Below are 57,671 nucleotides of genomic sequence, written 5' to 3' on the forward strand. Positions count from 1 at the left end.
CGTTTGCTTCCTGGCGCACGAACAGGTCATAATGGGATGTAAAATCCATGAACGCCGTGATGCCGGCTTCATCTCCTGGCTGAGCCTGCCGGAGTGCTACTTTTGTGGAGGCATCCATATCAAACTGGTCTTGCCGGAGCGCGACGAATGTAGGGCTTTTCCCGTCGCTCAGGGTCGTGTTTGTTGCGCTCAGGCGTAGCTTTCCGTCTTCGAAGGCATAGTTTTCCGGTATCGGGTTTTGCAGGTATACCCATTCGGGCGATAGCTTTTCTTCTTCGAACTCGAAGGTATCGGGTTGTGGTTTGGAAGGAGTGAGAGGAAGTGTGGGCACGTCCATGTTTATCGCTATGGTACCGTTTCCGTTTACTACCGGCCATGCACCTTTGTCCCAGCGCACGGGTGCCAGATAGGTTTCACGCCCTAACGTATGGTGTGTGCCCGGCATGATGCGGTAAGCGAGGCAGACCATCCACCACGAGCCGTCGGTTCCCTCTACCAGGTCGGCATGTCCCGTCCCTTGTATCGGGCTGGCTTGTCCTGCCACGCAGGCATGTGTCAGGATGGGGTTGGCAGGATTCGGTGTGTAGGGACCTTCAATGAAAGCGCTGCGTGCGATGGTGACGCTATGTCCCGTTTCGGTTCCGCCTTCCGAGATAAGCAGGTAGTACCATCCGTCTTTCTTATAAATATGAGGACCTTCGGGATATCTGCCTCCTGTGCCGCCCCATATCTTGCGCGAGGGAGAGAGTTGCTCTCCGCTCATCGGGTCTATTTCGCACAGGGTGATGTAATTGTCGGGGTTGCTCACCATGTAGCATTTCCCGTTCTCGAAGTAGAGCGAAGGGTCGATGCCTCCTTGTTTCAACCATACAGGATCCGACCATCCGCCGCGCGGGTCGGTGGTATGCACCAGAAAGTTTCCTTTTCCCGAAACGTTGGTGGTTATCATGTAAAATGTTCCTTCATGATAACGGATGGTAGGGGCATAGATACCTCCCCAAGCATTGGCTCCTGTCAGGTCGACTTGTGAGGGTCTGTCCAGGCAATTGCCTATCTGTTCCCAATGGACAAGGTCCTTGCTATGGAACAGGGGGACACCGGGAAAGTATTGAAACGAACTGTTCACCAGATAATAATCATCTCCAGCCTTGCAGACACTGGGGTCGGGATGAAAACCCGGGATGACCGGATTCTTGTATCCTTGTCCGAATGCCTGTGAAAATAAGGCAAGCAAAGCAAAGGTCAGTATGTTCTTGTTTCGCATGGTATGTGTGTTTAGATTTGAAGTTGGATTTTCTTTTTTGCAAAGATAATCTTTTTTCAGTCTCTTGAAGGGTATTCTCTGTATTTCCTATGGGCAGGATGTTTTTAAATGGGGTATGAAATGTTGTAGGATGCGATGGAAGTCTTGCGTGAAACAGGAGAATCATTACTTTTGCGTGACTTTAATCTGATAAGATATGAAACGAATATGGATTTGCCTGCTTTGGCTGGCTTGCCTTTGCCCCATGTATGGGCAAGGGCTTCGGATATTGTTTATCGGCGATTCTATTACCGACGGGAATTGGGGAAATAGCGACGGAAGTGCGATGCCTTCCGCCGGACGGAACTTGTGGGACATGAACCACATCTACGGAAGCGGGTACATGTATCTGTGTGCCTCGTATTATCAGAGCAAATATCCCGGCAAGGGATACGAGTTCTTCAACCGGAGCATCAGCGGCAATGCGCTTTCCGACCTTGAGAAGCGGTGGGAAGAAGATGCCATAGCCTTGAAGCCCGATATACTTTCTGTATTGGTAGGTACGAACGATATACATTATTATGTAGGAGGACCGCACGCCGAGCCTTTCGATACCTTGGGGTGGGAGAAGCGTTACCGTGCCTTGCTCGACCGTTCTTTACGTGCCAATCCCAACCTGAAGCTGGTGCTGGGTGCTCCCTTTACGGCTTTCACGGGTTCGATGAAGGAATCGGAAGGATTTGCCTTGCGTGATAGTCTGGTGCATACCCTTGCCCGCATCGTGAAACGGATAGCCGTTGAGTACAAGGCGGTGTATTTGCCTTATGATGAAATGTTCGAAACCCTCTTGCGTGAAGAACCTTCCTCGCAGGACACATATTGGATATGGGACGGTATTCATCCCACACCTGCGGGACACCGGCGCATGTCAGAGCTTTGGATAAAAGAAGTAGAGCGTGCGGGAATCTTGTGACAAGATGCCGTTCCCGTGCCGGTAAGCTTGCCTATATAATCGCCGGCATGTGCAAGTATCTTCATCGGCACTTGCAAATACGTGCGCAGGCGGATGCTTATATATGCGTTGGAGGGATTGAAAAGTTATTAAATGGTGCGGAAAACAAATCATGTCCTATCGGGAAACAAATGCATCCCTCCGTTTTTCATAATATGCAATACATTTGTGGTGCTCTCGATGCAGAAAGCGTATGTGTGCGATTCTATCGGGGCATATAGAATAATGTAATTTTAACTATTAAACAAAGTACCATGAGTAAACACTTATTCAGAAAGTGCACATTCGTGCACATGTGTTTTCTTGCTATGGCGATGCTTCTATGCTTCCCTGCAAGTGGTGTGAACGCCGCTCCGGCTTCACAAGAAAATCTAACTGTTTCGGGTGTTGTTACTTCGGCCGCTGACCAGTTGCCGCTTATCGGCGTCAGCGTTCAGGTGAAGGGAACATCCAATGGTTCTATTACCGACCTCGATGGAAATTATTCGGTCAGTGTAGCTTCCGGCCAGACGTTGGTATTCTCTTACATCGGGTTCAAGACCCAAGAAATTCAAATTACCAATCAGAAAACCTTGAATGTGGTGATGGAAGAAGATTCGGAAACTTTGGATGAAGTAGTCGTAGTAGGTTACGGCGTGCAGAAAAAGAAATTGGTCACCGGTGCCACGGTGCAGGTGAAAGGCGAGACGCTGGCGAAGATGAATACCAACAGCCCCTTGCAGGCGATGCAAGGACAGACGCCGGGTGTGAACATTTCGTCTACCTCTGGTCAGCCGGGCGAATCGATGAAAGTAAGTATCCGTGGTTTGGGTACGGTGGGAAATGCTTCTCCTCTGTATCTGATTGATGGAGTAGGCGGTGATATCTCTACGTTGAATCCGGCCGATATCGAAAGCATCGATGTGTTGAAAGATGCCGCTTCTGCCGCTATCTATGGTGCGCAGGCTGCTAACGGTGTGGTATTGATTACCACCAAGAGCGGTAAGGCAGGCAAGGCGCAGATTTCGTTTGATGCTTACTATGGCTGGCAGACCCAGGCACGTAAGGCGGACATGCTGAACGCGCAGGAGTACATGATGATTATGGACGAACAGGCGGTCAATTCGGGTAATGCGCCCTATGACTGGAGCTCGTACGAGAGCATTTACGATGCCAACGGCAATGTGTATGACACCGACTGGGTAAACTCGATGTTCCAGAACAATGCCCAGACACAGAGCTATACGCTGGGCATTACCGGAGGTTCGGAAACTTCTACTTACGCGATGTCGTTAGGGTATATGAGTCAGGAAGGTATCGTAGGTGGTAAGGACGTATCGAATTACGAACGTTACAACTTCCGTATCAATTCGGAACACAAGCTTTTCAAGGATTCCGACTTGTTGAAGGTAGGAGAGCAGGTCAGCTTCGTTTATAAGATGAACAACGGTATTTCAGTAGGTAATCAATATAATAATACATTGCGTGGTGCGTTCGGTACTTCCCCGTTGGCGCCTATTTATAGCGACAACAACATTTATGATTCACCTTATAACGATACGACCAACTCGGATTGGTATAATGCAGATGGCAACCCTTACGGAAGCATGATGACCAACAGCAATAACGAGAATAAGGACGTGACTTTCTCGGGTAATGTGTATGCCGAATTGCAACCCATTAAGAACTTGAAGTTCCGTACCGTATTCGGTGCTGTATATACAACGAACGAATACCGCAGCTTCTCTCCGTTGTACCAGTTCTCTATTTATAGTTTCAACAATACACGTACCAGTGCTGCCCAAAACATGTCGCACGGCTTGACGATGACATGGACCAATACGGCAACCTACGACTGGACGGTGGGCGAACATGCGTTCAACGCTTTGTTGGGTATGGAAATGAGCCGTTATTCAGGTACTTACCTGAGAGGAACTACCGGTATGTTGCGAGATGGGTTTGATGATTGGGATCATGCGTACCTCGACAACGGTACAGCTACCAGTGCGGATAACGGTTTGGGTGCGGCAGGTCATCCGAATGATGAGACACGTACGGTTTCTTATTTCGCCCGTTTCGGATGGAACTGGAAAGAAACTTATATGATTAACGCTACGGTACGTACCGACGGTTCTTCCCGTTTCGCTCGTGGAAACCGTTATGGCGTGTTCCCTTCAGTATCGGCAGGTTGGACGATTTCAAACGAAGCTTTTATGGAAGACACACACGATTGGCTGGACTTCTTGAAACTCCGTGTCAGCTGGGGTCAGGTAGGTAATCAGAACATCGACAATTACCAGTACACTGCTCCGATTACTTCCAGCAACACGCATTACATTTTCGGTAATCAGGTAGGTGCAGATGCGCAATCCGGTTTCTGGGGAGCTTATCCCAGCCGTCTTGCCAATGAAGACGTTACGTGGGAAACATCAGAGCAGACCAACATCGGTATCGATGCACGTTTCTTGCGGAGCCGGTTGAGCCTGACCGCTGATTTCTATATCAAGACCACGAAAGACTGGCTGGTAGAAGCTCCGATTCTTGCTACGGCAGGTACGGGCGCTCCGTATATCAATGGCGGTGATGTAAAGAATACCGGTATCGAGTTAGCTTTGACTTGGAACGACCAGATTGGGAAAGACTTCAGTTATAACGTAGGCGTCAATGGTGCGTATAATAAGAATAAGGTGGGTGATATTCCGACCGAAGACGGCATTATCCACGGTGATATCAATATGTTGTATGACAATACGCCGGAATTCTACCGTGCGTCGAACGGTCATCCGATAGGTTACTTCTGGGGATATCAGACGGCAGGAATCTTCCAGAACAAACAACAAATTGAAGATTGGCGTGCAGCAGGGAACGGCATCTTGCAAGCTGATGTCCAGCCGGGTGATGTCATCTACGTAGACCAAGACCATAACGGGGTGATTGATGATAACGATAAGGTGGACTTGGGTAACGGTACGCCCGACTTTACGTATGGTTTCAATCTCGGTTTCAGTTATAAGAATTTCGACTTTGCATTGAATGCGTACGGTGCGGCAGGTAATCAGATTGTACAGTCATATCGTAATCATGCCAACAGCAAGGCGAACTATACGTCGGCAATCTTGGGGCGTTGGACCGGTGAGGGTACCAGCAACCGCATTCCGCGTGTGACGGATACCAATATCAACTGGCAGTTCTCTGACCTGTATATTCAAGATGGCGATTACTTGCGTATCAGTAATATCACGGTAGGATACGACTTTGCGAAACTCATCAACCTGAAGGCTATTAGCCAGGCCCGTTTGTACTTCCAAGTACAGAATGCCTTTACTTTTACCAAGTATGACGGCATGGATCCGGAAATCGGTTACGGTACTTCTGACTGGGTATCGGGCATTGACTTGGGCTATTATCCGCGTCCGCGTACGTTCTTGGTGGGCGTAAATTTGAAATTCTAACGAATCATCTTAAAATTGAAGAATATGAACAACTATAAAATCTATATAATGGCATTGGGGTTGGCTGGAATGGGCTTGGCTTCGTGTACGGCTGATTTCCTGGATGTGGAGTCGAAAGTAGAATCTACTACTGGCAATTTCTATCGGACGGAAAGCGATGCATACCGGGCTTTGATAGGATGCTATGACGGGTGGCAAAGTACGGTTTCGAACGGCACTTCGTTTTATATGGCTTCAGAGCTGATGGCTGACGAGTGTTTTGGAGGGGCTGGCGTTTCGGATGCACGTAATTATCAAATTATTGACCGTTTCGATCAGACGCAATCTCCTTCTGATTTAAATCTTTTCGAAGGGGATTGGACGGGATATTATGCGGCGGTGTACCGTTGCAATGAACTGATTGCGCATGAAGAACAGATTTCTTGGACAAGTGAGGAGACAAGAGGTACTTACATGGGTGAATGTCGTGCTCTGCGTGCTTTGTGCTATTTCGATATGGTGCGTTTATGGGGGAATATTCCTTTGTTTACCGAACCGGTGAACGAGAACCGACCGCAGGCTGAACCGGATGAAGTATATAATGTCATCTTCAGCGACTTGCTTTATGCGGCTGAAAACATTCCGGCTTCGGCTTACCCGAAGAGCGATGCGGCGAACAACGACGGGCATATCACCCAGTATGCTGCCAAAGCTCTGCTGGCCCGTGTCTATTTGTTCTATACCGGTTATTATGGCAAGGAACCCAGTGTAGAAGGCGTGACTCGTGCTTCTGTATTGCAAGGTTTGGAAGATCTCATTTCTTCAGGCGAATATGCGTTGGTTCCGCAATTTAAGAACTTGTGGGTGCCCGCTTCCACTTGGTGGGAAGGCGATGCCGCGAGCGGTTATACCCAACATTCTACTTACGCCGGTCGGGGCAATGAAGAAACCGTATTGGCACAGAAGTTTAACTATACTTCTGATTATAACGGAAACAATGATGGAAACCGCTGGCTGGTGAATGTAGGCATTCGTAGTATCAATGTGTATTGGACACCTTACGGAAGAGGTTGGGGCATCTGTACGGTCAATCCGAAAATGTGGACGGCTTACAATACCGGAGATACACGTCGTGAAGCGTCTATGGTGAACCTTTTAAGCGAGGGTATTGCCGAAGACCCGAATTATGAAAACGGTTATAATGACCAGCGTGAATATACAGGCTATACCATTAAGAAATATACTCCGATGTCGAAATGGGAACAGAACGAATCGACCGGTGCATGGGCGTTGACCGATGAAACCACTGGATTGGGAAGCGGGGGCGACTATATGGTTTCCCAATACCAGGACTTTGTGGTAATGCGTTATGCCGATGTGTTGCTCATGGCGGCTGAGTTGGGAAGCTCCAATGCGCAGGAATACTTGAACCAAGTACGCCAGCGTGCCTTTACAGAAGAAGACGAGAACGGCGATTTGGTTTTGTCTACTTACTATCGTCAGGTATCCGTTACGCAGGAAAATATCATGAACGAGCGTATGCTGGAGTTTGCTTTCGAAGGGCAGCGTTACTGGGACTTGCTCCGTCAAGGTGTGGACTATGCCGCTTCTCAAATTGCGGGAAATACATCAGTAGTTAGTGGTGGCAATCCGGATAATGTAAGCGTTACGGCTTCAAATATCACTAGCAAACAAGGTTTGATGCAGATTCCGAATAATCAGATTACCTTGTCGAACGGTGTATTGAAGCAAAATGCAGGTTGGTGAATAATAAGTTTTTGAGTTCTTAAGTTTTTAAGTTTTTGAGTTGACGAGGCTTACAAAACTGATAAATTCAAAAACTTAAGAACTAACAAACCATTTTTTAAATCGAAACATTATGAATAAACTGATACATACATTGCAAATGGCGCTGCTGGCGATGCTGATGGGTATGACAGCTGCCTGTACGCCCGATTCATACGACTTGGAAGCTCCGGATGTAGCTTCTGAAGATTTGGTAGAAGGCATTGCCTATACCATTACTCACGATTCGGAAAATCCGAATATCGTTTATTTGAGAAGCCTGATGCCTTCCAGTTATCAAGTATGCTGGGAACATCCGCAAGGACGTGCACAAGGAGCCGAAGTGACTTTGCAGATGCCTTTCGAGGGAGAATACGAAGTGCGTTTCGGTGTGCAGACCCGCGGTGGTGTGGTTTATGGTCCTACTGCGACTTTTACCATTGACAGCTTCTATGCAGGTTTTGTGAATGATGACCTGTGGACGTATCTGACTGGAGGGGTAGATCAGGAGAAAACCTGGATTTTCGATAACGGAGAATACGGATTTGCAGCCGGTGAACTGACATACGCCGATCCTTCGGGTACGGTGACTTGGAATAACTGGACTGCCAATTGGGATCCGGGAGTGGGACATACGGGCGATGATGCCATTTGGGAAAGCACCATGACGTTCAACTTGCAAGGCGGTGCAAATGTGACGGTGTATAATTCTTCATCGGATGAGACTCAGACCGGTACATTTATGTTGAATACCGACTCGCATACCATTACCTTTACCGATTGCGACTTGTTGCACACGCCAAGCTGGAGCGACCGTACGACCAACTGGCGCAGAGACCTGCAACTATTGGAACTGGACGAAAACCACCTGCGTATCGGTGTGATGCGTGACAACAGTGAAGGACCCTGGTGGCTGATATGGAATTTCGTATCGAAAGAATATGCTGACAATTATGTGCCCGAAGACCAGCCCGACCCCGAACCTACTTTGCCCGACGGCTGGCAGGATATGGTTTCAGAAGTGGTTACAAGCGAAATCAAGTGGACCATGTCGCCTGATGTGCCGTTTGACTGGGCTAATCTGGACGGAAGTCTGATGAACAACTTTACCGCAGGCAATTATCCCGACTGGGCTACGGTAGTAGACGGATTGGAAAACCTGAGTATGACACTGAATTCGGCGGATATGACTTATACGTTCGAAATGCCGGACGGAACGACTACCAGCGGTACTTATACCTTGGATGAAGACGGTATCTATACGTTCAGTGCCGGTGTGCCGACTTATCATATCGGTGGCGGTGACATCATGTTCAGTGCTACGGCAGAAAACCAATTGCGTATCTTGAGCATTGAAACGGCAGGAAACAGCGTGATGGGTATGTGGTTAGGAAACCGCAGTACGGAGAAAGACGAATACTTGGCTTACCACTTCTTGCCGAATGCCGGTAGCGGAAGCGGTACGCCGACGGCTACGGAGATTGCCGTAGACAATAGCAAAATTGTTTGTGGGCATCTGGAAGAAGCTACGAATAATTTCCGTATCGAATTGTATAACATGTATGGTTCCACGGCTTCCAACCAACCGTTTGACCCAGCTTCCATTGTGTTCGATTATTCAATGGAGCTGACGTTTACAATCAGTGGACTGACCGGTGCGGCTGCAACCAATGCCTATACCGCCCAACTGATGTGTACGGCTGACGGCTGGTGGCCGTCGGTAGGCGAAGGTCAAGGTACGACAACCGTACAGGGTGACGGTACTTATACGATTCGCTACAGCCCTTCGGCAGCTTACAATGGTGTCATTGTGTTCTGCATTGATTTTCAGAAGATGTTCAGCGACATCGAAAATCCGGATGCCGTAACGGTTACGATTGATAATCTTTCTATTCTGTAATATTTGTGGGCGCAGGTGTATGCGGATAGAACTGCATGAGCCTGCGCCTTTCTACTAATCAATGATTAACCTATGAAAACTATGCGAAATTATCTGACATTATTCTTTCTGTTGCTGACGGGGATAGCCTTGTTTGCTTCTTGTTCGGATGACGAAGGCGGAGGCTATACGGGAGAAACGCAAATTTCTGCATCGGAAATGACTTTCCCTAAATCCGGTGACACACTCACGCTTTCTGTCTTGTCTTCGGTTGAACCACAAGTGACCAGTAATCAGACTTGGTGCAACGTGTCATTCGTGAGTGTAACCGAAAGAGGGACTTATACCTACAATGTAACGGTAGATGCTAATTCGGAAACCGATGACCGCGTGGCTACGCTTTCGGTGGTGGCTGGAAGCTTTACGGCTTCGGTGCAGGTGACACAGACTGCCGGAGACGGTTTGATTGTGGCACAGACTGCATACGATATGCCGGCGGCAGGAGGTGCGCTGAGCATTACGCTGACCACCAATGGCGATTATGCCTATACAATCAATGACTCGTGGATAGCTGAGGCAGAAGTGACCGATGCGCGGGCAATGACGGAATATACCTTGCATTTTACCGTATCTGCCAATCACGGCGCGGAACGCACCGGAACCATTACGTTTACGTTAGGCGACTTGACGGAAACCGTTACTGTAACACAGGCTGCCGGACAGGCTGCAGCCGTGTCGGGAGAAACACCGTTGGAAATAGCAGCCAGTCTGGGACTGGGATGGAACTTAGGCAATCAGTTGGATGCACATAATAATGGAGTGGCAGATGAAACAGCTTGGGAAAACCAACCTGCTACACAGGCCTTGTTTGATGCTTTGGCAAATGCCGGTTTCACTTCTGTCCGTATTCCGGTTACGTGGCTGGGACATGTGGGCGAAGCTCCCGATTATACCATCGACGAGACTTACTTGAACCGGGTGGCAGAAGTGGTAGGCTATGCCGAGAGTGCCGGACTGAATGCCATTATCAACATTCACCACGATGGTGCGAACAGCCAGTATTGGCTGGATATCAAGGATGCGGCAACGGATGAGACGGTCAATAGTGCGGTAAAGGCACAGCTGGCTGCCATGTGGACCCAAATAGCCAACCGGTTTGCAGACAAAGGAAACTTCCTGGTGTTCGAGGCAATGAACGAAATCCATGACGGAAGTTGGGGCTGGGGAGACAACCGTACGGATGGCGGCAGACAATATGCCGTACTGAATGAATGGAATCAGGTGTTTGTAGATGCCGTGCGTGCTACGGGTGGAAACAACCAGACCCGTTACCTGGGCGTGCCGGGGTATGTGACAAACATCGACCTGACGGTAGAAAACTTTGTCTTGCCGCAGGATGTGGTGGATAACCGGCTGATGGTAGCCGTTCACTTCTACGACCCGATAGACTATACCGAGAATGCCGACAATATTTATTCGCAATGGGGGCATACCGCAGACCCGTCGCTGAAAGCGGATTGGGGTGATGAAGACAATGTGACCGGACAGTTTGCCAAGATGAAAGAAACGTTCATCGACCAAGGTATTCCTGCCTATATCGGCGAGATGGGATGCGTACACCGTGCGGATGACTTGTCGGAATCGTTCCGTTTGTATTACTTGGAATATGTATGTAAGGCAGCGAAAGATTATGGGATGCCTCCATTTTATTGGGATGCAGGAGGAGACGGAACCGGAACACAATCATGGGCACTTTTCAATCACGCTACAGGCGAGATGCTGAATAATGCTCAGGAAGTGATTGACGTGATGAAACGGGGCATCTTTACCGAGGATGCATCATACACCTTGCAGTCGGTATACGACAGTGCGCCGCAATGAGAAGTTTGCTGATTTTATACTTGCGTGTTTCAGCATAGATATGCTGAGATTTATAGGCAGAGGCAGATTGTGAAGTCTGCCTCTGTTTTTTATGTCCGTATTCAATGGGCACGCATAGAATAAAAAATTTGAATATCCGCATTTCACCCAATTGCCTTGTAGGGGCGTATCGCATACGCCCTGAAGACATCCACGTGGATTAGTTGGCGTATTCGGGCGTATGCGATACGCCCCTACATGGGATGTTTGCGGATATTCAACATGAATATATGCTTTGTCGGGTAAGTGTATTCCTCATCCGTTTTTTATTTCTCCTCGGAACAGTCGTTTCCGTATTTGGATTACATTATCGTTTCATCCAGCTTCTATTTATGGTTTTCATATGAAAACCGTACGGTTTCCATATCGAGAACGTACGGTTTCCAATTCAAAACCGTACGGTTTTGATATCGAGAACATAAAAGTATGCCTTCTGAAAAAACGATATGACTTACATGCAAAACCAAATGTTTCTTAATACCGTATTATTCCAGAATAGGGACATTGATTTCTTCGTTTGACTCGTTCCATTCGTCAACGGTGAAGCTGCCCGAATCTTCTTCTTCCAAGATATTGCCGATGCTGATAGCAAGTGTCAACTTGTTATTGGCTTCCAGTGGGGCATTCAGTGTTTGTTTGAATGTCTTGACCTTTCCGTTGGTCAATGTGATGAAGACTTGGAGTTCGGGTGTGCCGAAAGAAGGGAATAGCATCACGGTGCCGTTGCTCATTTCTGTATTGTCATCGGAGCGGACCAGCGGGAAAGCTACTGTGCAGGATTTGCCTTCGGGTTGGGCTGAATAGAAGTTTAACTTTTCAGCAATACGTGTTACGCGTACTTCTACGTTTGTGATACTATTGCTTAGTGCATTTCCGTTGTTCCCTTTTAAGGTTACTTTCAATCCGCTCACTACCCGGTGCAGGTCTGCGTCCAGGTCTTCTGTTCCGACATTTACCGGGCGGCGGGCATGTACGAGGTCGAAAGTAGGATAATAGGTCGTGTCATTGGAAATGGCAAGCAAGCTGAAGTCTTGTTGGGTAAAGTCTTCACCGATGCTGTAGTTGGGTTCCCGTACATTCGGATAAGCGTAAATGGGTTCGGTATACTGGGGTGTGCCCCAATAAATCATGTCGTATGTACCGGCAGGCAGGCTCACTTCCTGGTTGTTTGCATTGGGATAAACAGAACCGTCTTTGATGAAATAATATCCATGGAAAGGTGTCAGTTTCTGGTTTACATAATTTCCATAATAAATGGATGTGCTTTCGTTGCAGGGGGCTACGCTCAGTACTCCTGTAAAAGGTTTGTTCCCGTCACGGGTGAATATGCCCATGTACATGGCAGGACTGATCAGGTCGGATGTCGGGTTTTCGGGAGCTACCGGAGTGTCATCGTTGTGGCAGCTTGTCACGAATAGGGCAAGTACTGTCAAGAATGCTAATTTTTTCATTACTTATTGGTTTTTAATTGGTTCTATAGATATAACACGCCGGTTGTCCCTTTTGTTCTTACAGCAGGAAGAAAATGTCCGAAAGCCTGTGTCTTTTGCTGTTGCCTTCATGTCTGTGGACTATGATACGCTCCTGCAAAAAACGCTTTGACGATATTCACAGTCCATTTCTGGTTGGCTATAATCTATTGCATTTTATAAAATATATCATTACCTTTGTGGCAAACCCTAATTAACTACGTACATGAGATATTTGGATCCTAAAGCCGACCTGACTTTCAAGAAAGTTTTCGGCGAACACCCCGACTTGGTCATCAGCCTGCTCAATGCCTTGCTGCCTTTTGATGAGCCCGAAGAGGAGATTGCGGAAATCGAATACCTGACACCGGAACTGGTGCCGGAAACGCCGCTGAAAAAGAACAGCATCGTAGACGTGCGCTGCAAAGACAAAATGGGCAGGCAGTTTCTGGTAGAGATGCAGATGCTTTGGTCTCCTGCATTCATGCAGCGCGTGTTGTTCAACGCTTCGAAGGCATACGTGCGCCAGCTTGGAGGCAGAGAGAGCAAATACGAACTGCTCCAGCCCGTGTATTCGCTTAACTTGGTGAATGACATCTTCCTGCCGGATGTGCCGGAGGCTTACCACGACTATAAAATCGTGCAGGTGGAACATACTGACAAGGTGATTGAAGGGCTGCGCTTCATCTTCGTAGAGCTTCCCAAATTCAAACCACAAGATTTCAAAGGCAAGAAAATGGCGGTACTTTGGTTGCGGTATCTGACGGAAATAGACGAGCATACGCGGCAAGCCCCCAAAGAGTTATTAGAGAATCCGGAAATCAATAAGGCAGTGACGCAAATCGAAGAGTCCGCTTTCAACGATGCCCAATTGTGGTGGTACGATGACTTTTGGGATGCCGTGCGTGTGGAAAATACCTTGATAAGTGATGCTTTGCGGGAAGGCAGGCAAAAGGGCATGGAAGAAGGCAGGCAAGAAGGCATACAGGAAGGCATCCGACAAAACAACATCCAAAATGCCCGTGGCATGAAAGCAGAAGGTATCCCGACGGGAACCATCGCTAAAATCACCGGACTTTCGCCGGATGAAATTGAGAAATTGTAATCAATCTAAACTTACGCGGCAATACCTGCCACACATAAATAAAGCAGCTAATCCGCAAGGGCTGGCTGCTTTATTTTGCCCACCGTCAAGTTAGAAGTGCAACTCCGCCACCGCCTTCCTCCGTCCTTGGAGCGTAGCGGAAAGGGCGGAGGAAGGCGGTGGAAGCCCGGAATCAGGGTCATCCGGCAATACAAAATAAAAAAGGGAGACCTCTGTCTCCCACGGATTAATTACTTTTGTATTGTCTATGAAGTATAAGCACTTAACCCGTGAGCAAAGGTACGCAATTTACCTGGGACGACAAAAGGGTGAGACTCTGGAAATGATTGCTCGTTCCATAGGAGTCCACAAATCGACGGTAAGCCGTGAGATAAAGCGTAACTCCACGCCGAGCGGCAAGTATGTATGGAACAAGGCGCATGACATGGCAGAATCCCGCCGGTGTCATACGCCCGGCAACAGGGGGCTGGATGATGTGCTGCAATGGCGCATCATTGAGTTCATAAAAAACGAGCAGTGGTCTCCCCGGCAGATATCCGGACGTTTGAAGCTGGAGGGTATAAACGTCTCCCATGAAGCCATTTACGCCCTCATCCGCAAGGACGAAAGCGGGGAACTGGCTTCCCATTGCCGGCATAAGATGAAATACAAGCGCAAGGCCTCACACCGTCATGAGACTAAGGCCACGAACATCCGTAACCGTGTGAGCATACACGAGCGTCCGGCGGAAGCCGACGGCAAACGTTTCGGGGACTGGGAGATGGACCTCATCGTGGACAAGGACAGCAACGCCATCCTCACGCTGACGGAAAGGAGCACGAACTTCCTGTTGATGGAAAGGCTCAAGCACGGGAAGAAAGCGAAGCCTGTGGCAAGAACCGTGTGGAGGTTGCTGCTGCCATACAAGGGAGAGGCCTTGAAGTCCATCACCACGGACAACGGCAGTGAGTTCGCCGAGCATGAATGGATAACCAAGAAGCTCAACGTGCCCGTGTATTTTGCCGATTCCTATTGCGCATGGCAGAAAGGAGCCATAGAAAACGGCAACAAGCTGATACGGCAATATATCCCGAAAGGAACCGACATCAGTACGGTTACAGAAGGAAAAATAACCAAGATCAGGAAGAAAATTAATGCCAGACCGAGAGAAAAACTCAATTTCTTGACTCCGGCTGAGGTCTTTTTCAAAAATATTTCGTAATGTTGCACTCGCTGGTTGACTCTGCCGCTGCTTTATTTTGATGTAAGAAGACTATTTCTTTTGATAGATATTAGAGTTTATGTAATTTAGATTTGTTATATATCGCGCATACGCGTACCTTTGCAACATGAATTACCACGACCATAAAGACAACAGCAAAAGTTTCCGTGCCTTGACGGGAGTTAGCCATGAACAGTTTTGTGCGCTTCTCCCTTATTTCGAGGCTGCGCATGAGGACTATTTGTCCGAGTATGAAATGACCGGGGAACGCCGTAGCGGAAAACGCCGCAGTCCTTCCATCTACAAGAACAGCCCCCTTCCCAGCATATCCGACCGCCTGTTCTTCATTTTGGTTTATTTGAAAAACAACCCGTTGCAGGAATATCATGCGGCCTGTTTCGGAATGAACCAGAAGCACTGCAACATATTCATCCATTGCCTGACTAAAATCCTTCGTCTGTCCCTTAAAGCGAAAGGTCTTGTCCCCGCAGAAACCGACAAGGAGCTTGCCGAACGGCTGGCGGAACTTTCCAAAGAGGGAGACAAGCCGGTACTTCTTCATGACGGGACGGAACGGGAGATTCCCCGTCCGGCAGACCGGGACATGCAAAAGGAGCGTTACAGCGGCAAGAAAAAACGGCACACGGTCAAGAACGCCGTCATTGTAACGATGGCTTGTCTGGTCATATTTGTCAGTCAGACCGTTTCGGGCAAGACCCACGACAAGAAGATGGCTGACACAATGTATTCTTTTCCTGTGCCTTGCACCTTGTATCAAGATACGGGATACCAAGGCTATGAGCCTGAGGGGGTGGAAATCATACAACCGGTCAAGAAGCCCAAAGGGAAAGAGCTTTCCAGGCAGGACAAGGAATACAACAAGAAAGTTTCCGCCATCAGGGTGCGTATAGAACATGTCATAGGAAGCGCGAAAGTCATGCGCATCGTCAAAGACGAGTGCAGGCTCAGGGCAAACAACTTTGTAGAAAACATCTTTTCCACATGTATGGCACTGCATAATCTCAGAATTAAAATCAACCCTTGGAACTATCATAACTAATTTACATAAACTCTATTCATCACACATGCCGCATAAAATTCTCGCCCCAGAAATGATATGCTAACTTCTCTAGTATATTGTTTACCGACGCCAAAATTTCCGGTAGCAGGTAAATCTTCTATTTCCATATTAAACTTATGTTCTGGCCAATATTCTGAAAAATCAATACGCCGTCCATCTATAACCAAAAATTGATCATAACATCTGATGAACACTCTTACTCTATACAACGGTTGGTACTGATTATTGTAACACTAAAATATTATTTAGATTTTCTACTTCTACTGTTGAAGTCAAGATTTTAAAACCTTCAAAATTTCCACCTTCTGTTGCTCCTTCTATGGAAATAAGCACTACTACCATCAGCAATATGTATCTTCTACTTCTTCAACAGGAGAATTTTTCTGCGAGGTCTGTGCTCCATAATTGGTAAATAGCAGATGTGCGTGTAGCCCAATAATAATCCGTAAATTGGCTGGTTGTAAGTGCATGTCAGCTGTATATGTTTTAAATGAAAGAGCCGTGGCTTCTTATTTAGAAAAAAACGGGTGCGCTTGCTTTTTTCTCGTTTTTTTGTTTCTTTTGTAATCGAAAACAAACAAAGCCTTTCATCTTATTATGCTGAAAAAACAGATTCTTATTGCATTGTTTATTATACTGGCATGTGCCGGAAGTCGTGCACACCGCTATATGTTCAAGCATTTGGAAGTAGCCGACGGGCTTTCCAGCAATACGGTTTATTCTATTTATCAGGATCGGGACGGATTTATGTGGTTCGGTACGCGGAACGGGTTGAACCGTTATGATGGGTATACTTTCCGCGTGTTCCGGCATTTGAATAATGACCCGTATTCGTTGCCCGATAATGTGGTAGCGAATATTTGTGAGAGTCCCGAAGGCATGTTTTGGGTAAAGACTGAGCGTGGATATGCTTTGTTTGAGAAAGATAAGGGGGTTTTTGTCAATGATTTGAGTGGTTTCATGAAACAATTGGGCAGCAACGCTAAAAATCCAATGTCTGTCTATGTGGACAAGAAAGGATATACGTGGTTGTATGTTGCCGGAGAGGGGTGTTACCGGTATAAGCAGGGAGAAAAGCCGAAAGTCTTTGTATTGCGGGAAAACGGCTTGCCTGTATCGGGAATCACTGCGGTGGGAGAGTGCCGTGACGGCATTTTGTTGTTGTATGATACAGGGCTGCTGGTCTGCATCGGGCGTGACGAACTGGACCTGAAATGGAAAAGAGATGATATACCGGCTCAACTTCCGAAGGGGAAATACGTTCAGTTTTCGCTTTTTACGGATGCTGATGACTGTGTGTGGATATACAGCGTGTTGGGGCTGTGGGTATATGATGTGCCAACCGGACGCTGGCGTGATGATTTGGCCGCTCCCTGGAAACATCAGACAGACTTTGTACATGCGATGGCGCAGGATAAGACCGGACGCATTTGGCTGGCAAAGGAATATAAAGGCATTGACGTGTTCGACAAAAAGACAGGTGAGGTCGTAAATCTGACAAATCATGAAGACGACGAACGTAGCTTGTGCCACAATACGGTGTATCAGCTTTATGTCGACCGTAACGGTTTGGTATGGGCAGGTACTTACAAGAAAGGCATTTCGTATTACGGGGAAAGTATCTTCAAGTTTAACTTCCAGTCTTTGGGGGATATTACGTGTATCGAGCAGGAAGATGCGCAACGGCTGTGGCTGGGTACTAACGATGACGGGTTGCTTTTGTGGAATATCCAGACAAGGAAGTTTGAGGAATATGGTTCCCGTCGGATGGGTTCGAATCCGATAGTTACATTGCTGAAGACCCGTGACGGGAAATTATGGGCTGGCACTTTCAACGGTGGGTTGTATTGTCTGGATAAAGGAAATATTATCCGGTACACGATGGTAGATGGCTTGTCGAGCAACAATGTTTGGGATTTGGTGGAAGACCGGGAAGGTAATCTGTGGATTGGTTACTTGGATGCAGGATTGCAATGTTTTCATCCGCAGACAGGAGAAATGGAGACTTATACAACTGCCAATTCGGATTTGCCCGATAACCTGATTAATTCGCTTTGCCTTTTACCCGATAATACCTTGGTGATTGGTACGGTAGGAGTCGCATTTATGAACTTGCAGGACCGGAAAATTCGCAAGATGCCATCGGCAGCTGGAGACAGAAACGATTTTGGGGTCAATCAGGTATTTGGAGACAGCAGGGGACTGGTATGGATTGCTACTCTCGAAGGATTGAAGATGTATGACCCGAAATCGCAGGTATTGAAAGAGTTTTCCGATATTACAAGGGAAGAAGGGGAGATGATTTCGGGGATTGCTGAAGACCACAGACATAATCTGTGGATTTCGTCAACCCGGAGGATGGTTCATATCAACGTGTTGCAGCAGGGCGAGGAAGGCTATTCGTTTGAACCGCATGTGTATGGTAATGCAGACGGGCTTCAGAATTGCGATTTCAACTTGCGTTCCATCAAGACTCTGAAAAACGGAACGATTGTGGCGGGAGGACTGTATGGCTTGAATATTTTTAATCCAAGTGAAATCAGTTACAATAAGCAGTTGCTCAATGTCTTGTTCTCCGGCCTGTCCTTGTTTGACAAGGAGGTGGAGGTAGGCAAAACGTATGACGGCAATCTGATATTGCCCGAAGACTTGAACAAGGTCCGTAAGGTGGAATTGGATTACAGGCAGAATATTTTTTCCATTGAACTGGCTACGGATAATTTCATCTTGCCGGAAAAGACCTTTTTCCGGTATAAGCTGGAAGGAATCAGTAAGGACTGGTTATCGCTTCCACCAGGTATCCACAGGCTTGTATTCACCAATCTGAATCATGGCGTTTATACACTAAAGGTGAAGGCGGTCAATAGCGATGGCTATGAAAGCAAGGAGATGGCACAACTGAAATTGATTGTGCGTCCTCCCTTTTGGTTGTCGTGGTGGGCTTACCTGCTTTATATAATTATAGGTGTAAGTGCCTTGTTGTTTGCCCGGCGTTTGACTTTGAAGCGTGAACGTGAAAAGTTCCGCATGCAGCAGATAGAGCAAGAAGCAGCCCGGAAGGAGGAAATCAATCAGATGAAGTTCCGTTTCTTTACCAACATCAGCCACGAATTGCGTACGCCATTGACTTTGATTATTGCCCCGCTGGAAGAGTTGTTGAAGAAAACGGCAGAGGATGAATCGCAGCGTAATGTGTTGCAGCTGATGTATCGCAATGCGCAGCGTCTGCTGATGTTGGTCAACCAGTTGCTGGACTTCCGGAAGGGAGAGATGAGCGGGCATCACTTGTCGTTGTCGGAAGGGGATATTGTGGGATATATCCGTGAGGTCTGCAATTCGTTTTTGTCAATGGCAGACAAGAAGCATATCCGGTTTTCTTTCTTTTCGGGGGTGGATGCGTTTTCGATGGCTTTCGATGCCGACAAGATAGGGAAGGTGGTGATGAACCTGCTTTCCAATGCCTTTAAGTTTACTCCTGAGGGCGGACGTGTCACCGTGATGCTGGAGTATGTGGAAGGCGATTCGAATGTATTCGAGATAAAGGTTTCAGATACAGGCATCGGCATCCCCGACGGTGAAAAGGAACATATCTTCGAGCGTTTTTACCAGACAGAGCATAAGGGACAGGATGAAATGACGGGAAGCGGCATCGGCTTGAGTCTGGTGCGGGATTTTGTCAGGCTGCATGACGGTACGGTGGAAGTCTTTGACAACATCGGTACGGGAGCAGTATTTGTGGTGTGCTTGCCGGTAAGGCATGTCGACGTAAAGGCAGAATTGCCTAAACCGGTATGTGTGCCTATGGATGAAGGGCAGGAGACGGTAATGGCGTCAACCGACCGGAAGGATTTCCCGCTTTTGCTTGTCGTGGATGACAACGAGGATTTCCGTTTGTTTATGCGGCATAGTCTGGAATTGCAATACCGGGTAGAGGTTGCCTCGAACGGGCAAGAGGCTTTGTCTAAGATACAGGAGTTACAGCCTGATTTGGTCATCAGCGATGTGATGATGCCCGGTATGGATGGAAACGAACTGTGCAGGCTGATAAAAGGAGACAAGCGTACGGCACACATCCCGGTTATCCTGCTGACGGCGCGTCAGGCGGTGGAATCGAAAGTGAAAGGACTGGAGACGGGAGCGGACGACTATGTGACCAAACCTTTCAACATGACTGTATTGGTGTTGCGCATCCGGAAACTGATAGAATTGAGCCGTTATCATCGGTCTGCACAAACATCGACCATAGACCCGGCTCCGAGCGAAATACTCATTACGTCCTTGGATGAAAAGCTGATAGAGAAGGCTGTGAAATATGTGGAAGAAAACATTTCGAGAAGCGATTTGTCGGTAGAGGAATTGAGCCGTGAACTGGGGATGAGCCGTGTGCACCTTTATAAGAAGTTGTTGCAGATTACCGGTAAGACTCCCATTGAGTTTATCCGGGTTATCCGGTTGAAAAGAGCAGCCCAGTTGTTGCGTGAAAGCCAGCTGCACGTGTCGGAAATTGCCTATGAAGTAGGTTTTAACAACCCTAAATATTTCAGCCGTTACTTTAAAGAAGAATTTGGCGTTTTGCCTTCTGCTTATCAGGAAAAAGAGGGTAAATAACAAATGATACCCCATACGGAAACAAATGAAGCCCGAATGGATGATATACGTTCCTTGTATAAAACATTTGAAATCATTTGTTGAGAGAACAATGATTATCTTTGTAATCAAAGAATTTTATTGTTTAACTTTAAACATGGGTATATGGTGAAAATGAAAAACATTTCTTATTGCCTGCTCGCCGGATTATTGCTTGGTGCATGTTCCGGAAACGTTTATGAAGAGACGGGCAATGGTGTAATCGTAAAAGTACAGCAAAAGGGTGACACAGATGTGCGTCTGGTCCGTTTTCAGGTGATGGGTGAAAAACTTATCCACGTGTCGGCAACGCCTGAAAAGAAATTTGCCGACCGGCAAAGTCTGGTTGTTGTTCCTCAAACGGAGCAGACTCCCTTTACGGTAGCGCAACAAGGCGATACCATTACGGTATCTACCGATGAGGTGCGTGCTTCGGTGCTGGCGTCTACGGGTGAAGTATGGTTTACCGATGAAGACGGTAACCTGATTCTGCAAGAGAACAAAGGAGGAGGGAAGACCTTTACCCCGATTGAAGTGGAAGGAACCAAAGGATATACCATTCGGCAGGTGTTCGAGTCGCCCGATGATGAGGCGTTCTATGGTTTGGGACAACATCAGGCGGACGAGTTCAACTACAAAGGTAAGAATGAGGAGTTGTTCCAATATAATACGAAGGTGTCTGTGCCTTTTATCGTATCGAACAAGAATTACGGTGTGCTGCTTGACAGTTATTCGCTCTGCCGTTTCGGTAATCCCAATGATTATTCACAATTGGGGGGAGTGTTCAAACTTTATGACAAGGATGGAAAAGAAGGTGCCATTACCGGTACATACGTGCCTGCCGAAGGTTCAGGTGCGGAGACCTTGGTGCGCCGTGAGGATTCGCTCTATTTCGAGCATTTGGTAAGAGGCGATTTGGGACATGTGGTGAACTTGCCTAAAGATTTTCCTTTTTATGGTTCGAAGGTGACGTATGAAGGTTCTATCGAACCGTCGGAAAGCGGAGAATTCAAGTTCATCTTGTACTATGCCGGTTATACAAAGGTGTATATCAATAATGAATTGGTAGTGCCTGAACGTTGGCGTACGGCGTGGAACCCGAACAGCTATAAGTTCTCGGTCAATCTGGAAGCCGGCAAGCGTGTGCCGCTCAAAGTGGAATGGATTCCCGATGGAGCCGTATCTTATTCCGGGCTTCGTGTATACAGTCCGGTAGATCCGAAAGAACAGGGCAAGCAATCGTGGTGGAGCGAAATGACGCAGCAACTGGATTATTATTTTATCGCGGGTGACGATATGGACGAGGTCATCAGCGGCTACCGTACGCTGACGGGCAAGTCGCCGATTATGCCGAAATGGGCGATGGGGTATTGGCAAAGCCGTGAGAAATACAATACGCAAGCCGAAATGCTGGGTGCCTTGAAAGGGTTCCGCGACCGTCGGATTCCTATTGACAACATCGTGCTTGACTGGAACCACTGGCCCGAAAACGCTTGGGGAAGCCACGAGTTCGACAAGGCACGTTTCCCCAATCCGAAAGCGATGGTAGATTCTATTCACGCCATGCACGGACGGATGATGATTTCCGTATGGCCGAAATTCTATACGACAACCGAACATTTCAAGGAATTTGATGAGAAGGGCTGGATGTACCAGCAATCGGTAAAGGACAGCCTGAAGGACTGGGTAGGTCCGGGTTATACGTACGGATTCTATGATGCCTATAGTGCCGATGCACGCAAGTTGTTCTGGAACCAGATGTACGAGCATTATTATCCGTTGGGCATTGATGCCTGGTGGATGGATGCCAGCGAGCCGAACGTGCGCGATTGTACCGACCTGCAATACCGCAAGGACTTGTGCGGTCCTACGGCATTAGGTCCCTCGGCTGAATACTTCAATGCTTACGCTTTGATGAATGCCGATGCTATCTATAACGGCCAGCGTGGAGTAGACAACAATAAACGTGTATTCTTGCTGACCCGTTCGGGCTTTGCCGGATTGCAGCGTTATTCTACCGCTACGTGGAGCGGTGACATCGCTACCCGTTGGGAAGACATGAAGGCACAGATATCAGCCGGACTGAACTTTGCCATGAGCGGCATTCCATATTGGACGATGGACATTGGTGGATTCTGTGTAGAAAACCGTTACGTGGCAGGTCAGAAGCAATGGAACGAGACAAAGACCGAGAATGCCGACTATAAGGAATGGCGTGAGCTGAATACGCGTTGGTTCCAGTTCGGCGCGTTCTGTCCGCTGTACCGTGCCCATGGTCAGTATCCGTTGCGCGAGCCGTGGGAAATTGCTCCAGAAGGGCATCCGGCTTATAATTCCATTGTTTATTATACGAAGTTGCGCTACAACCTGATGCCGTATATCTATTCTCTGGCAGGCATGACCTGGTTTAAGGATTATACGATTATGCGTCCGCTGGTGATGGATTTCACATCTGATACGAATGTAAATAACATCGGTGACCAGTTTATGTTCGGTCCTTCCTTTATGGTATCTCCGGTATATGAATACGGTGCCCGTTCGCGTGAGGTTTATTTCCCGAAAGCGGAAGGTTGGTATGATTTCTATACCGGCAAGTTCCAGCAGGGTGGTGTGAAGGCAGATGTGAAAGCTCCTTACGAGCGTGTACCGCTTTACGTACGTGCCGGTTCTATCGTTCCGTTCGGTGAGGATATGCAATATACCGATGAAAAACCGGCAGATCGCATTGTACTTTATGTATATCAAGGTGCCGATGGAGAGTTTACGCTGTACGAAGACGAAGGTGTGAACTACAACTACGAGCAGGGCAAGTATGCCATGATTCCGATGGAATACGATGAGGAAGAACAGACTTTGACCATCGGCAAGCGTGAGGGTTCATTCCCCGGTATGCTGGAGAAACGTACCTTTACCGTGGTAAAGGTGAATCCCGATAAGGCACAGCCTTTCGACTTGAATGCTAAAGGTGTAACGGTGGACTATACGGGCGAAGAAGTTTCGGTGAAATTATAAATGTGATGATTGTGTGAAACGCAGATTAGCGCGGATTTCCTCAGATTAATTATAGTCAATCTTTCGCAAAACAATTTTGTTCTACTATAATAATGATATCTGCGTTAATCTGCGGGAATTTGCGTTTCAATAATTAATTAAGATAAAATGGTGAAGAAATTAGCTTCTCTTTTATGCGGAGTATGTTGCCTGCTTTTAGCTTCGTGTGCGGCATCTCCGGAAAAAGTCCGTGAGAAGATAGACTTCAACGACGGCTGGCGTTTCCTGTTAGGAGACGAACCGCAAGCGGAAGAAGTCGGTTTTTCAGATGCGGACTGGCGTGCGCTCGACTTGCCTCATGATTGGGCGATAGAGGGCGACTTCAGTCAGGATAATCCGTCCGGTACAGGCGGAGGGGCTTTGCCCGGAGGCATCGGGTGGTACCGTAAGACCTTTGTCCCCGATAAAGCCGATGCGGATAAGAAGTTCCGTATCGTGTTCGACGGGGTCTATATGAATTCGGAAGTATTTCTCAACGGCGTATCTTTGGGGCATCGTCCGTATGGATACATTACTTTCAGTTACGACCTTACTCCGTATCTCAAGTGGGGAGAGAAGAATGTGCTTGCCGTGCGTGTGGACAATTCCGAACAGCCTAATTCACGCTGGTATTCGGGATGCGGCATTTACCGGAATGTATGGCTGGTGAAGACCGGTGCGGTGCATGTGGCTGAATGGGGAACGTATGCTACGGTGAGTGAGGTGAGTGATGCGCAGGCGAATTTGGATATTCAGACCCGTGTAGCAAATGAATCAGCTATGCCTGCTCAGGTGAAGGTGCATTCTTCTTTGCTGGATGTGGAAGGGCTTATCGTTGCAAGTGGAGAAACGGACTGTTTCGTAGAAGCCGGGAAGGAAACCGAGGTCTCGCAACAGCTAAAGGTCGGGAATCCCGAACGGTGGGATATTGATACACCTTATTTATATACCTTATTGACCGAAGTGGTACAAGAAGGGAAACAGGTCGACCGTTATGAAACGCCTGTAGGTATCCGTTCGTTTTCTTTTGATGCCGAAAAGGGATTTATCCTTAACGGAAGACCGATGAAGATAAACGGGGTATGCATGCATCACGATTTGGGATGCTTGGGAGCGGCGGTCAATGTGCGTGCCATGGAACGCCAGCTGGAAATCCTGAAAGAGATGGGATGCAACGGCATCCGGTGTTCGCACAATCCTCCTGCGCCCGAATTGCTCGACTTGTGCGACCGGATGGGGTTCATCGTCATGGATGAGGCGTTCGACATGTGGCGCAAGAAGAAGACCTCGCACGACTATGCCCACTATTTTGATGAGTGGTATGAACGGGATTTGCGCGATTTCATCTTGCGCGACCGCAACCATCCCTCCATATTTATTTGGAGCATCGGCAACGAAGTGTTGGAGCAGTGGAGCGATGCCAAAGCCGATACGTTAAGTTTGGAAGAAGCGAACCTGATTCTGAACTTCGGGCATTCGGCGGATATGTTGGCAAAAGAAGGGGAGATGAGTGTCAATTCATTGCTGGCAAAGAGGCTGGCTGAGTTTGTAAAGGCACTCGACCCGACACGTCCCATTACGACCGGATGCAATGAACCGAATCCGGCAAACCATTTGTTCAAGTCGGGAGCTATGGACATTATCGGGTACAATTATCATAACGCGAATATTCCCGATGTGCCTAAGAATTTCCCTAACAAGCCTTTTATAATTACCGAAAGCAATTCGGCTCTTGCCACACGTGGGTATTACCGGATGCCGAGCGATAAGGTTACCGTTTGTCCCGACCGTTGGGACAAGCCGTATTACGACCCGACTTTCGCTTGCTCGGCATACGACAATTGCCATGTGCCTTGGGGAAACACGCATGAGGAAACCATAAAGCTGATTCGTGACAATGCTTTCATCAGCGGGCAATATGTGTGGACGGGATTCGACTATATCGGCGAGCCTACTCCTTACGGATGGCCTGCACGCAGCTCGTATTTTGGCATCGTCGACCTTGCCGGATTTCCGAAGGATGCCTATTACCTCTATCAGGCGGAGTGGTCGGACAAGTCTGTGCTCCATCTTTTCCCGCACTGGAACTGGACGCCGGGACAGGATATTGATATGTGGTGCTATTACAACAATGCCGACGAGGTGGAACTTTTTGTCAACGGCAAGTCGCAAGGCGTGAAGGCGAAAACTCCTGATTGCCTGCATGCGGCATGGCGTGTCAAGTTCGAGCCGGGAAGCGTGAAGGTGGTGGCACGTAAAGAAGGCAAGATAGTAGGCGAGAAAGAAATCCGTACAGCCGGAACCCCTGCCCAAATCCGCCTGACTCCCGATCGTTCCAACTTGTATGCCGATGGGCGTGACTTGAGTTTCGTAACGGTAGAGATTTTGGATAAGGATGGCAATCTGTGTCCGAACGCCGACAATTTGGTCCGTTTTCAGGTAGAAGGCAATGCCTTTATAGCCGGAGTGGATAACGGAAGCCCCATTTCGATGGAGCGGTTCAAGGACAATAAGCGCAAGGCTTTTTACGGCAAGTGCCTCGTGGTGTTGCAAAACACGGGAGATGCCGGAGGTGCCCGCTTGAAGGCGGTTTCCGATGGCTTGCGTGATGCAGAAGTATCGATAACAGCAGAATAAAATTATAAAACAGAAAACCATGAAAAAACAATTATTGACAATATGTGCTGGTGTGGCGTTATCCCTGTCTGCACCGATGGCGCAAACGGTGGAAACGCTTCCGGTGTATTTGGACGACAGCCAGCCGATAGAAGCGCGCGTGCAGGATGCCTTGAGCCGGATGACGGTAGAGGAAAAGGCACGCCTGAGTTATGCGCAGGGAAAATTCAGTTCGCCCGGATGTCCGCGTCTGGGCATTCCTGAACTGTGGTATTCCGACGGCCCTCACGGGGTACGTGCCGAAATCAATTGGAACGACTGGGGATATGCCGGATGGACCAGCGACAGTTGTACGGCTTTTCCGGCATTGACATGCCTTGCTGCTACATGGAATCTTGAACTTTCGGGCAAATACGGAAAAGCATTGGGAGAAGAAGCCTTATATCGTGGCAAGGACGTGCAGCTGGGACCGGGCGTGAACATATACCGCACGCCTTTGAACGGACGTAATTTTGAATATATGGGCGAAGACCCCTATCTCGCCGCCGAGATGTGTGTGCCTTACATTCAGGAGTTGCAGAAGAACGGAGTAGCGGCTTGCGTGAAACATTACGCGCTCAACAATCAGGAATTGTGGCGCGGGCATATCGATGTGGAGGTGAGCGACCGTGCCTTGTACGAAATCTATCTGCCTGCATTCAAGGCGGCGGTAGAGCGGGGCGGGGCATGGAGCATCATGGGAGCTTATAATAAAGTACGCGGTATGCACGCCACGCATCACAAGCTTTTGAATAATGACATTCTGAAAGGCGAATGGAAGTTCGACGGGTGTGTGGTGACCGACTGGGGAGCGGCACACGATACGTACGAAGCCGCCATGTACGGGCTTGACCTCGAAATGGGCTCTTACACCAACGGATTGACCTCGGAGTCGGAGTTCGGTTATGATGACTATTATTTGGGCAAAGCTTACTTGAAGATGATAAAAGAAGGCAAGATTCCGATGGAGGTGGTCGATGACAAGGCAGGGCGCGTGCTCCGTCTGATTTTCCGCACGGCGATGAACCGCAAAAAGTCTTTCGGCTCGATGGCTTCGCCGGCGCATTATCAGGTGGCATACGAAGTGGCAACCGAGGGGACAGTGCTCCTGAAGAACGGAAACGGAAAGAAACAGGCAGGTTTGCTTCCGATTGTTCCCGGCACGTATGAAAACATCCTTGTGGTAGGCGACAATGCGGTGCGCAACCTGATGCAGGGAGGAGGCTCTTCGGAACTGAAGTCCAAAGATTTCATTTCTCCCTTGGACGGTCTGCGTAAAAAGTACGGCAATGTGACGTATGCGCAAGGTTATAAGGCAGGGCGTCCGATGTATGGCAATGTGGAAGAGATTCCGCAGGCGGTGATGGATTCGTTGCGTGAGGATGCCGTGGCAAAGGCGAAGGAAGCCGACTTGGTCATTTATGTAGGCGGACTGAACAAGAACCATCAGCAGGATTGCGAGGCGGGCGACCGCATTACCTATAACTTGCCTTTCGGGCAAGATGAACTGATTCGTTCGTTGCTCGGAGTGAATAAGAATATGGTAGTCGTTTTGATAAGCGGGAATGCGGTGGCGATGCCGTGGCTCGATGACGTTCCGTCTGTGGTGCAGACTTGGTATTTGGGTACGATTACCGGAAATGCGTTGGCAGATGTGCTGAGCGGCGAAGTCAATCCCAGTGGGAAACTTCCTTTCTCTTACCCTGTGAAACTGGAAGACTGCCCAGCCCACGCTTTCGATGCGCTTTGCTATCCGGGCGACAGCATCCGTGAAGTATATAAGGAAGACATTCTTGTGGGGTACCGCTGGTATGACACCAAGAAAATCGAACCGATGTTCCCGTTCGGCTATGGGATGAGCTATACGACTTTCGAATACGGCAAACCGGCGGTTTCGGCTAAGGCGATGAATCAAGACGGAAGCCTTACGGTTTCGGTAAAAGTAAAGAATACGGGAACGGTAGCCGGCAAGGAGATTGTCCAGCTTTACATCGGCGACGAGAAGTGCTCCGTGCTTCGTCCTGTAAAGGAGCTGAAAGGCTTCCGAAAAGTGGCTCTTCGTCCGGGTGAAGAAAAAGAAGTGACTTTCACCGTTACTCCCGATGCTTTGAAATTCTTCGATGATAAGCGTCACGAATGGGTAGCGGAGCCGGGTAAGTTCAAGGCGTATATCGGCGCATCGTCTGCGGATATACGCGGTACGGTTTCGTTCGAACTGCTGTAAGTCTTTTGAGGATAATAGATCGGACGCAAAATATAAAGTCAAGGATGTTATGTTTTTTGGCTTTTGCAGAAGCAAAAATAAAAACTCTGTGTCTTTGTATCTTTGCGTTCGATTTATTTTTCTAACTTTGCATCCTCAAAAAAGAAGATAATGGCAGAAGTACGAAGAACGACGCGCATCCCGAAGGCTGTAAAGACCAAGCCGGTGGATGAATATGGACATCTCCAGCCTCAGGCACCCGAGCTGGAAGAAGCGGTATTGGGGGCATTGATGATTGAAAAGGATGCTTATTCACTGGTGAGTGAAATATTGCGTCCTGAATCATTTTATGAACATCGTAATCAGCTGATTTATGCAGCTATAACTGACCTTGCTATCCAACAGAAGCCGATTGATATTCTTACGGTGACCGAGCAGCTGCGTTCAAGAGGCAATCTGGAAGAGGTGGGAGGACCTTTTTATATCACCCAGCTTAGTGGTAAAGTGGCTTCGTCTGCCCATATCGAATACCATGCACGCATTATCGCTCAGAAATTTCTGGCACGTGAATTGATATCATTCACCAGCGCCATTCAGACCAAAGCTTTCGATGAAACACAGGATGTAGACGACTTGATGCAGGAGGCCGAAGGAAAGCTCTTTGAGATTTCCCAGCAAAATATGAAGAAGGACTACACACAGATTAATCCTGTCATTCAAGAAGCATATGAAATGTTGCAGAAAGCAGCAGCACGTACAGATGGTCTGAGCGGTTTGTCCAGTGGCTTTCACCAACTTGATAAAATGACGTCAGGATGGCAGAATTCCGACCTTATCATTATTGCAGCCCGTCCGGCAATGGGAAAGACGGCGTTTGTACTTTCGATGGCGAAAAATATGGCGGTCAATAATAAAGTTCCTGTTGCTTTGTTTTCGCTCGAAATGAGTAACGTACAGCTGGTGAACCGTTTGATAGTGAATGTATGTGAAATACCTGGTGAGAAAATCAAGAGCGGGCAATTGGCTCCTTATGAATGGGGACAGCTTGATTATAAAATAAAAGAATTGTATGATGCCCCGCTTTATGTGGATGATACACCTTCGCTTTCTGTTTTCGAATTGCGGACTAAGGCACGGAGATTGGTGCGTGAACACGATGTGAAAGTGATTATTATCGACTATCTTCAGTTAATGAATGCCAGTGGTATGTCGTATGGAAGTCGACAGGAAGAGGTGAGTACAATCTCCCGTTCGCTTAAGGGACTGGCAAAGGAATTGAATATTCCTATTATTGCATTGAGTCAGCTGAATCGTGGTGTAGAAAACCGTGAAGGCATTGATGGTAAGCGTCCTCAGTTGAGCGATTTGCGGGAATCAGGTGCCATCGAGCAGGATGCAGATATGGTGTGTTTTATCCACCGCCCTGAATATTACAAGATTTATCAGGACGAGAAAGGTAATGATTTGCATGGAATGGCAGAGATTATCATAGCCAAGCACCGTAACGGTGCCGTCGGAGATGTGCTTCTCCGTTTCCGGGCAGAGTATGCACGTTTTCAGAATCCTGATGATGACCTGATTGTGCCTATGCCAGGAGAGGAACATACTTCGCCAGTACTTCGTTCGAAGATAAATAGTGGTGGAAGCCAAGGATATATGCCTCCTACTCCTGCTGATATACCTCCTCAGTCGGAGAATCCCTTTGGTGCTCCTATGCCTGATGTCCCGTTTTGAAAATTGGAATGAATCCCCCAATTGTCCAAAGCACACACGAAAACGGAAACATCAAGACGGGAAAAGCTTTTTGTAGAGATTCAAAACAGTTTCTAGGTCTTGGATAATTTTGATGAACAAGAATATATAGGATATAAATATGAAGTCGGATATAGAAATAGCACGCAGCATCGAGCTGAAGAAAATCAAGCAGGTGGCTTGGAGTTACGGGTTACCCGGAGATGAGATTTTGAACTACGGGCGATACATTGCTAAAGTGCCCGAAACATTGATAGATGAAGAGAAGGTAAAGCGGAGCAACTTGATACTGGTGACAGCCATCACGCCCACCAAGGCCGGTATCGGAAAGACTACGGTTTCTATTGGACTTGCCTTGGGGTTGAATCGCATTGGACGGAAAGCCATCTGTGCCTTACGTGAGCCATCGCTTGGTCCTTGTTTCGGAATGAAAGGCGGTGCTGCTGGAGGTGGCTACGCACAGGTGCTCCCGATGGACAAAATCAATCTTCATTTTACGGGTGATTTCCATGCCATTACCTCGGCACATAATATGATTGCTGCCTTGTTGGATAACTATATGTATCAGAACCGCGATAACGGCTTTGCCATGAAGGAAGTGCTGTGGAATCGTGTGTTGGATGTGAACGACCGCGGTTTGCGTTATATCGTGACAGGATTGGGAGGAAAAACCAATGGCATTACCCGAGAGTCAAGTTTTGATATCACTCCGGCATCTGAAATCATGGCTATCCTTTGCCTGGCAACAGATGAGGCGGATTTGCGTCGTCGTATCGAGAATATTTTGCTGGGTTTCACCGTTGATAACAAACCTTTTACGGTGAAAGATTTGGGAGTGGCAGGAGCTATTACCGTATTGCTGAAGGATGCCATATCCCCCAACTTGGTGCAGACCACTGAGCACACACCGGCATTTGTTCATGGGGGACCTTTTGCCAACATTGCTCACGGTTGTAATTCCATCTTGGCCACCAAGTTGGCGATGACCTTCGGCGACTACGTGATTACGGAAGCTGGATTCGGTGCGGATTTGGGAGCAGAGAAATTTTACGATATCAAGTGTCGTAAGTCGGGCTTGCAACCCAAGCTGACCGTTATTGTAGCTACGGCGCAGGGATTGAAAATGCACGGCGGCGTGAGTCTTGACAAAATCAAGGAGCCAGATTTGGAAGGATTGGAAAAAGGCTTTGCCAATCTTGACAAGCATATTGAGAACCTGCGCTCGTTCGGTCAGACGATTGTAGTGGCATTTAACCGTTACGCCAACGATACGGAAGAGGAAATTGAAGCTATCCGTCGCCATTGTACCACGATGGGTGTGGGTTTTGCCGTTAACAATGCTTTTACCGAGGGTGGAGCCGGAGCTATGGAATTGGCAGAGCTGGTAGTGGACACCATTGAGAACAAACCTTCACAACCTCTGCGCCTTGCATATGAGGACACCGATAGCATCGAGGAAAAGATAGAGAAAGTGGCTTGCAACTTGTATGGTGCCGCTGAAGTGACTTACAGCATCACGGCGCGCAAGAAAATCAAGATAGCTGAAGCACTGGGTTATGAGAAATTCCCCATCTGTATTGCCAAGACTCAGTATTCGTTTTCCACTGACCCCAAGCTCTATGGTGTGGCGAAGGACTTTGAGTTTCATGTGCGTGACATTGTTCTTAATGCCGGTGCTGAGATGCTGGTGGTGATAGCTGGCGAGATTATGCGTATGCCGGGATTGCCCAAAGAACCACAAGCCCTACACATTGATATTGTGAATGGAGAGATAGAAGGATTGTCGTGAGTGTCTTATTTATGACTATTGTTTTTTCCTTGTGAATGTCCTATTCCGTCAATAAATATGTCTGCAAAACGAAGATATACTTCATCGGCAATTTCAAATAACTGCTACAGCCCACGAAGATAACTGAAAAGGCAAAGTAAGATATCTTCATTGGGCGTGTCATTATTTTACCTGCAATCTGTATAAATTATGAACAAACGAAATATATTCATAGCCGGAGTCGTAGCTGTTGTGCTGGCGGTTGGCGGGACTTTTTATTATATGCATCATATGGCGCAACCGTTGGACGAAGTTGCGGTAACTGATTCGGTAGAAGTCGACAATATCGTGCGGAAATATGGGATACCTGTTTCGCTTTACGACATTAAGTACGGACTTGTAGAACCGGGACAGAACCTCTCGATTATCTTGCGGAAGCATGGTTTGTCGGTAGGTGAAGTACACCGGCTTACCAAGAAAGCAGAAGGTGTATTCGATGTCCGTAAGGTAAAAGATGGGCAGGCATACGCCGTTTTTACGACCCGCGATAGCATTCCACAGACGGTGTACTTTGTTTACGAGGAAAGTCCGAAGTCATATATCGTCTTTGACCTGAAAGGTGATTACGGTGTGAAGCGCGGTGAAAATCCAGTGACGTGGGAGCGTAAGACTGTAGGAGGAAGGGTAAAAACATCGTTGTGGGTGGCGATGCAGCAGTGCGGAACCTCCCCGCAGCTTGCCCTTGACCTTTCGAATATCTTCGGCTGGAGCATTGACTTTTTCGGGTTGCAAAAAGAAGACGAGTTCCGTGTGTGGTATGAACAGGAAACCGTAGAAGGAAGGGAATTGCAGAACTTCCGTGTGCTGGCAGCCTCATTTTCGCACGAAGATAGTGTGTATTATGCTATTCCCTTTGTGCAGGATGGTGAGGAATTGTATTACAATGCTGACGGGAATAGCCTGGAGGGTGAGTTCTTGAAGGCTCCGTTGGATTATTATCGCATCTCGTCACGCTTTTCGAATAGCCGATTCCATCCGGTATTGCGCCGTTATCGTGCCCATCATGGTGTGGATTATGCTGCTCCGAAAGGTACGCCTGTGTATGCTATAGGCAAGGGAAAGGTGATAGCTAAAGCTTACCAGGCGGGTGGGGCAGGAAACTACCTGAAGATTCGTCACAATAGCCGCTATACTACCACTTATATGCATCTCTCGGGATTTGCTAAAGGAATCCAGGTGGGCTCGGAAGTAAAGCAGAAAGAAGTGATTGGCTACGTTGGGAGCACGGGTTTGTCTACGGGGCCACACCTTGATTTCCGTGTTTATGATAATGGTACCCCCGTTAATCCTCTTACTATCAAGTCGCAACCTAAAAAGCCTGTAAGTGAGGATAATAAGGAACAATTTGCCGTTGTGCGCGATTCGTTGCTGCAAATACTTGATGGGATAAAAGTGCATTGAAAGTAACAGGCTCTAAAAGATTGATAGGATATTGGAAGCGAGAGATTTGATTTGATACTTCAATTATTATTGTTTGAAACTTTTGTCAATAATGAAAAAAGTTGTATCTTTGCGCACACGTGTCATATTGGTTGATATGCAGGGACAAATTAGATTAAAAAGTAATGTTTTGAATAGGTAAGGAGTCAGAACTTTTTATACAAATTAAATAATGAGTAATTGATATGCTTATAGCTGTAGATTTTGATGGAACTATTGTAGAGCATAAATATCCCGCCATTGGTGCAGAGATACCTTTTGCTATTGAAACTCTAAAAAAGCTGGCTGCGGAAAAGCATAAGCTGATTCTTTGGAGTGTGCGTGAAGGGAAGCTTTTGGATGAGGCCGTTGAATTTTGCCGCCAGCGGGGATTGGTCTTTTATGCAGTCAACCGTGACTATCCGGAGGAAGAAAAGCAACAGAACAATCATTATTCGCGCAAATTGAAAGTGGATTTGTTCATAGATGACCGTAATTTGGGAGGATTGCCTGATTGGGGCACTATTTATGAAATGGTAACCAAGCGTCTTTCGTATGAAGATTTGTTGGATCGCTACGAAACGGACGAACAGGATGACAAGAAATCACGAAAGAGCTTTTTGAAAAGATTGTTTACTTAAACAATAATGTCGGGCTGATACAGTGACTAAGTATTATTGGAAAAATAGAGGCAATTAATATTTTTAAAGAACATAAGATGAAACTCAAACAAACACTTTTCGCATTTGCTATTATGGCATTGCTGGCAGGATGTACCTCTTATAAAAGTGTACCTTACTTGCAGAATCCTGAAATTGTAAATGAACTGGGAACGGAAATCCCCCTTTATGATGCGAAAATCATGCCTAAAGATTTGTTAAGTATTACAGTGAATACGACCGATCCTCAGGCGGCTGCTCCATTTAATTTGACTGTGCAGACTCCTTTGAATGCGGCGTTGACTAATATCAACACGACTACCCAGCCAACCTTGCAACAATATCTTGTAAGCAATCAGGGAGAAATTGATTTTCCAGTCCTCGGAAGGTTGAAAGTAGGAGGGTTGACTAAGAATGAAGCGGAGAATATGATTCGCGAACGGTTGAAACCTTATCTGAAAGAAGCTCCGATTGTAACCGTCCGTATGGCAAATTATAAGATATCAGTGTTGGGTGAAGTTGCACGCCCTGGTTCTTTTACGGTTAGTAACGAAAAGGTTAATGTGTTGGAAGCTCTTGCTATGGCAGGGGATATGACGGTTTACGGTGTACGTACGAATGTGAAGCTGATTCGTGAAGAACCCAATGGCAAACGGGAAATCGTAGAGCTTGATTTGACGAAAAGTGACATCGTCCTTTCACCTTATTTCTATCTCCGGCAAAATGATGTCATTTATGTTACTCCCAATAAGACAAAGGCGAAAAACTCAGATATCGGTAATACGACCACTACGGTTATATCGGCAACTTCAATCTTGGTATCTATCGCAAGTTTGCTAGTCAATATTCTCAATTAATTCAACGGATAAAAAAGTTAGAAAAAACATCTATGGAAGAACAAAACATCAATGAACAAAACAATGAAGAAAATGCTATCAATCTATATGCTATTTTTTTCAAATACCTTGCTTATTGGCCGTGGTTTGTCATAAGTGTAATTGTCTGTTTGATATTGGCTTTCCTTTATCTGCGCTATCAGGCGCCAGTATACAATGTTACGGCGGCTGTTTTAATTAAAGAAGAAGAACAAAAAGGTAGTACTTCTGCTACATCGCCTTTGGCTGCTATACAAGACCTTGGAATGTTTTCCATGACTAATAATTTTGATAATGAGGTGGAAATTCTGCATTCACGTACTCTTATCAAAAAAGCAGTAAATGAATTACGGTTGTATATCAGTATAGCCGAAGACCGCATGAGCGGTTATAATATTCCTTTGTATAAGACTTCTCCTGTCAATGTTTTCATGACGCCTGAAGAAGCTGATAAATTGGAGGCACCTGTTAAGCTGAAAATGAAATATACGCTTGATGGCAAATTGAATGTGGAGGCCGAATACACTCTTGAAGAAGAAGAGGAAGAAATCAGTAAAACATTTGATAAACTTCCGGCTGTACTTCCAACTCCTGTCGGAGTGGTGAACTTCGTTAAAAACGACTCGCTTCCAGAGCCTATGGAAGAAGATATGAGACTGGTTGCGTATATTAATGCTCCGACGTCTACCGCGAATGGATATATGGAGAACCTGACCGTGGAAGCGACTTCGAAAACCACAACAATAGCTCAAATCGGAATACAGAATACGGATAAACAACGTGCTGTGGATTTTATCAATTGCCTGGTGGCTTTCTATAACCGCGATGCAAATGATGAAAAAAATGAAGTGGCACAGAAAACAGCTGAATTTATTGAAGAACGCATTGGAATTATCAATCGCGAATTGGGTACTGCAGAGACAGAATTGGCTGATTTTAAACAGCGTTCGGGATTGACGGATCTTACCAGTGATGCGCAGTTGGCTTTGGAAGAAAGTTCTAAGTATGGACAGCAGCGTGTAGAAAATGCTACGCAAATCCAGCTGGTAGAATTCTTGAAGAATTACATAAATGATCCTCAAAACAATGGTGAGGTTATCCCCTCAAATGTCGGGTTGCAGGACCAGAACCTTTCATCGGTAATTGACCAGTATAATACGATGATTATCGAACGTAACCGTTTGTTACGTACTTCTTCTGAAAGTAACCCTGCTGTTATTAATATGAATGCGGGGATAGAAGCCATGCGGCATAGTGTTCAGACTACTGTTGAAAGTGTATTGAAAGGTCTGAATATTGCAAAAATAGACATAGACCGTCAGGCACGTAAATTTGAAGGACGCATCAGTAATGCTCCTTTGCAGGAGAAAGAGTTCCTGAGCATTGCCCGTCAGCAGGAAATCAAGGCGGCACTTTATACGATGCTTTTGCAAAAGCGTGAGGAAAATGCTATAACCCTTGCGGCTACAGCCAATAACGGGCGGATTATTGAAGATGCTTTGGCAGATAAGGATCCTGTTTCTCCGAAAAAGAAAATCATCGCACTTGCCGCATTGATTTTGGGATTGGGAATTCCTGTCGGAATTATTTATCTGCGTGACATGTTGAAGTACAAAATTGAAAACCGTGAAGATGTAGAACACTTGACAGATATTCCTATTATTGCAGAACTTCCACGCTGCAAAAAACCGGAAAAAGGAGCGATTGTTGTACGGGAGAATAAAAACGATATTATGGAAGAAACATTTCGTGGCTTGCGTACCAATTTACTCTTCATGTTGCCTAAAGATAAAAAAGTGATTCTCTTTTCTTCTACTCAGCCAGGTGAAGGTAAATCGTTTGTTGCCGGCAATACAGCTGTCAGTCTTGCTTTCTTAGGAAAGAAAACGATTATTGTAGGTATGGATATCCGTAAGCCGGGATTGAATAAGGTATTCAATCTTTCTCGTCGTGCAGAAGGTATTACTAATTATTTGGCGGATCCGGATCATGTGAATATTTTCGATATGATTCAACATTCGGATATTAGCGAGAATTTAGATATCTTGCCAGGTGGTCCTGTTCCACCCAATCCGACAGAACTGGTGGCTCGTGATGTTCTGGACCAGGCTATCGAGCAGTTAAAGCAGCGTTATGATTATATAATTCTGGATACTGCGCCGATTGCCATGGTTACTGATACTGCGATTATCGGACGTGTGGCAGACATGTGTGTGTATGTTTGCCGTGCAGATGTGACCCCGAAGGCTGGGTATCGGTATATTAATGTTTTGCGTGATGAGAAGAAATTCCCTGTACTTGCCACTGTTATTAATGACATAGACATGAGCAAACGGAGAAACAGCTATGGTTATGGATATGGTGCAAAGTACGGATATGGTGGCAAGGCATATGGCTATGGTTATGGATACGGATATGGATATTCCGAAGCCCAAAAGCAAAAAAGCAACAAATAATTAAGAATTATAATCAACACTTATACGCATGTCGCATCAGTTTACACTTTTCTGCATGTATTCTTCGCAGAGTAATGTAAACTGGTGCGATTTTGTCTTTAAATCGTTATTATTATGAAAGATTTGAAAATAGCTGTGGCTGGGACAGGCTATGTAGGCCTTTCTATTGCCACACTGCTGAGTCAGCACCACCAGGTCACGGCGGTTGATATCGTTCCGGAAAAAGTGGAATTGATTAATCAGCGGAAATCACCCATTCAGGATGATTACATAGAAAAATACCTGTTGGAGAAAAAGCTGAACCTTACTGCTACATTGGATGGGGTTAAAGCATATAGTGATGCTGATTTTGTGATTATTGCAGCTCCGACCAATTATGACCCGATAAAGAACTATTTCGATACCAGCCATGTAGAAGAAGTCATTAAGTTGGTTATGCAGGTCAATCCGGATGCGATTATGGTCATTAAGAGTACGATACCAGTAGGATATACCGAAAACATCCGTAAGAAGTTGGGAAATAATAACATCATATTTTCTCCCGAATTTCTGCGGGAAAGCAAAGCGCTTTATGATAATCTTTACCCTAGCCGCATCATTGTGGGACGTCCTGAAGGAGACGCCCGTTTGGACAAAGCTGCACATACTTTTGCCGCTTTACTTCAGGAAGGTGCTCTTAAAGAGAATATTGATACATTGTTCATGGGATTGACAGAGGCGGAAGCCGTGAAACTGTTTGCCAATACTTACCTGGCTTTAAGGGTATCATACTTTAATGAATTGGATACTTATGCTGAAATGAAAGAATTGGATACAAAGGCGATAATCAATGGGGTCTGTCTGGATCCGCGCATTGGAAGTCATTATAATAATCCAAGTTTTGGCTATGGAGGTTATTGCCTGCCTAAAGATACCAAACAGCTTCTTGCCAACTATGCGGATGTGCCTGAAAATTTGATACAGGCAATAGTGGAAAGCAATCGTACACGTAAGGATTTTGTTGCCGATAGAGTCTTGCATAAGGCAGGATATTACGATTATTATAACCGGAGTGATTATAATCCTGATGAAGAACGGCAATGTACAATAGGTGTTTTTCGTCTTACAATGAAAAGCCATAGTGATAATTTTCGGCAAAGCAGTATCCAAGGGGTCATGAAACGTGTGAAGGCTAAAGGTGCAATTGTAATAATTTATGAGCCGACATTGAAAGATGGGAGCACTTTTTTTGGAAGCCGGGTTGTAAATGATTTGGAACTTTTCAAGCGCCAGAGCCAGGCTATTATTGCTAATCGCTATGATGCATGTCTTGACGATGTCCGATATAAAGTGTATACTCGTGATATTTTTCGGAGAGACTGACTGATAGTAACACATCTGTTTGGCTTTTACAGAAATAAAGATTACCTTTGTCCGAAAAGATTTTGGAATTATGAGAAAAGTAGCATTAATCACCGGTATAACAGGACAAGACGGTTCTTACCTTGCTGAGTTTTTGATAGAGAAAGGCTATGAAGTGCATGGTATTTTACGCCGTTCTTCGTCATTCAATACAGGACGTATCGAGCATTTGTATTTGGACGAATGGGTACGTGATATGAAGAAAAACCGTTTGGTGAATCTTCATTGGGGCGATATGACAGATTCCAGTTCGTTGATTCGTATCATCAGTGACATTCATCCTACGGAAATCTATAATCTGGCAGCACAGAGCCACGTAAAGGTCTCTTTTGATGTACCTGAATACACAGCCGAGGCTGATGCCATCGGCACGCTTCGTTTATTAGAGGCGGTTCGAATCTGCGGACTCGACAAAACTTGCCGTATTTATCAGGCTTCCACATCTGAACTTTTTGGAAAGGTTCAGGAAATTCCCCAAAAAGAAACGACTCCTTTTTATCCGCGTTCACCCTATGGAGTGGCAAAGCAGTATGGTTTTTGGATAACGAAAAACTATCGTGAAAGTTATGGTATGTTTGCTGTAAACGGTATCCTGTTCAATCATGAAAGTGAGCGGCGTGGAGAAAATTTCGTGACACGTAAGATTACGCTTGCGGCTGCACGTATCAAGCAAGGGTTCCAAGATAAACTGTATTTAGGCAATCTTGACGCGAAACGTGATTGGGGATATGCTAAAGATTATGTAGAATGCATGTGGCTTATCCTCCAGAATGATAAACCAGAAGACTTTGTGATAGCAACCGGCGAGATGCATACGGTACGAGAGTTCTGTACGCTGGCATTCCATTACCTGGGTATTGATTTGGAATGGCAGGGAAGTGGTGTTGACGAAAAAGGTATTGACCGGGAAACAGGACGTGTATTGGTAGAAGTTGATCCGAAGTATTTCCGCCCGTGTGAAGTGGAGCAACTTTTAGGAGATCCGACCAAGGCCAAAGAAACATTAGGCTGGAATCCGACAAAAACATCTTTCCCTGAGTTGGTACGTATAATGGCTGAGCATGACATGAAGTTTGTAAGGAAACTTCATCTGAAAGCAGAAATGGATAAAGAAGAATAATTTTAAGTTGACAAGGTGTCAGATAACGAATTGACAAGGATGTAATGGTATTTGACAGGTAATGCCTCGTTTTCTGATACTTTGTCGGCTTGTCAACAAAAAAGAATATGTTGGACAAATCATCAAAAATATATGTTGCCGGACATCATGGATTAGTTGGATCGGCTATTTGGAATAATCTTCAGCAACGGGGGTATATGAACTTGGTAGGGTGTAGTCATAAGGAACTGGACCTGTTGGATGGAGTGGCTGTAAAACGTTTTTTCGATGAAGAACAGCCTGATGCTGTAGTATTGGCTGCCGCACATGTAGGAGGCATTATGGCGAACTTGCATTACCGTGCAGACTTTATTTACCAGAATCTTCAAATACAGCAGAATGTCATCGGTGAAAGCTTTCGTCATGGCGTCAAGAAGCTTCTGTTTTTGGGTAGTACCTGTATCTATCCGCGTGAAGCTCCCCAACCGATGAAGGAAGAAGTGCTGCTCACTTCTCCTTTGGAATATACGAACGAACCTTATGCCATTGCTAAAATAGCCGGCTTAAAGATGTGTGAAAGTTTCAACTTGCAATATGGTACGAATTACATTGCCGTTATGCCTACAAACCTTTATGGGCCGAATGACAACTTTCACTTGGAAAACAGTCATGTGCTTCCGGCAATGATTCGCAAGGTCTATCTTGCAAAGTGCCTGAATGAAGGCAAGTGGGATGCTGTGCGTAAAGACATAAACTTGCGCCCTGTAGAAGGAGTAAATGGAAATAATACGGACGAAGAAATCTTAGGAAAACTGGCAAAGTTTGGCATTACGCCCGAAGCTGTAACTTTATGGGGTACAGGCAAGCCTTTGCGTGAGTTCCTGTGGAGTGAAGAGATGGCAGATGCCAGTGTACACGTATTATTGAATGTAGATTTTAAAGATACTTACAAGAATGGCGAGACAGAAATCCGTAATTGTCATATCAATGTAGGTACGGGCAAGGAACTGTCCATCCGGGAACTGGCTGAGAAGATTGTAAAAGAAATCGGCTTTAAGGGTGAGTTGCGTTGGGATTCTTCTAAGCCAGACGGAACGATGCGTAAGTTGACGGACGTAACGAAGCTTCATATCTTGGGGTGGCATCATCAAGTGGAGATAGACGAGGGAATTCATCGTTTGTATGAATGGTATCTGAAGGGGATTTGTATCAACCATCAGACAATTTGATGTAATGGCATAACGATATAACACTTATTGCTGTCTGCTAACGCTTTTATCAGTGTTTGGCAGGCAGCAGTTTTTTTGTAACGCAAAGATTACGGATTTCTGATGCTGACCGTATGTCTTTACCTTCTGCTTTAAAAAGAGAAAAGCTACAGCTTCCCTTTAATGCATTGGAATGCCTCCAAGAAAATGAATGACCCGGTTCGCATGCAACGGTTTCTATGCTGATGTGATATTCGTGTTCTGAAATAAGTTTAAATCACTTCATTTAATGATAAAATCTCTTTGAATTTTCGTTTATTACTGCCATTTTATTAAATTTGCCGCCACAAATTTATAGCAAGAAGAATGAAAAGGATAAGATTGTTTGTAACAGTATTGGCTATCGGGACTTTGTTATTCCAAAGTTGTGACGATAGCAAGACGTATGCTGAACTGAGAGATGATGAAATTGATGCAATCAATGCATGGATTAGTACGCACGATTATGAAATAATAAGCGAAAGCGAATTCTATGCCCAAGATACAATGACCAACGAGAATCAGTTTGTGCTTTTTGATGAAAGCGGTGTGTATATGAATATCGTGAAGAAAGGGCAGGGTACTTCTGTCTTGGCAGATGGGTCGTATTCCATACTTTCCCGTTATTTTGAGATTGCGATGCAGGATCGTGATGAACTGTTCAGTTTGGGTGATACGCTGACTGGTAATACGAATCTGTACAATTATCCGCTTTATTCAGTAAACTCATCGTGGTCGCTTCCAATGTATATGCTTCATCCCGAAGAATATAAGCTTACCATTGATGGTGATTCTTATTCGGCAGCTTTTACGCAGAGTTATATTATGTATTCCATTTACCAGACAACTTCGGTTCCGACGGGCTGGTTATTGCCTTTGCGGTATGTAAAACCTTCGCGTACATCTTCGTCGACTGATGTGGCTCGTGTACGTCTGATAGTTCCTCACGCTGAAGGGACTAGAAATGCGAGCCGTTATGTATACCCGTGTTATTACGAGATTACTTATAATTTAGGTAAATAAGAAGGCAGGTGTGTCAGAATGGAATGGGATTATCAAAATGAACGTTGATTTTTGTTTTGGCACATCCGCCTTATGTTGTAATGTCTGTTCCGTTTGTCAGGGAGGACAACCCAAGACATTGCCTGAATGTTGGTGAGAAATTATAAACCCAAAAACTTAATAAACGATGACTTTGATAAAATCAATCTCCGGTATCAGGGGAACTATCGGGGGAAAAGCAGGAGAAGGGCTGACCCCGTTGGATATCGTAAAATTTACTTCTGCATACGCTACACTGATTCGTCGTATTTCTTCTTTACAAAGCAATCGCATTGTGGTGGGACGTGATGCCCGTGTATCGGGTGAGATGGTGCGGAAAGTGGTGTGTGGCACTTTGATGGGTATGGGTTTTGATGTCGTTGATATAGGATTGGCTTCTACTCCTACTACCGAATTGGCGGTGACGATGGCAAAAGCCTGTGGTGGAATTATTCTGACTGCCAGCCACAATCCGAAACCGTGGAATGCACTTAAATTGTTGAACGAACGTGGTGAGTTCTTGAATGCTGAAGAGGGGAAAGAAGTGCTCCGCATAGCCGAAGCAGAAGACTTTGAATACGCCGATATTGATTCGATAGGGCTCTATACGGAGGATTTGAGTTATGGTGAAAAGCATATCGAGCACGTCTTGTCTTTGCCTTTAGTAGATAGCAAGGCTATCCGTGAAGCAGGTTTTCGTGTCGCAATTGATTGTGTAAATTCGGTAGGTGGTATCATTCTTCCACAATTGCTGGAGCGTTTGGGAGTGGATTATGTAGAGAAATTGTATTGCGAACCTACAGGAATTTTCCAGCATAATCCTGAGCCCTTGGAGAAAAATCTAGGTGATATCATGCAGTTGATGCGGAAAAAAGAATTGGATGTGGCTTTTGTAGTAGACCCGGATGTGGATCGATTGGCTATGATTTGTGAAGATGGAACAATGTATGGCGAGGAGTATACGCTAGTTACAGTGGCCGATTATGTATTGAAGAATACACCAGGCAATACGGTATCCAATTTGAGTTCGACTCGTGCATTGCGGGATGTAACTGATAAATACGGGATGAAATATTATGCTTCGGCAGTAGGCGAAGTGAATGTGGTAGCAAAAATGAAAGAGACACATGCCGTAATCGGCGGTGAAGGTAACGGCGGTGTCATCTATCCGCCTGCCCATTATGGTAGGGATGCATTGGTAGGCATAGCTTTGTTCTTAAGTCATTTGGCTCATGAAGGCAAGAAGGTGAGTGAACTGCGTGCTTCTTATCCTACTTATTATATGGCGAAAAATCGTATAGATTTGACGCCGGATACTGATATTGATGCTATTTTGGAAAAAGTGAAGGAAGTTTACCGTAATGAAGAGGTAAACGATATCGATGGGGTGAAGATTGATTTTGCTGACGGGTGGGTACACTTGCGTAAGAGCAATACCGAACCCATTATCCGTGTATATTCGGAAGCCCGCACTGCAGATGAAGCCGACCGTTTGGCGAAAACTGTTTGTGCAATCGCCTGTGAGAAAAATTGAAAAATGAATGTCCGTAAACAGTCAATACATACCCTTGAAAAATGAATATATACTTCATCGGCTGATGAATATATACTGCATTCACGGTTGAATATATACTTCATCGGCAGATGCAGTACTACTGCGTTTTCAACTCAGTCGAATTGGTTTATTACGGACATTCATAACTTGAAGTGCATTCGTTTGCCCTATCGGCAGATATAATCTGATTTGAATACGGTCGTATAGTTTTTGTACGGCCGTATGTTTTTTCATAGACAATAAAAACGCACCTTTACAGGAGATATTTCTTGTCTGCGTCTTAGAAGCTGTTTTGAATTTCTCCAAAAAGTTTTTCTTGGCTTGATGTATCTGTTTTCGTGTGTGCTTTGGGCGATTTTTTGGTCCTTTTCGCTCCTGTTCTTCGTCAGATAGCCCGCTATCTTCCTCATCACAGAAGCGAAAATGCCTCAAAAACTCATCCCAAATCATCGCACGATAAATTCAAAACAGCTTCTTACTTTAAGTCTTTTTCTATTTCTTTATACGATTCTGTCATCAACATTTGCAAGTTTTCTTCTCCTTTTTTGCCGATAGGATAGATTGGTGTGTGTATGGTGAGCTTCATAGGATGCCAGGAGAGCAATTTGCCTGTACGTGGCAGAATCTGGAAAGAACCGTTGATAGTCATCGGAACGACAGGCATTTGTAACTGGTCGGCAATGAAGAAAGCTCCTTTCTTGAAAGCATTCATCTTTCCGGTATAGGTGCGGGCTCCTTCCGGGAAGACCATCAATGACGTTCCTCCCTGTAGCACTTTTTCTGCTTGTTTGATGGTTTCGTATATCTTTCTCGGACTGGATTTGTCGACGAAGATAAAGCCGGCTGATTCACATGCTTTCCCGACAAATGGTATTTTCCGTAAGCTTTTTTTCATCATCCATTTAAAGTTACGTCCCAAGAATCCATAAATCAGGAATATATCGAATGCTCCTTGATGATTGGCTACAAAGACATACGAGGTGTTTTTGTCCAGTACCTCATGTCCTTCTACTTTTACGGGGAGCAAAAACAGAAAACAGGTTAGTTGTGACCAAAGTTTTCCGGGGTAATATCCCCAAAAATGTCCGTTTCCTAACCAGCATCCTAGCATTGTGGTTAGGGCTGTCAGGATAGTGGCTACTACGAAAATCGGTAATCCAATGCAGATTTGGTAGATGATGTAAATGAGTCTCATGTTTATGATTTTTAAGTTTATAAATCTTTTTAGGTTGAATGTGTTCCGGTATCGTTTTTTGTGTCTGTAATCTTTTTATTTTATTGTCTGTTTTTGAGGGTAATGACCGTTATTTCAGGCCATGCACCAAGGCGCATGGGGAACATGACGAAGCCCAGGCCTACATTGACATAAAGGCCGCGTCCGTTTTCCAGATACATGCCCCGATGTTCCGGATAGACAAATTTGGAGAAGGAAAATCCGAACAGATTAACCTGCATGTCATGAGTATGACCGGCAAGCATGAGCTGGACATCTGTTTCGGGCAAAACATTGCGTTTCCAGTGTGTGGGATCGTGACTGAGCAAAATTTTGAACATTCCATCGGTATGCTGTAATGCTTTAGGAAGATTCCCCCGATTAGGAAAGGGAGGGTTCCCACTGTTCTCGACACCTGCTATTGCAATGGAGTCATTGCCTCTATACAAGATGCGATGTTCATTCATCAGTACCTCCCATCCCATTTGTTTTTCTCTGCAAATGAGGGTGTCGATATTTGCCAGGCGCTCAGCTTCACTGTCCCAATGTGTGTATGTGGCATAATCGTGGTTGCCCAGCACGGCATATACTCCGTCTTTGGCATGTAACTGAGATAGAATAGTCATAAAAGGTTTCATCTCGTCAGCACGGCTATTTACCAAATCACCGGTAAAGGCGACCAGGTCTGGATATTGGGCATTGCATAATGTCACGGCACGTTGCAAGGCTTCACCATGGTCGTCCCAACTTCCTGTATGAATATCGGATAATTGTAAGATCCGATAGCCGTTAAAAGCATCGGGGAGGTCGGGAGATATGAAAGTGACTTTGTTGACTTGGAAAAACTCTTTTCCGAAAGCAGCCCCGAATACGATGTAAATGCAGGTAATAAGTGCTGCTGATGACGGGATACAGATTCTTGCAAGTCTGTATAAATGTACGATGGATAATGGCATCGGCTTCTTGATGAAGCATTGAACAGACTTTTTACAAAGATAAATCAGTAAGTCGCACAGCATGAATACCATTTTGGGAACAGCTATGCATAATGCTACAATCAGGTAAATGCCGAAAGCATGCTGAAAAGAGTCGCGGAAAGAAACAAAAACAAGCAGGGCTAGCAGCAAACAGATGCTTGGCATCCACCAGAGTTTTCTTATCCATTGTTTTGCGCAATACTTGATATGGAATCTGTAAATATACCAATCGGGCAATAACAGCAAGATTAAGAAGAATAATGAAATGCGTAATATAATCATATCAGTCGGGATGTTGTTATAAATTGGCGGTTAAAAATTTGCGTAAATAATTGCTGTCCATGCCTCGTCGTGTCGCGTAATCAGCCAATTGGTGTTCGTCGATTTTTCCTATGGAAAAATAGTGTGATTGTGGATGCGCGAACATCAGTCCACATACCGATGCATGTGGTCGCATCATGCCGTTTTCGGTAAGATGGATGCCGATTTTGTTCATGTCAATCAGCGTGTTAAGTAAAAACGTTACCGATAGGTCTGGAAGTGAAGGATAGCCTACTGCCGGGCGGATACCTTGATATTCTCCATTCAGCAGTTGCTTGTGGGTCAAATGTTCGTCTTTGGCATATCCCCAAATTTCTTTCCGAATGGTTTCGTGTAGTTTTTCAGCAGCAGCTTCAGCCAGACGCTCGTTTAAGGTCTGTACAAGCAAGTGCTGATAGGTATCGTTTGCGTAGCTTTTTTCAAAAGTATTATCAACGGTGGTGGCAAATGCCCCCACCGTATCGACAATTCCTTGTGACAATGGACGTACAAAATCGCTTAAACAGAGAAATGGAGCGTTGGGATGTATCCGTGTCTGTTGACGGAGCAGAGGGAACCTGGTTCCGTCTAGTAATAAATCATCACCATCAGCATTGGCATCCATGAGCCTGTATATTGCCTGTATCTTGCACTTTTCATCCATGTGTCTCAGCAGGCGTTGGGCTTCGTTATACAGAAGTATGGCTTCGGTAGCTTTAGCTGTATCTGTTTGTGGAAAATTTGCCGCCCATCTCGTCTGGCAGGTGTCACATCCAGCTATGTCTGCTATTGCAGCAAACCGAGGCTGGAATCCCCACGCATGGAAAAAATAGATCCAGTTGATATAACCGGCTAAATCCTGGATTGTATAGCTGACAGTGGTATTTGCAATTTTCATACGTTTTTTTATCGGTTAAAACGGAGTGGTTCTCCTCGATATGCTTCATTTACTTGTCCATCGGTATATACTAAATTCCCGTTGACAAATGTCTTTTCCACTTTTGTATGGAAAGTTTGGCCTTCATACGGACTCCACCCGCATTTGCTCAATATGCAGTCTTTGGTAACAGTCCATTCTGCTTCCGGATTCAGGATAACCAAATCGGCTTTATAGCCCGGGCGGATGTAACCTCGTTTGTCTATCTGGAACAAATCAGCAGGTGTATGGCACATTTTATTTACCATTTGTTCTATAGTGAATATACCTTGTCTTACCAATTCCATCATGCAATTCAGTGAAAATTGGATGGATGGCATGCCGGAGGCTGCTTTTAGTGCTCCCCCTTCTTTTTCCGAAAGCAGATGAGGGGCATGGTCTGTCGCTATGACATCAATAAGGTTTGTGTGTAAGGCCCGGTGCAAAGCTTCACGATCCTTGGATGTCTTGACACTCGGATTACATTTGATGCGTGCCCCATAATTGCCGTAATCGTCTTCGCAGAACATCAAATGTGAAACACATGCTTCTGACGTTATTTGTTTCTGCGAAACCGGAAGGTCCGTAAACAAGCTCAACTCGCGGGCAGTGCTGAGATGGAGTACATGTAGCCTTGCTCCTGTTTCTTGTGCCAGAAGTACTGCTTCTTTCGTCGATTCCCAACACGCTGCTTCGCTTCTGATACGGGAATGGTATTTGATGTCGGGATCTTCTCCAAATTTCATTTTGGCAAGTTCCGTGTTCCATTCAATGATTTCAGGATTCTCACAATGTGTGGCGATTAAGATGGGAGCAGCTTGAAATATTCGTTTCAATGACTCTCTTTTTTCTACCAGCATATTGCCTGTGCTGGCTCCCATAAAGAGTTTTATGCCACATACGCGTGTCTTGTCTAATTGGGAAAACAAATCAGTGTTGTCATTGGTTGCCCCAAAGTAGAAAGAATAATTGACAATGCTTTTTTGTGAAGCAAGGTTGAATTTTTCTTCTAACGCTTCGATTGTGACGGTCTGAGGCTTGCAGTTGGGCATATCCATGAAAGAAGTGACACCTCCTGCTGCAGCTGCAGAACTTTCTGTAGCTATATCAGCCTTATGTGTCAGACCGGGTTCGCGAAAATGTACATGGTCGTCAATAACTCCCGGAATCAGGTAATATCCGTTGGCATCGATGACTCTGTCACATTTTGTTTGGGGTTCAGGATTGCCTTTTATTACCGCATAAATCAATTCATCTTCAACAATGACCGTACCAACGTATTTTTCTCCTTCGTTTACGATGGTTGCATTTTTGATACAAATCCGCATAATATTTATATTTTTATTAAAGGTTTCTCAAATGAAGAGCCTGTATCTTTCCAGTAAAAAATCACAGATGAATGTTTCTTTACTGGGAAATATATGAACGTTTAGAAGCTGTTTTGAATTTCTCCAAAAAGTTTTTCTTGGCTTGATGTATCCGTTTTCGTGTGTGCTTTGGGCGATTTTTTGGTCCTTTCCGCTCCTGTTCTTCGTCAGATAGCCCGCTATCTTCCTCATCACAGAAGCGAAAATGCCTCAAAAACTCATCCCAAATCATCGCACGATAAATTCAAAACAGCTTCTTAAATTTGGGGATAAGACTTAAACAGACTGTCCCATTTTAAACGGATAACTCCGAATACAGCCTCACCAAATATACTGCTGTTCATCTTTGAAGTCCCTAATTCGCGATTGACGAAAATGACAGGCACTTCTTTGATTTTACACCCGCATTTATACGCTGTAAATTTCATTTCAATTTGGAATGCGTATCCTTTAAAACGTATTTTATCGAGTGGAATGGTTTCTAGTGCATGCCGGCGGTAACACTTGAATCCGGCAGTCGTGTCGTGAATCGGAAGTCCGGTTACAATTCTTACGTATTTGGATGCGAAGTATGACATGAGCACTCTTCCCATGGGCCAGTTAACCACATTGACTCCACTGATATACCGCGAACCAATGGCAATGTCGAATCCTTCGGTATGACATGCTTGATATAAGCGTGGCAAATCATTCGGGCTGTGACTGAAGTCTGCATCCATTTCGAATATGTAGTCGTATTGATGTGCTATGGCCCATTTAAATCCAGTTATGTAGGCAGTACCTAAACCTAATTTCCCTTTTCGTTCAATGATGAAAAGACGATCTGGAAATTCTTTTTGGAGTGTGTGTACAATCTTTGCTGTACCATCGGGTGAATTGTCATCGATGATAAGAATATGGAAACATTTTTCTAAAGTAAATACTGCACGAATAATGTTTTCAATGTTTTCTTTTTCGTTGTAAGTTGGTATGATTACAACACTATCACTTGTCTGCATGTACGTTTTTGTTTTTTTATTATGCAAAGATAAATAATGAGTGTGATTATGCATGCATGAAAAGTAAAAAATGGAATGTAAAAACATACTTTTTGATGAAAATATAGTTTTCTTGAAAAAAATGTGTGTGATTGTTTGGCAGATTCAAATAAAGGTCGTACATTTGCACCCGCAAACGAGAAAGAAACGCACTCTTAGCTCAGTTGGTAGAGCAACTGACTCTTAATCAGTGGGTCCAGGGTTCGAATCCCTGAGGGTGTACCTGTAGAAGAGTAATCTTATAAACTGATAACCGACAGGTTATAGTGAAAGATTGCTCTTTTTTGTTATGTGGATATCTGTAGCTTGGTATAAAATGTGAGATTATGAAAAGACAACAATTCAAGTAGGTCTTTTGATGAACATAGGTGAGTCGGCTGTTTCACATAAGTAACCCGGGTGTTTCACATAAGTGAGTCAGTCGTATCACTTATGTTCGTTTGAGTGGCTCGGTGTCAGGTTTGGCTAGAATTGAACAAGGGTGGGGGTGCACAAAAAATCCATCTCCTGAAAGAAGATGGATTTTTGTGTGACCGCGACAGGATTCAAACCTGTAACCGGCTGATCCGTAGTCAGCTACTCTATTCAGTTGAGCTACGCGGCCATCATTGGAAATTCTATTTATCATGAAGTGTGATCGCGACAGGATTCAAACCTGTAACCGGCTGATCCGTAGTCAGCTACTCTATTCAGTTGAGCTACGCGACCATTCTTTCACGTGTCGTTCTTGAGAGTGTGACCGCGACAGGATTCAAACCTGTAACCGGCTGATCCGTAGTCAGCTACTCTATTCAGTTGAGCTACGCGGCCATCTCTTTTTGTTTGACGGGTGCAAAGGTATATACTTCTTGGATAATATGCAAATTTTGAAGCGATTTTTTTTCTGTTTTTTTATTCTATGAATCGTGTATTGAATATCTGCCAACCCAATGTAAGACCGAAATTCCAATTTTTAGTCGGTGAACTATAATGATTTACGTAAGCACTGATGGAACCGAAGGGTAGTTTCACTACTAAAGAAATTTCCCCCAGATATTCTATTCGGCTGAATAATTTCCCATAATATGCTTGGGACTGGTCGTCACGGAGTATCGGGAAGATTGGCGCAAATCCATACAGTTCTGCCCGTGCATGGAATACTGGCGTAAACTGATAGATGGGCATAATACCCGCTCCGATGAACTGATTGGCGCGAAATGCTTCGTTGTAGGTGATTTTGCTGTGGGCGGTGGGGGAAAATTCTCCTGCTTGCATTAGGGTGGCTGTATAATTATGGCTGAAGTTTCGTGACGAATAATAGGCATGGATGTAGTTGCCTAATATAAATTTAGGCGATAGCGCATAATAACGTTCCATTTTATACGACAATTGTAGCCAGGATTGTTCGTATTTATAGTCTCCATTATAGGGATCTACACTAGAACCTGCCTCGTAGCGTTCGCGGCCAGTATAAATGTTTGCAACAAGACGTTCGCGCCGTCCGGCTGTAGCATACTGGCGGCTATTTAATGTGTTTCCTTCAAGTGCTACCGAGCCGCCAAAAATCATATAATGACTTTTATCATTCAGGTCATTGTTGAAATCAATGACGTTCTTTTGGAAATATTCATCTTGTAAATCACCCAATCCAATGCCGAATTCTACCTTTTGCCGTGTAAGAAAAGGCATTGACACCAATAGTTTCACAAACTTTTCACGTTTCTTGCTGAATACAGGTGAATTGCCTTTTGTAAATAGCTTTTCCTGCTTGAAATAATCGAAAGAAGAAAGCGAACCTATCAGTCTGACAGATGTCGGCAGGTGAGAAGGCAAGTCAATCCGTCCCGATACTTGCAGGTTGTTGTATATCTGTCCCAACTGTGCATCCAGAGATACTTCTTTCGAATAGTTGTTCAAATTTTGATAAGTAGCACCTACATAAATCTGGTTAGAACCGTTTGAGCCTACGTTGCCCCCTGCACGAAGGGTAAGGTCGTCTTCTATTTTCACTTTCAGGTGCAGGTCGAATGTGTGATCAGAGGCATTATATATGGCATGGGGGATAATTTCGGAAATCATGTTATCGGTCATCAGCCGGAAATATCCCTTTCGCAAATCTTCCAGTGTAAACACCTCCTTGTCTGAAGAATGAAACTCTTTGCGGATATAACGTTTTTGCTGTTCATTGGCACCGTCGATTTCTATCCGGCGGAAGCGAAATTCAGGCATCCGGTTTTTATAGGCAATGCGCTCCCGTTCCAACTGGCGATAATTGATGCGGCGTGATATACGCATTTTTATCGAATCCATCAGTTGGATAGTCCGGTTATAACCAATATCGTGCAACTCATCAAAACGGTCAAAATCCATCAAGTTGACATCGGTATATTTAAATGTCATTAAAATGCCCAGCGAATCGGGGATGGAATAATCTGTTTTTTGCATAATCATGTTTTCCAATTGTCCCATCAAGTCTCCTTCTTTCGGTTTTCCCGGATTAGAGCTAACCACACTGCCTATCATAATGTCAGGATGGAAGTCATCCATCATGACATTGGTTGGGAAATTGTTATAAATACCTCCATCGTATGCCAATACAGAATCGATTTCGATGGGTTTGAACATGGCGGGGAAACTCATTGAGGCACGCACGGCATCGCCTAAATCTCCTTTGCTGAAAATAATGGGACGTTTGTTATACACATCCGAAGCCACACAACGAAAGGGAATAAATAATTGATTGAAATCTCCGTGACACGATGCTGTGGCCTGACCGAAGAGTTGAAGGAAGGCTAAATTCATTTGCAGCGGATCAACCACACTGGAAGGCAAAAACTGGGCTTTTACTTTGTGAAGGGGATTTTTGAGTGAAACCCGTACATTAATAAATTCAGGGGTTGGAGGATTTTTCTTGAAATAATATATGTATTTTTCTTCCATTCCTCCCGTATACCAACGTTTGAAATCATCCGATTTCAATAATTTTTCCATGTCATCGGGCGAGTAACCCATGGCATAAAGTGCCCCTATAATAGCTCCCATCGAAGTTCCCGTCACATAATCTATCGGAATATTGTTTTCCTCTAAAGCACGGATGACACCTATATGGGTCAATCCTTTTGCTCCGCCGCCGCTTAAAACTAACCCGATTTTCTGTGACTTCATCGGTAAGATGCATAGAAAAAGGTATATCAGGATTAAATGTATTTTATTCATCGTATAATCTATAGTTGTTTTAGGTTAGCCAAAGATAGATAAAAAAAACTTTAAGCCGAAATAAATCGTCTATTTTTGCAAAATGAAAAAGAATTCAGAATCTTTTCAGAATTCTTCGGTAATTTTGTCGTATCAAAACAAATTCAGTTTATAAAAGCGCAAGAATATGAAAAATAAGTGGAAATTTTATGTGTTGCCTGCTTTAGCTGTTGCAGGTGCATTCGTGTTTCAGAGTTGTGATGATGACGATGATTTGAAAATGTCGGATATTCCTCAAACCGTACAGCAAAACTTCCAAAGCCAATATCCCAATGTACAGTGGGTAGAATGGGAGGCTGAATGGGGAAATTACAAGGCAGATTTCTTTTTCAATGGGACAGTGGCAGAATGGGAACTTGACTTGAATACGCAGGCGGAAGCCTGGTATTCGCAGGAAGGAGAATGGCTTCGTACAGAATTTAATGTGGAAAATTATTACTTCAATCCATCGGCTACTGATGTCATTCCGCAAGCTGTACGTGAAACCATTAGTAATATTGCAGGAGGAAGACAGGTAGAAGATGTTGACCGCGTAGATATGCCAGGCGGTATTAACGGTGACTATTTTGATGTGGAAATTGAAAATGAACCGAATGATATTTACGTGAAAATCGGATTCGATGGCACGCAATTGCAATAAAAAATGCGCCCTACACATATAAAGATGTATGTGTAGGGCGATTTTTCTTAAAAGAAGAATATCGAATTTGATGGAAACATCTTTAAATCAATTCAACGCTACGTTTCACGAAGTTCGTTAACGCTTCGCCTTTCAGCATTCCGTTTTGCAACAAAGCCAAGTCGATAAGTTGGTGAACAATCTTGTTATCTGTTGCATACCGGTTGATAATGCTGTCTTTTTCTTGTTTCTTTTCGTCCAGTTTCTTGTCGATATCTTTCAATTCATCTTTTTCTGCTGTCGGGATTTCCTCGTCTTTCTTGCCTTCGTGAGCCTTACGGAGTTCTCCTTCACGCAATTTCAATGTGGCGATTTCACCTTCTACAGGAACCAGTTGTTCGGCACAAGCCGATTCTGTGTCATTCAAAACTTGTTTGATGAGTTTATGGTCGCTATTCAGAACCAGATTGAACATATCCGGCATTTCACCGTAAAAGCTCATGCCCGGCTGGATGTTTGCCATTTCTTTCATACGGCGCATGTATTCTGATTGTGTGATGACAATCGGAGCGGCAGTTTCGCCCATGGGTTGAGTCTCTACATGGAACTCGGTTTTTTGCAGTTTGGGCAGTTGTCCGTTGAATACTGTGGCCAATATCTGCCGTTTGTCTTCTGCTAATGCTTCTCCTTTTTGGTCTTCTTTTACAATCAGACGGTCAATCACGTCACTATCTACACGTGTGAAACGACTTTTTTCAAGTTTCTGTTCCAACATGTTGACCATCGGGACATCCAGTTGTCCGTCAAGTAACAATACGCTGTAGCCCTTGTTTTTAGCTGTATCGACATACGTATATTGTTCGTCGATATTGTTAGCATATAAGTATATCAGGTTGCCTTCTTTGTCGGTCTGGTTGTCTTTTATCAATGTCTGGTATTCGTCGAATGTGTAGTACTTGCCTTCCGTATCTTTGAAGAGGGCAAACTTGTTTGCCTTTTCATAGAAATCTTCTTGCGTCAGCATACCATAATTGATGAAGATTTTCAAATCGTCCCATTTTTCTTCAAATTCTTTGCGGTCGTTTTTGAAGATAGACTGTAGACGGTCGGCTACTTTCTTTGTGATATACGTAGAAATCTTTTTCACGTTCGAATCGCTTTGCAAGTACGAGCGTGATACGTTTAACGGGATGTCCGGTGAATCGATTACGCCATGCAGTAAGGTCAGGAAGTCAGGAACGATTCCTTCTACAGAGTCGGTTACGTATACTTGGTTGCAATAGAGTTGGATTTTGTTCCGTTGCAACTCGATGTTGCTTTTAATTTTCGGGAAATACAGCACACCGGTCAGGTTAAACGGATAGTCTACGTTCAGATGAATCCAGAATAGTGGCTCGTCTGACATTGGATACAAGTCGCGGTAGAATTTCTTATAATCTTCGTCTTTCAATTCGCTTGGCTTCTTGGTCCAAATAGGACAAGTGTCATTGATGACATTGTCTTCTTCTGTATCTACCTGTTTGCCGTCTTTCCACTCTTTTTTCTTTCCGAAAGCTACCGGAACAGGCAAGAAACGACAGTACTTGGTCAGCAGGCTTTGAATGCGTGATTCCTCGATAAACTCCTTGCAGTCATCATCAATGTGTAAAATAATGTCGGTACCCCGGTCATTCCGTTCGGCATCTTCCAGTGTGAACTCTGGACTTCCATCGCATGTCCATTTTACAGACTGGGCATTTTCTTTATAAGAACGGGTAATGAGTTCAACTTTTTTGGCAACCATAAAGGCTGAATAGAAACCTAACCCGAAATGTCCGATGATGGCATTTGCGTCGTTTTTGTATTTTTCAAGAAAATCGTTGGCTCCCGAAAAAGCAATCTGGTTGATGTATTTGTCGATTTCTTCGGCAGTCAGTCCCAATCCACGGTCGGAAATGGTGATGGTACCTTGCTCCTTATTCACACTGACATGAATGGTCAAGTCACCCAATTCTCCTTTGAAATCGCCTGTAGCAGCTAACGTCTTCAGCTTTTGAGTAGCATCAACAGCATTCGACACCAGTTCACGCAGGAAAATTTCGTGATCGCTGTACAGGAACTTTTTGATGATGGGGAATATGTTCTCTGTTGTAACCCCAATATTACCTTTTTGCATATAATTATAGTTTTAATGATAATCAAAAATCCATTTCAGTACTGACAAAAAAAATGCCAGACGGCATCCGTCTGACATTTTGTCTGTATTCTTGTTTTCTTGCTCTGATGCTTATGGCCGGACAAGCTCGATTTTCAGTGCTTTATTATCAGCTTCTGTGCTTACCCGAATGGTATCCCCCGTCTGCGTTTCTTGGTTTAGCAGTAATTCGGCTATTCCATCTTCCAGGTTGTTTTGTATAGAACGCTTCAGCGGACGTGCTCCGAATTGAACGTCATATCCCTTTGATGCTACAAACCGTTTGGCATCATCGGTGATTTCCAGCTTATATCCAAGGTTTTCCATTCGGCTATACAAACCTTTCAATTCGATGTCGATAATCTTCTGCAAAGCATTCAGGTCTAATTGGTCGAACATAATAATTTCATCTAACCTGTTAATGAATTCGGGGGCGAATGATTTGTTTAAGGCTTTGGTGATAACGCTGCGCGAATATTCTTTGTCATCCTGGTCATTGCGGGTCTGGGCTGCAAAACCAATGCCTTTGCCAAATTCCTTTAACTGCCGTGTGCCGATATTTGAGGTCATGATAAGGACCGTGTTTTTGAAATCAACAGTCCGGCCGTAGCTATCTGTCAGTCTTCCCTCATCCATTACTTGTAGCAGTAAATTGTATACATCAGGATGTGCCTTTTCTATCTCATCAAGCAAAACGATGGAGTAGGGTTTACGGCGTACCTTTTCTGTCAGCTGTCCTCCTTCTTCATAACCGACATAGCCCGGAGGGGCTCCAACCAAACGTGATACTGTAAATTTCTCCATATATTCGCTCATGTCAATCCGGATGAGCGCATCAGCCGATCCGAACATTTCTTTTGCCAATTCTTTTGCCAGATGAGTCTTGCCTACGCCGGTCGGTCCTAGGAATAAGAAAGTACCGATTGGCTTGTTGGGGTCTTTCAGTCCCATGCGGCTACGTTGGATGGCTTTCACCAATGTTTCTACAGCTTTGTCTTGCGCAATGACCTTTGAAAGCAATTCATCTTTCATGCCTCTCAGCTTATTGCCTTCGGCATGTGCCATGCGTTGCACGGGGACACCCGACATCATAGAAACGACGTCTGCGATTTGTTTATCATCGACTTTCTCCCGGTTTTCACGTAAACTTTCTTCCCACCGCGCTTTCATTGTTTCCAGTTCTTCGGACAATGATTTTTCACGGTCACGAAAACTTGCAGCCAATTCAAAATCTTGCATTCGCACTGCTTCGGTTTTGTGCATCCGTGCTTCATCTATCATCTTCTCTTGGTTCTCGATTTCTTTTGGTACCGTAATGTTGGTCAGATGTACACGCGATCCTGCTTCATCCAAGGCATCGATAGCCTTGTCCGGGAAGTTTCGGTCGGTAATGTAACGCTCTGTCAGTTTGACGCAGGCTTCCAATGCGGCTTCTGTATATGTTACGTTGTGATGCTCTTCGTATTTATCCTTAATATTACGCAGAATCTGAAGCGTCTCTTCAGGAGTGGTAGGCTCTACCAGCACTTTTTGGAAACGACGTTCTAAAGCACCGTCTTTTTCAATATTCTGCCGGTATTCATCCAGTGTCGTAGCTCCAATGCATTGAATCTCACCACGTGCCAACGCGGGTTTTAGCATATTGGCTGCATCCATTGATCCGGCTGCCGAACCGGCTCCCACGATGTTGTGTATTTCGTCTATAAACAAAATTACATTTGTGTTTTTTTTCAGTTCATTCAAAATAGCACGGATGCGTTCCTCGAATTGTCCGCGGTATTTGGTGCCTGCCACAATGGCAGTCATGTCAAGAGCCACGACCCGTTTCCCAAACAAGATGCGCGACACTTTTTTTTCTATGATGCGCAGGGCAAGCCCTTCTAC

The 57,671-nt window shown here is 45.2% G+C and carries 36 protein-coding genes and 4 tRNA genes (2 of these 40 cut by a window edge); 25 read left to right on the plus strand and 15 right to left on the minus strand.

Annotated elements, in window-relative coordinates:
• A protein-coding gene (locus B5G04_RS13620) for a glycoside hydrolase family 43 protein (protein ID WP_087397681.1) crosses the window boundary here: on the minus strand, positions 1-1,264 show its 5' portion. It extends 299 nt beyond the left edge of the window; the window shows 1,264 of its 1,563 coding nt (coding positions 1-1,264); the start codon lies at positions 1,262-1,264; its stop codon lies off the left edge, out of view.
• 196 nt (positions 1,265-1,460) lie between these two features.
• On the opposite strand from B5G04_RS13620, the gene B5G04_RS13625 reads away from it, so the two are divergent.
• The 5 genes from B5G04_RS13625 to B5G04_RS13645 all read left to right on the plus strand — a co-directional run bounded on the left by B5G04_RS13625 (position 1,461) and on the right by B5G04_RS13645 (position 11,210).
• Positions 1,461-2,216, plus strand: coding sequence for an SGNH/GDSL hydrolase family protein (locus B5G04_RS13625; RefSeq protein ID WP_087397683.1), 756 nt, complete (start codon positions 1,461-1,463; stop codon positions 2,214-2,216).
• Positions 2,217-2,509: 293 nt separating this feature from the next.
• Entirely contained in the window at positions 2,510-5,686 is a 3,177-nt protein-coding gene (locus B5G04_RS13630) for a TonB-dependent receptor (RefSeq protein ID WP_087397684.1), read from the plus strand.
• Positions 5,687-5,710: 24 nt separating this feature from the next.
• A complete protein-coding gene (locus tag B5G04_RS13635; RefSeq protein WP_087397687.1) occupies positions 5,711-7,432 on the plus strand; it encodes a RagB/SusD family nutrient uptake outer membrane protein in 1,722 nt (573 codons plus the stop codon).
• A 112-nt stretch (positions 7,433-7,544) separates the two neighbouring features.
• Positions 7,545-9,350, plus strand: a complete 1,806-nt coding sequence (locus B5G04_RS13640; protein ID WP_087397689.1) for a hypothetical protein — start codon at positions 7,545-7,547, stop codon at positions 9,348-9,350.
• Between the two features lie 72 nt (positions 9,351-9,422).
• Positions 9,423-11,210, plus strand: a complete 1,788-nt coding sequence (locus tag B5G04_RS13645; protein WP_239414108.1) for a cellulase family glycosylhydrolase — start codon at positions 9,423-9,425, stop codon at positions 11,208-11,210.
• Between the two features lie 524 nt (positions 11,211-11,734).
• Here the strand turns inward: B5G04_RS13645 and B5G04_RS13650 are convergent.
• Positions 11,735-12,700: a FimB/Mfa2 family fimbrial subunit gene (locus tag B5G04_RS13650; RefSeq protein WP_087248007.1), complete on the minus strand. Its 966-nt coding sequence runs from the start codon at positions 12,698-12,700 to the stop codon at positions 11,735-11,737.
• A gap of 244 nt (positions 12,701-12,944) precedes the next feature.
• On the opposite strand from B5G04_RS13650, the gene B5G04_RS13655 reads away from it, so the two are divergent.
• The 18 genes from B5G04_RS13655 to glmM all read left to right on the plus strand — a co-directional run bounded on the left by B5G04_RS13655 (position 12,945) and on the right by glmM (position 43,930).
• The gene (locus B5G04_RS13655) at positions 12,945-13,823 is read left to right on the plus strand and encodes an Rpn family recombination-promoting nuclease/putative transposase (protein ID WP_087397693.1); all 879 of its coding nucleotides are present in this window, start codon (positions 12,945-12,947) and stop codon (positions 13,821-13,823) included.
• A gap of 247 nt (positions 13,824-14,070) precedes the next feature.
• Positions 14,071-15,024: an IS30 family transposase gene (locus B5G04_RS13660; protein WP_087395476.1), complete on the plus strand. Its 954-nt coding sequence runs from the start codon at positions 14,071-14,073 to the stop codon at positions 15,022-15,024.
• Between the two features lie 127 nt (positions 15,025-15,151).
• Positions 15,152-16,084, plus strand: coding sequence for a transposase family protein (locus B5G04_RS13665; protein ID WP_087395870.1), 933 nt, complete (start codon positions 15,152-15,154; stop codon positions 16,082-16,084).
• A 618-nt stretch (positions 16,085-16,702) separates the two neighbouring features.
• On the plus strand, positions 16,703-20,713 hold the full coding sequence (locus B5G04_RS13670) for a two-component regulator propeller domain-containing protein (protein ID WP_087397695.1): 4,011 nt from the start codon (positions 16,703-16,705) through the stop codon (positions 20,711-20,713).
• Positions 20,714-20,860: 147 nt separating this feature from the next.
• Entirely contained in the window at positions 20,861-23,743 is a 2,883-nt protein-coding gene (locus B5G04_RS13675; RefSeq protein WP_087397758.1) for a TIM-barrel domain-containing protein, read from the plus strand.
• A 147-nt stretch (positions 23,744-23,890) separates the two neighbouring features.
• A complete protein-coding gene (locus tag B5G04_RS13680; protein WP_143270470.1) occupies positions 23,891-26,398 on the plus strand; it encodes a glycoside hydrolase family 2 TIM barrel-domain containing protein in 2,508 nt (835 codons plus the stop codon).
• Positions 26,399-26,417: 19 nt separating this feature from the next.
• Positions 26,418-28,640 (plus strand): glycoside hydrolase family 3 C-terminal domain-containing protein, encoded by a 2,223-nt coding sequence (locus B5G04_RS13685; protein ID WP_087397697.1) that lies wholly within the window; start codon positions 26,418-26,420, stop codon positions 28,638-28,640.
• A gap of 150 nt (positions 28,641-28,790) precedes the next feature.
• Positions 28,791-30,353 (plus strand): replicative DNA helicase, encoded by a 1,563-nt coding sequence (dnaB, locus tag B5G04_RS13690; protein ID WP_087209908.1) that lies wholly within the window; start codon positions 28,791-28,793, stop codon positions 30,351-30,353.
• A 139-nt stretch (positions 30,354-30,492) separates the two neighbouring features.
• Positions 30,493-32,160 (plus strand): formate--tetrahydrofolate ligase, encoded by a 1,668-nt coding sequence (locus B5G04_RS13695; RefSeq protein WP_087397699.1) that lies wholly within the window; start codon positions 30,493-30,495, stop codon positions 32,158-32,160.
• 189 nt (positions 32,161-32,349) lie between these two features.
• Complete coding sequence (locus B5G04_RS13700; protein WP_022040173.1) at positions 32,350-33,600, plus strand: peptidoglycan DD-metalloendopeptidase family protein; 1,251 nt, start codon at positions 32,350-32,352, stop codon at positions 33,598-33,600.
• 224 nt (positions 33,601-33,824) lie between these two features.
• Positions 33,825-34,259 (plus strand): hypothetical protein, encoded by a 435-nt coding sequence (locus tag B5G04_RS13705; protein WP_022040172.1) that lies wholly within the window; start codon positions 33,825-33,827, stop codon positions 34,257-34,259.
• Between the two features lie 77 nt (positions 34,260-34,336).
• Complete coding sequence (locus B5G04_RS13710; protein ID WP_022040171.1) at positions 34,337-35,134, plus strand: polysaccharide biosynthesis/export family protein; 798 nt, start codon at positions 34,337-34,339, stop codon at positions 35,132-35,134.
• A 32-nt stretch (positions 35,135-35,166) separates the two neighbouring features.
• The gene (locus tag B5G04_RS13715; RefSeq protein ID WP_087397701.1) at positions 35,167-37,608 is read left to right on the plus strand and encodes a tyrosine-protein kinase family protein; all 2,442 of its coding nucleotides are present in this window, start codon (positions 35,167-35,169) and stop codon (positions 37,606-37,608) included.
• Positions 37,609-37,722: 114 nt separating this feature from the next.
• Positions 37,723-38,970 carry a nucleotide sugar dehydrogenase gene (locus B5G04_RS13720; protein WP_275532578.1) on the plus strand — a complete coding sequence of 416 codons (1,248 nt, stop codon included), beginning with the start codon at positions 37,723-37,725 and terminating at the stop codon, positions 38,968-38,970.
• Positions 38,971-39,040: 70 nt separating this feature from the next.
• Positions 39,041-40,129 carry a GDP-mannose 4,6-dehydratase gene (gmd, locus tag B5G04_RS13725; protein ID WP_022040168.1) on the plus strand — a complete coding sequence of 363 codons (1,089 nt, stop codon included), beginning with the start codon at positions 39,041-39,043 and terminating at the stop codon, positions 40,127-40,129.
• 107 nt (positions 40,130-40,236) lie between these two features.
• Positions 40,237-41,337, plus strand: a complete 1,101-nt coding sequence (locus B5G04_RS13730) for a GDP-L-fucose synthase (protein WP_087397704.1) — start codon at positions 40,237-40,239, stop codon at positions 41,335-41,337.
• Positions 41,338-41,682: 345 nt separating this feature from the next.
• Positions 41,683-42,378 carry a DUF4827 domain-containing protein gene (locus tag B5G04_RS13735; RefSeq protein ID WP_087397706.1) on the plus strand — a complete coding sequence of 232 codons (696 nt, stop codon included), beginning with the start codon at positions 41,683-41,685 and terminating at the stop codon, positions 42,376-42,378.
• 166 nt (positions 42,379-42,544) lie between these two features.
• A complete protein-coding gene (gene glmM, locus B5G04_RS13740; RefSeq protein ID WP_022040165.1) occupies positions 42,545-43,930 on the plus strand; it encodes a phosphoglucosamine mutase in 1,386 nt (461 codons plus the stop codon).
• Positions 43,931-44,059: 129 nt separating this feature from the next.
• On the opposite strand, the gene B5G04_RS19900 is transcribed toward glmM, so the two are convergent.
• The 7 genes from B5G04_RS19900 to B5G04_RS13775 all read right to left on the minus strand — a co-directional run bounded on the left by B5G04_RS19900 (position 44,060) and on the right by B5G04_RS13775 (position 49,722).
• Entirely contained in the window at positions 44,060-44,401 is a 342-nt protein-coding gene (locus B5G04_RS19900; RefSeq protein WP_158100106.1) for a hypothetical protein, read from the minus strand.
• A gap of 25 nt (positions 44,402-44,426) precedes the next feature.
• A complete protein-coding gene (locus tag B5G04_RS13750; protein WP_022040164.1) occupies positions 44,427-45,146 on the minus strand; it encodes a lysophospholipid acyltransferase family protein in 720 nt (239 codons plus the stop codon).
• 80 nt (positions 45,147-45,226) lie between these two features.
• Entirely contained in the window at positions 45,227-46,423 is a 1,197-nt protein-coding gene (locus tag B5G04_RS13755; RefSeq protein WP_087208832.1) for a metallophosphoesterase, read from the minus strand.
• 16 nt (positions 46,424-46,439) lie between these two features.
• Positions 46,440-47,339, minus strand: coding sequence for a vitamin B12 dependent-methionine synthase activation domain-containing protein (locus tag B5G04_RS13760; RefSeq protein ID WP_087397708.1), 900 nt, complete (start codon positions 47,337-47,339; stop codon positions 46,440-46,442).
• Positions 47,340-47,347: 8 nt separating this feature from the next.
• On the minus strand, positions 47,348-48,688 hold the full coding sequence (locus B5G04_RS13765) for a dihydroorotase (RefSeq protein WP_087397710.1): 1,341 nt from the start codon (positions 48,686-48,688) through the stop codon (positions 47,348-47,350).
• A gap of 76 nt (positions 48,689-48,764) precedes the next feature.
• Positions 48,765-48,956: a hypothetical protein gene (locus B5G04_RS13770; protein WP_158098056.1), complete on the minus strand. Its 192-nt coding sequence runs from the start codon at positions 48,954-48,956 to the stop codon at positions 48,765-48,767.
• 25 nt (positions 48,957-48,981) lie between these two features.
• Positions 48,982-49,722 carry a polyprenol monophosphomannose synthase gene (locus tag B5G04_RS13775; protein WP_087208842.1) on the minus strand — a complete coding sequence of 247 codons (741 nt, stop codon included), beginning with the start codon at positions 49,720-49,722 and terminating at the stop codon, positions 48,982-48,984.
• A gap of 188 nt (positions 49,723-49,910) precedes the next feature.
• On the opposite strand from B5G04_RS13775, the gene B5G04_RS13780 reads away from it, so the two are divergent.
• Positions 49,911-49,983, plus strand: a tRNA-Lys gene (locus B5G04_RS13780).
• Positions 49,984-50,291: 308 nt separating this feature from the next.
• Here the strand turns inward: B5G04_RS13780 and B5G04_RS13785 are convergent.
• The 4 genes from B5G04_RS13785 to B5G04_RS13800 form a co-directional block, all read right to left on the minus strand.
• A tRNA-Arg gene (locus B5G04_RS13785) sits at positions 50,292-50,365 on the minus strand.
• Between the two features lie 30 nt (positions 50,366-50,395).
• Positions 50,396-50,469: transfer RNA gene (locus B5G04_RS13790), tRNA-Arg, on the minus strand.
• Between the two features lie 28 nt (positions 50,470-50,497).
• Positions 50,498-50,571: transfer RNA gene (locus tag B5G04_RS13795), tRNA-Arg, on the minus strand.
• 81 nt (positions 50,572-50,652) lie between these two features.
• A complete protein-coding gene (locus B5G04_RS13800) occupies positions 50,653-52,956 on the minus strand; it encodes a patatin-like phospholipase family protein (RefSeq protein WP_087397712.1) in 2,304 nt (767 codons plus the stop codon).
• A gap of 166 nt (positions 52,957-53,122) precedes the next feature.
• On the opposite strand from B5G04_RS13800, the gene B5G04_RS13805 reads away from it, so the two are divergent.
• Positions 53,123-53,635, plus strand: a complete 513-nt coding sequence (locus tag B5G04_RS13805) for a PepSY-like domain-containing protein (protein ID WP_022038694.1) — start codon at positions 53,123-53,125, stop codon at positions 53,633-53,635.
• Between the two features lie 82 nt (positions 53,636-53,717).
• Here the strand turns inward: B5G04_RS13805 and htpG are convergent, their stop codons facing one another.
• Positions 53,718-55,769, minus strand: a complete 2,052-nt coding sequence (gene htpG, locus B5G04_RS13810; RefSeq protein WP_087397714.1) for a molecular chaperone HtpG — start codon at positions 55,767-55,769, stop codon at positions 53,718-53,720.
• 111 nt (positions 55,770-55,880) lie between these two features.
• Positions 55,881-57,671, minus strand: partial view of an ATP-dependent Clp protease ATP-binding subunit gene (locus B5G04_RS13815; RefSeq protein WP_087208845.1) — the 3' portion only. 756 nt of this gene lie beyond the right edge of the window; only the last 1,791 of its 2,547 coding nucleotides appear in the window; its start codon lies beyond the right edge, outside the window; it ends in the stop codon at positions 55,881-55,883.

This window comes from Bacteroides sp. An51A (assembly GCF_002161565.1).
Classification (GTDB): domain Bacteria; phylum Bacteroidota; class Bacteroidia; order Bacteroidales; family Bacteroidaceae; genus Phocaeicola; species Phocaeicola intestinalis.

Coding starts and splice junctions, on each gene's coding strand:
- B5G04_RS13625 (WP_087397683.1), top strand. CDS start 1,461: ATGAAACGAATATGGATTTGCCTGCTTTGGCTGGCTTGCCTTTGCCCC.
- B5G04_RS13630 (WP_087397684.1), top strand. CDS start 2,510: ATGAGTAAACACTTATTCAGAAAGTGCACATTCGTGCACATGTGTTTT.
- B5G04_RS13635 (WP_087397687.1), top strand. CDS start 5,711: ATGAACAACTATAAAATCTATATAATGGCATTGGGGTTGGCTGGAATG.
- B5G04_RS13640 (WP_087397689.1), top strand. CDS start 7,545: ATGAATAAACTGATACATACATTGCAAATGGCGCTGCTGGCGATGCTG.
- B5G04_RS13645 (WP_239414108.1), top strand. CDS start 9,423: ATGAAAACTATGCGAAATTATCTGACATTATTCTTTCTGTTGCTGACG.
- B5G04_RS13650 (WP_087248007.1), bottom strand. CDS start 12,700: ATGAAAAAATTAGCATTCTTGACAGTACTTGCCCTATTCGTGACAAGC.
- B5G04_RS13655 (WP_087397693.1), top strand. CDS start 12,945: ATGAGATATTTGGATCCTAAAGCCGACCTGACTTTCAAGAAAGTTTTC.
- B5G04_RS13660 (WP_087395476.1), top strand. CDS start 14,071: ATGAAGTATAAGCACTTAACCCGTGAGCAAAGGTACGCAATTTACCTG.
- B5G04_RS13665 (WP_087395870.1), top strand. CDS start 15,152: ATGAATTACCACGACCATAAAGACAACAGCAAAAGTTTCCGTGCCTTG.
- B5G04_RS13670 (WP_087397695.1), top strand. CDS start 16,703: ATGCTGAAAAAACAGATTCTTATTGCATTGTTTATTATACTGGCATGT.
- B5G04_RS13680 (WP_143270470.1), top strand. CDS start 23,891: ATGGTGAAGAAATTAGCTTCTCTTTTATGCGGAGTATGTTGCCTGCTT.
- B5G04_RS13685 (WP_087397697.1), top strand. CDS start 26,418: ATGAAAAAACAATTATTGACAATATGTGCTGGTGTGGCGTTATCCCTG.
- dnaB (WP_087209908.1), top strand. CDS start 28,791: ATGGCAGAAGTACGAAGAACGACGCGCATCCCGAAGGCTGTAAAGACC.
- B5G04_RS13695 (WP_087397699.1), top strand. CDS start 30,493: ATGAAGTCGGATATAGAAATAGCACGCAGCATCGAGCTGAAGAAAATC.
- B5G04_RS13700 (WP_022040173.1), top strand. CDS start 32,350: ATGAACAAACGAAATATATTCATAGCCGGAGTCGTAGCTGTTGTGCTG.
- B5G04_RS13705 (WP_022040172.1), top strand. CDS start 33,825: ATGCTTATAGCTGTAGATTTTGATGGAACTATTGTAGAGCATAAATAT.
- B5G04_RS13710 (WP_022040171.1), top strand. CDS start 34,337: ATGAAACTCAAACAAACACTTTTCGCATTTGCTATTATGGCATTGCTG.
- B5G04_RS13715 (WP_087397701.1), top strand. CDS start 35,167: ATGGAAGAACAAAACATCAATGAACAAAACAATGAAGAAAATGCTATC.
- B5G04_RS13720 (WP_275532578.1), top strand. CDS start 37,723: ATGAAAGATTTGAAAATAGCTGTGGCTGGGACAGGCTATGTAGGCCTT.
- gmd (WP_022040168.1), top strand. CDS start 39,041: ATGAGAAAAGTAGCATTAATCACCGGTATAACAGGACAAGACGGTTCT.
- B5G04_RS13730 (WP_087397704.1), top strand. CDS start 40,237: ATGTTGGACAAATCATCAAAAATATATGTTGCCGGACATCATGGATTA.
- B5G04_RS13735 (WP_087397706.1), top strand. CDS start 41,683: ATGAAAAGGATAAGATTGTTTGTAACAGTATTGGCTATCGGGACTTTG.
- glmM (WP_022040165.1), top strand. CDS start 42,545: ATGACTTTGATAAAATCAATCTCCGGTATCAGGGGAACTATCGGGGGA.
- B5G04_RS19900 (WP_158100106.1), bottom strand. CDS start 44,401: ATGATTTGGGATGAGTTTTTGAGGCATTTTCGCTTCTGTGATGAGGAA.
- B5G04_RS13750 (WP_022040164.1), bottom strand. CDS start 45,146: ATGAGACTCATTTACATCATCTACCAAATCTGCATTGGATTACCGATT.
- B5G04_RS13755 (WP_087208832.1), bottom strand. CDS start 46,423: ATGATTATATTACGCATTTCATTATTCTTCTTAATCTTGCTGTTATTG.
- B5G04_RS13760 (WP_087397708.1), bottom strand. CDS start 47,339: ATGAAAATTGCAAATACCACTGTCAGCTATACAATCCAGGATTTAGCC.
- B5G04_RS13770 (WP_158098056.1), bottom strand. CDS start 48,956: ATGATTTGGGATGAGTTTTTGAGGCATTTTCGCTTCTGTGATGAGGAA.
- B5G04_RS13775 (WP_087208842.1), bottom strand. CDS start 49,722: ATGCAGACAAGTGATAGTGTTGTAATCATACCAACTTACAACGAAAAA.
- B5G04_RS13800 (WP_087397712.1), bottom strand. CDS start 52,956: ATGAATAAAATACATTTAATCCTGATATACCTTTTTCTATGCATCTTA.
- B5G04_RS13805 (WP_022038694.1), top strand. CDS start 53,123: ATGAAAAATAAGTGGAAATTTTATGTGTTGCCTGCTTTAGCTGTTGCA.
- htpG (WP_087397714.1), bottom strand. CDS start 55,769: ATGCAAAAAGGTAATATTGGGGTTACAACAGAGAACATATTCCCCATC.